Annotated in this window: 36 protein-coding genes (2 of these 36 cut by a window edge); 24 read left to right on the forward strand and 12 right to left on the reverse strand. The window is 48.9% G+C overall.

All coding sequences use genetic code 11. The features are described from left to right. Positions 1 to 1,111 carry the end of a LysM peptidoglycan-binding domain-containing protein gene (locus IFO68_RS13320; RefSeq protein WP_192016348.1) on the forward strand. It extends 1,379 nt beyond the left edge of the window, so only the last 1,111 of its 2,490 coding nucleotides appear in the window; the start codon falls outside the window, past its left edge; the stop codon is at positions 1,109 to 1,111. 44 nt (positions 1,112 to 1,155) lie between these two features. On the opposite strand, the gene IFO68_RS13325 is transcribed toward IFO68_RS13320, so the two are convergent. The 5 genes from IFO68_RS13325 to IFO68_RS13345 form a co-directional block, all read right to left on the reverse strand. After that, positions 1,156 to 2,220: a formylglycine-generating enzyme family protein gene (locus tag IFO68_RS13325; RefSeq protein WP_192016349.1), complete on the reverse strand. Its 1,065-nt coding sequence runs from the start codon at positions 2,218 to 2,220 to the stop codon at positions 1,156 to 1,158. A gap of 382 nt (positions 2,221 to 2,602) precedes the next feature. After that, positions 2,603 to 3,664 carry a formylglycine-generating enzyme family protein gene (locus IFO68_RS13330; RefSeq protein WP_192016350.1) on the reverse strand — a complete coding sequence of 354 codons (1,062 nt, stop codon included), beginning with the start codon at positions 3,662 to 3,664 and terminating at the stop codon, positions 2,603 to 2,605. A 267-nt stretch (positions 3,665 to 3,931) separates the two neighbouring features. Further along, on the reverse strand, positions 3,932 to 4,996 hold the full coding sequence (locus IFO68_RS13335) for a formylglycine-generating enzyme family protein (RefSeq protein ID WP_192016351.1): 1,065 nt from the start codon (positions 4,994 to 4,996) through the stop codon (positions 3,932 to 3,934). A 155-nt stretch (positions 4,997 to 5,151) separates the two neighbouring features. Continuing rightward, positions 5,152 to 6,222 (reverse strand): formylglycine-generating enzyme family protein, encoded by a 1,071-nt coding sequence (locus tag IFO68_RS13340; RefSeq protein WP_192016352.1) that lies wholly within the window; start codon positions 6,220 to 6,222, stop codon positions 5,152 to 5,154. 438 nt (positions 6,223 to 6,660) lie between these two features. Next, a complete protein-coding gene (locus IFO68_RS13345) occupies positions 6,661 to 7,722 on the reverse strand; it encodes a formylglycine-generating enzyme family protein (protein ID WP_192016353.1) in 1,062 nt (353 codons plus the stop codon). Between the two features lie 461 nt (positions 7,723 to 8,183). On the opposite strand from IFO68_RS13345, the gene IFO68_RS13350 reads away from it, so the two are divergent. The 22 genes from IFO68_RS13350 (at position 8,184) to IFO68_RS13455 (ending at position 33,415) form a co-directional block, all read left to right on the forward strand. Further along, on the forward strand, positions 8,184 to 8,702 hold the full coding sequence (locus IFO68_RS13350) for an Hcp family type VI secretion system effector (protein ID WP_192016345.1): 519 nt from the start codon (positions 8,184 to 8,186) through the stop codon (positions 8,700 to 8,702). A 62-nt stretch (positions 8,703 to 8,764) separates the two neighbouring features. Next, positions 8,765 to 10,867: a type VI secretion system Vgr family protein gene (locus tag IFO68_RS13355; RefSeq protein ID WP_192016354.1), complete on the forward strand. Its 2,103-nt coding sequence runs from the start codon at positions 8,765 to 8,767 to the stop codon at positions 10,865 to 10,867. Next, positions 10,867 to 11,349 carry a hypothetical protein gene (locus tag IFO68_RS13360; protein ID WP_192016355.1) on the forward strand — a complete coding sequence of 161 codons (483 nt, stop codon included), beginning with the start codon at positions 10,867 to 10,869 and terminating at the stop codon, positions 11,347 to 11,349. Before IFO68_RS13355 ends, IFO68_RS13360 begins: the two co-directional genes overlap by 1 nt. Positions 11,350 to 11,359: 10 nt before the next feature. Beyond that, a complete protein-coding gene (locus IFO68_RS13365) occupies positions 11,360 to 12,700 on the forward strand; it encodes a hypothetical protein (protein WP_192016356.1) in 1,341 nt (446 codons plus the stop codon). Next, positions 12,681 to 13,670 carry a DUF2169 family type VI secretion system accessory protein gene (locus IFO68_RS13370; RefSeq protein ID WP_192016357.1) on the forward strand — a complete coding sequence of 330 codons (990 nt, stop codon included), beginning with the start codon at positions 12,681 to 12,683 and terminating at the stop codon, positions 13,668 to 13,670. The genes IFO68_RS13365 and IFO68_RS13370 overlap by 20 nt, the downstream gene beginning before the upstream one ends. Beyond that, positions 13,667 to 14,644 (forward strand): hypothetical protein, encoded by a 978-nt coding sequence (locus IFO68_RS13375; protein ID WP_192016358.1) that lies wholly within the window; start codon positions 13,667 to 13,669, stop codon positions 14,642 to 14,644. The genes IFO68_RS13370 and IFO68_RS13375 overlap by 4 nt, the downstream gene beginning before the upstream one ends. 480 nt (positions 14,645 to 15,124) lie before the next feature. After that, positions 15,125 to 16,543 (forward strand): hypothetical protein, encoded by a 1,419-nt coding sequence (locus tag IFO68_RS13380; RefSeq protein ID WP_192016359.1) that lies wholly within the window; start codon positions 15,125 to 15,127, stop codon positions 16,541 to 16,543. A gap of 28 nt (positions 16,544 to 16,571) precedes the next feature. Next, a complete protein-coding gene (locus IFO68_RS13385) occupies positions 16,572 to 17,717 on the forward strand; it encodes a Tricorn protease domain-containing protein (RefSeq protein ID WP_225445224.1) in 1,146 nt (381 codons plus the stop codon). Positions 17,718 to 17,784: 67 nt separating this feature from the next. Beyond that, positions 17,785 to 18,888, forward strand: a complete 1,104-nt coding sequence (locus tag IFO68_RS13390; protein WP_192016360.1) for a Tricorn protease domain-containing protein — start codon at positions 17,785 to 17,787, stop codon at positions 18,886 to 18,888. A gap of 9 nt (positions 18,889 to 18,897) precedes the next feature. Then, a complete protein-coding gene (locus tag IFO68_RS13395) occupies positions 18,898 to 19,752 on the forward strand; it encodes a hypothetical protein (protein WP_192016361.1) in 855 nt (284 codons plus the stop codon). Between the two features lie 28 nt (positions 19,753 to 19,780). Beyond that, the gene (locus IFO68_RS13400) at positions 19,781 to 20,923 is read left to right on the forward strand and encodes a Tricorn protease domain-containing protein (protein WP_225445225.1); all 1,143 of its coding nucleotides are present in this window, start codon (positions 19,781 to 19,783) and stop codon (positions 20,921 to 20,923) included. Then, positions 20,913 to 25,631: an OmpA family protein gene (locus IFO68_RS13405; protein ID WP_192016362.1), complete on the forward strand. Its 4,719-nt coding sequence runs from the start codon at positions 20,913 to 20,915 to the stop codon at positions 25,629 to 25,631. The genes IFO68_RS13400 and IFO68_RS13405 overlap by 11 nt, the downstream gene beginning before the upstream one ends. 64 nt (positions 25,632 to 25,695) lie before the next feature. After that, positions 25,696 to 26,226: a GNAT family N-acetyltransferase gene (locus IFO68_RS13410; protein ID WP_192016460.1), complete on the forward strand. Its 531-nt coding sequence runs from the start codon at positions 25,696 to 25,698 to the stop codon at positions 26,224 to 26,226. Between the two features lie 53 nt (positions 26,227 to 26,279). Continuing rightward, the gene (locus tag IFO68_RS13415) at positions 26,280 to 26,627 is read left to right on the forward strand and encodes a GFA family protein (protein WP_192016363.1); all 348 of its coding nucleotides are present in this window, start codon (positions 26,280 to 26,282) and stop codon (positions 26,625 to 26,627) included. 64 nt (positions 26,628 to 26,691) lie between these two features. Continuing rightward, positions 26,692 to 27,513 carry an AraC family transcriptional regulator gene (locus tag IFO68_RS13420; protein WP_192016364.1) on the forward strand — a complete coding sequence of 274 codons (822 nt, stop codon included), beginning with the start codon at positions 26,692 to 26,694 and terminating at the stop codon, positions 27,511 to 27,513. Between the two features lie 104 nt (positions 27,514 to 27,617). After that, positions 27,618 to 28,238 (forward strand): LysE family translocator, encoded by a 621-nt coding sequence (locus IFO68_RS13425; RefSeq protein WP_192016365.1) that lies wholly within the window; start codon positions 27,618 to 27,620, stop codon positions 28,236 to 28,238. Between the two features lie 121 nt (positions 28,239 to 28,359). Further along, positions 28,360 to 28,998 carry a leucine efflux protein LeuE gene (leuE, locus tag IFO68_RS13430; RefSeq protein WP_192016366.1) on the forward strand — a complete coding sequence of 213 codons (639 nt, stop codon included), beginning with the start codon at positions 28,360 to 28,362 and terminating at the stop codon, positions 28,996 to 28,998. 193 nt (positions 28,999 to 29,191) lie between these two features. Continuing rightward, a complete protein-coding gene (locus IFO68_RS13435; protein WP_192016367.1) occupies positions 29,192 to 29,959 on the forward strand; it encodes a DeoR/GlpR family DNA-binding transcription regulator in 768 nt (255 codons plus the stop codon). 1 nt (position 29,960) lies between these two features. Continuing rightward, the gene (locus IFO68_RS13440) at positions 29,961 to 31,001 is read left to right on the forward strand and encodes an oxidoreductase (protein WP_192016368.1); all 1,041 of its coding nucleotides are present in this window, start codon (positions 29,961 to 29,963) and stop codon (positions 30,999 to 31,001) included. Beyond that, on the forward strand, positions 30,998 to 31,471 hold the full coding sequence (locus tag IFO68_RS13445; protein WP_192016369.1) for a heme-degrading domain-containing protein: 474 nt from the start codon (positions 30,998 to 31,000) through the stop codon (positions 31,469 to 31,471). Before IFO68_RS13440 ends, IFO68_RS13445 begins: the two co-directional genes overlap by 4 nt. 195 nt (positions 31,472 to 31,666) lie before the next feature. Then, positions 31,667 to 32,038: a zf-TFIIB domain-containing protein gene (locus tag IFO68_RS13450; RefSeq protein ID WP_192016370.1), complete on the forward strand. Its 372-nt coding sequence runs from the start codon at positions 31,667 to 31,669 to the stop codon at positions 32,036 to 32,038. A gap of 258 nt (positions 32,039 to 32,296) precedes the next feature. Further along, a complete protein-coding gene (locus tag IFO68_RS13455) occupies positions 32,297 to 33,415 on the forward strand; it encodes a M23 family metallopeptidase (RefSeq protein ID WP_192016371.1) in 1,119 nt (372 codons plus the stop codon). A gap of 91 nt (positions 33,416 to 33,506) precedes the next feature. Here IFO68_RS13455 and IFO68_RS13460 read toward each other — a convergent pair whose 3' ends face one another. The 6 genes from IFO68_RS13460 to IFO68_RS13485 form a co-directional block, all read right to left on the reverse strand. Further along, positions 33,507 to 35,633 (reverse strand): type I secretion system permease/ATPase, encoded by a 2,127-nt coding sequence (locus IFO68_RS13460; protein WP_192016372.1) that lies wholly within the window; start codon positions 35,631 to 35,633, stop codon positions 33,507 to 33,509. Continuing rightward, entirely contained in the window at positions 35,630 to 37,564 is a 1,935-nt protein-coding gene (locus IFO68_RS13465; protein ID WP_192016373.1) for an EAL domain-containing protein, read from the reverse strand. Before IFO68_RS13465 ends, IFO68_RS13460 begins: the two co-directional genes overlap by 4 nt. Before the next feature lie 13 nt (positions 37,565 to 37,577). Next, positions 37,578 to 38,225, reverse strand: coding sequence for a transglutaminase-like cysteine peptidase (locus IFO68_RS13470; RefSeq protein ID WP_192016374.1), 648 nt, complete (start codon positions 38,223 to 38,225; stop codon positions 37,578 to 37,580). Between the two features lie 63 nt (positions 38,226 to 38,288). Next, positions 38,289 to 38,882 carry an OmpA family protein gene (locus IFO68_RS13475; RefSeq protein ID WP_192016375.1) on the reverse strand — a complete coding sequence of 198 codons (594 nt, stop codon included), beginning with the start codon at positions 38,880 to 38,882 and terminating at the stop codon, positions 38,289 to 38,291. Between the two features lie 16 nt (positions 38,883 to 38,898). After that, positions 38,899 to 40,206, reverse strand: a complete 1,308-nt coding sequence (locus tag IFO68_RS13480) for a TolC family outer membrane protein (protein ID WP_192016376.1) — start codon at positions 40,204 to 40,206, stop codon at positions 38,899 to 38,901. A 4-nt stretch (positions 40,207 to 40,210) separates the two neighbouring features. After that, complete coding sequence (locus tag IFO68_RS13485; protein ID WP_192016377.1) at positions 40,211 to 41,581, reverse strand: HlyD family type I secretion periplasmic adaptor subunit; 1,371 nt, start codon at positions 41,579 to 41,581, stop codon at positions 40,211 to 40,213. Positions 41,582 to 41,903: 322 nt separating this feature from the next. Here IFO68_RS13485 and IFO68_RS13490 point away from each other — a divergent pair, with 322 nt between their 5' ends. After that, positions 41,904 to 56,330: a retention module-containing protein gene (locus IFO68_RS13490; RefSeq protein WP_192016378.1), complete on the forward strand. Its 14,427-nt coding sequence runs from the start codon at positions 41,904 to 41,906 to the stop codon at positions 56,328 to 56,330. A gap of 38 nt (positions 56,331 to 56,368) precedes the next feature. Here IFO68_RS13490 and IFO68_RS13495 read toward each other — a convergent pair whose 3' ends face one another. Next, positions 56,369 to 57,671, reverse strand: partial view of a response regulator gene (locus tag IFO68_RS13495; protein WP_192016379.1) — the 3' portion only. 338 nt of this gene lie beyond the right edge of the window; the window shows 1,303 of its 1,641 coding nt (coding positions 339–1,641); the start codon falls outside the window, past its right edge — the gene reads right to left on this strand; it ends in the stop codon at positions 56,369 to 56,371.

A 57,671-nucleotide genomic window follows, 5' to 3' on the forward strand; every position in this document is an offset into this window, starting at 1 on the left:
GAAAGTCACATTAGGCTGCTTTGTTGGCGTGATGCTCGATGGCAGAGTTCAGATTGGGCGGCCGGAAGAGGATGGCGCAAGTACTGGGGTGATGTTTACCCCCAGAGTTGATTTAGACAAGGCCCCGAAGGGAGATGTTGGCTTTAAAGCGCAAGGGTTCGCTGGGGCGCAGGCGAGTGGCCAACTCTCGGGGGGATTGGAGTGGCAACCCCCGAAAGATGAAAATACCTTCAATTTTCAGGTGCTCGCCGAAGTGAAGCTTGAGGGCAATGTTGCTGCCGGGGCGGGATTCAACGCCGATTTCCAGCTTGCTCTGATTGGTGGACGATTCTACCTCAAATGTTCCGGGCAATTGGTTTGGGGTGTCGGTGGCGGTGGCGGCTTTGGCGCCATGATTAATATGGAGCAGTTGTGGGAGCTGGCGAAAATTATCTGGCAGGGGCTGCAGCATGTTGATTATCGAGTGCTGGACAATATTGATAAAGAAGCATATGAATATTTGGTGGATGCAACCATGATTGCGTTTGCCAGTGACTTGATTCGAGACCCGAATCAAGCATTGCTCAATACGATGAAAGCTGGAAGCCTTCAGATATCAACCTGGAAAATGAAATTTGATGAAAGTCAAGATCGTCGACGAAAAGCCAATATTCTTGCCAAAAGGATTTTAAACAACACGACGAGCGCAGGTATTCCTTTTAATCAATTACTTCCCGAAGCCATAGGAAGCATGCTGGATTTATTGGTCGAAGAGTTTAGTTGGAGCTTTAACGAAGACCAGGAATGGGCAATTTATAAGCTGCTGAAAGAAAGTACTTACAGCTGGCATAAGTTTGAGGAAATCTTGCAGCGCATGAATCCTGCAGGTCAAAAAACGAGCGGAGATCAAATGATGTTTGATAATCTCGCCCGGATTAACGCCATACTGGATGGCAGCCAACAATCTGACTTTAACCGTTGGGTTGCTAAACTGGCTGAGCAGGAAAAAAGTGCTCTGGTGACTGTTGACCCCTATACCCCGCTGAGCGGCCAGGCCCTGGCCAGTAAAAGAACACAAGTTCACCAACAGATAGCTCAACGCCATCAGGAAAGCGAGACACAAACTGCATAATTCAAGCCCCGGAAGGGGCTTGAAACTTAAAAGTGTCAACCCTATCAGGACGGGTCAATCGCCGGGGCTACCTGTTGAAGAGCACAGCGAAAGCTGACACCAGAGTAATAGGCCTTTTCGATCGGGTCACTATAAATACGCTCGAACGTCATTGTTGTTCCTAATGCATCGCGCCGAATCTTCTGTGTGCCGGATACAGGGCCTTTGGGGTTGAGCTCCGGAGAAATCTGATAATAGTCGGGGGAGTACCAGTCATTCACCCATTCACTGACCTGATTTGTCATGCCATAAACCCCTAAAGGGTTCGGATAATATTTGTCGACGACCTCAATATCGCCTGATGTATTGGCATCATTTTCAGTGTACTCAATATAAGACCCTGCCTCAGGATCGAAATAGATATCCTCGCGTACCTGACGGTAACCATTGTTGGTGGCAAAATAGTAATGTTGGCCACGGCTTCGGGCAGCATATTCCCACTGTGCTTCGGTGGGTAAGTCGAAGGGGATTGCACTGATATGACCGAGCCACTGGCAATAATCTTTGGCTTCCTGCCATGCTTTGGTACTGGCTGGATAGTTTTTTCTTGTGGTTATTAGCAGTTTGTATCGTTCAGAATCCCGCTGAACAATCGACCCATCACGCGAATTATCCTTTGCCACAGGTAGCCCGTTAATCAGGCGCATCCACTCCATTTCAATAAATCGCGTTTCAAATTTAGCGATTGAGTAGGCATCGAGTGTGACTTTATGGAGAAAGGCAGCCCCTGTCTCCTGACTAAACGGTGAGCTTAAGCATTCAGCATCCGGAGACCAATCTATCCGGCTGATCGTACCGCTGGGGATTTCACAAGGGGCACCAAAATCCCCCATCTCAAAGCTGCCGCCTTCAACAAACACCAGATTCTCAATCGCGCGAACCACCACTTCAGCGGCGTTTTGTTTTTGTTCTTGGGTTGCCTCGGGGTAACGCTTTTCGATATTGGTAACTATGGTCTCAAGCTGCTGTTGAGAGACAGTTTCGCTGGTGATTTTGATGGGTGAATTGTTGTCATTGCAGGCCGCGAATAATGGCAGCGTACATGCAAGTCCTAGCCTGTAAATATTCATGCTGAAATCCTTTGTTTTTAGTGTCTTAGTGTACCGAAATACCTAAAGCAAAAACACTGGAAAGCATGGTCAATTATAAATACAGCCTGTATTTCTTGAACCGAGTGCACAGGATTGGAGTGCATAAAACGGTAAAGCGAACTGAATGAAAAATTATCTTAAATGGCAACCAGCAATCGGCGTTTAATGAATGGGTAATGACGCTGATGGAAACGAATACAGTTGCAGACATGGACAAAACGCCATTCACCCCTCGGCAAGGTCAGGCTTTTTATCAGAAGCGCTCCGAAGTAGAGCAACAAGTAGCTATGCTTGATAACCGGAGTCGATCAAGTCAGTATGCGTAGAAATTATGGCCCAAAAGGGCCATAATTTTATCCGTTTATTTATCAGTTTTTTTGACAACACATCGAAAAGTATTTGCTAAAACGTAAAAGTCTTGATTAGGGGATTTATCAATTCGTCCGAAGGTAAATCCATCACGCATTACTTTGTCTTCACCAGAATCGGGGCCCTGTGGATTATTAACGGGTGATTGTAAGTAGTAATCTTTGTCATACCAGTCATTGACCCACTCGGGCCTGTTGTTGCTCATACCATAGATTCCCAGCGGGTTAGGAGGAAAATCACCTAAGTTTTTTTCAGGCGCGGTACTACTGTTAATTTCTGAATCTGATACTTCAATATATTTATTCAGTTCAGGATCAAAATATATACTTTCTGAAAGTAGCAGATAACCATTATTTGTTGCGTAATATTTATGCTGACCTCGGCTGCGAGCCGCGAACTCCCACTGTGCTTCGGTGGGTAAGTCAATAGGGAGTGCTGAAATTTCCCCCAGCCATAGACAATAGTCTTTTGCTTCTTGCCAGGATTTTGTTCCTGTCGCGACAGTGTGTTTTGTATGATATTTGATCAGCTTTTTGTATTCCTCGTCAGAGCGACTTAAGTATTCACCAGGTACGGGCATATAACCATTAAGTTTATTTCTTGCGACAGGTAACCTATTAATCTGTCGCATCCACTCCATATCCATAAAGCTGGTTTCAAATTTAGAGATCGAGTAAGAATCTAAAGTGACTGGATGTAGGTGTTTTGAGCCGTCAAAAGCACTGCCCGGGGAACTTAAGCAACTGGCTTCAGGCGTCCAGTCCATACGGTTCTCAGTTCGGCTGGGAATATCACAAGGGGCACGAAAATCGCCCATCTCAAAACTGCCGCCTTCAACAAACACCAGATTCTCGATGGCACGTACCACCACGTCGGCGGCGTTTTGTTTTTGTTCCTGGGTCGCCTCAGGATAGCGCTTTTCGATATTAGTAACTATGGTATCAAGCTGCTGTTGAGAGACGGTTTCGCTGGTGATTTTGATGGGAGAATTGTTGTCATTGCAGGCCGCTAATAATGGCAGCGTACATGCAAGTCCTAGCCTGTAAATATTCATGCTGAAATCCTTTGTTTTTAGTGTCTTAGTGTACCGAAACCCCAGAAACAAAAACACAAAACTGGCTGCTAAATCAGGAAATTCACAGGTGTTTTTTGAATAAGGTTCACAATGGATAAAAAGAAATCGACTTGAAGTCCCACCCGACTGAGTCAGTCAAAGAACACAAGTTCATCAACAGATTGCTCAACGCCATCAGGAAAGCGAGACACAAACTGCGTAATTCAAGCCCCGGAAGGGGCTTAAAACTTAAAAGTGTCAACCCTATCAGGACGGGTCAATCGCCGGGACTGCCTGTTGAAGAGCACAGCGAAAGCTGGTGCTTGGATAATAGGCTTTTTCGACCGGATCATTATAAATCCGGGAGAACGTCATTGTTATTCCTGTCGCATCGCGCTGAACCTTTTGCGAGCCGGATGTCGGGCCTTTGGGATTGAGTTCCGGAGAAATCTGATAATAGCCGGGGGAGTACCAGTCATTCACCCATTCACTGACCTGATTTGTCATGCCATAAACCCCTAAAGGGTTCGGAAAAAATTTGTCGACGACCTCAATATCGGTTGACGCATTGGCATCATTTTCAGTGTACTCAATATAATACTCTGTCTCAGGATCGAAATAGATCCCCCCGCTTAGCTGACGGTAACCATTGTTGGTGGCAAAATAGTAATGTTGGCCACGGCTTCGGGCAGCATACTCCCATTGTGCTTCGGTGGGTAAGTCGAAGGGGATTGCACTGATATGACCGAGCCACTGGCAATAATCTTTGGCTTCCTGCCATGCTTTGGCACTGGCTGGATAGTTTTTTCTTGTGGTTATTAGCAGTTTGTATCGTTCAGAATCTCGCTGAACAATCGACCCATCACGCGAATTCTCTTTGGCCACAGGTAATCCATTAATCAGGCGCATCCACTCCATATCAATAAATCGCGTTTCTAACTTAGCGATTGAGTAGGCATCGAGTGTGACTTTATGAAGGAAGGCAGCCCCTGTCTCCTGACTAAACGGCGAACTCAAGCATTCAGCATCCGGAGACCAATCCATCCGGCTGACTGTACGGCTGGGAATATCACAAGGGGCACGAAAATCGCCCATCTCAAAACTACCGCCTTCAACAAACACCAGATTCTCGATGGCACGTACCACCACGTCGGCGGCGTTTTGTTTTTGTTCCTGGGTCGCCTCAGGATAGCGCTTTTCGATATTAGTAACTATGGTATCAAGCTGCTGTTGAGAGACGGTTTCACTGGTGATTTTGATGGGGGAATTGTTGTCATTGCAGGCCGCTAATAATGGCAGCGTACATGCAAGTCCTAGCCTGTAAATATTCATGCTGAAATCCTTTGTTTTTAGTGTCTTAGTCTACCGAAATACCTAAAGCAAAAACACTGGAAAGCATGGTCAATTATGATTACAGCTTGTATTTCTTGAACCGAGTGCACAATGGAATGAATGAGGTGATTTTGATTGAAAATTGGTCATCAATCTCAGGGCGATTTATGTACCGGGGCTGTCTGTTGAAGAGCACAGCGAAAACTAGTTCCAGGTGAATACGCTTTCTTTACAGGAACAGAGTAGTTTCTGGAAAAAGTCATAGTTGTACCAGAAGAATCACGAAGAACTTTTTGACTTCCACTATCAGGCCCTTGGGGGTTTAACTCTGGTGATTGCTGATAATAATCAGAGGAATACCAGTCATTTACCCACTCCCGTACTTGATTAGTCATTCCATAGATACCTAACGGATTCGGAGGAAAAGTATCTACGTTGCGAAATTCGGCGAAAGATGGTGCATTTACCTCGTCTTCTGTGTACTCAATATAGTAATTAGTTTCAGGATCCAGATAATAACCCTCACTTAGTTGTAAGTAGCCTGTATTGGTTGCGAAATAATACTTCTTCCCACGACTTCGAGCGGCATATTCCCACTGTGCTTCTGTTGGTAAGTCAAAGGGTATTGCACTAATTTGGCCTACCCATAGACAATAATCTTTGGCTTCTTGCCACGTTTTAGCACTGGCTGGGTGATCTTTTCTATTTTCAAGAAGCCACTGGTAGCGCTCTGAGTTGCGTTTAACAATTGAGCCATCTTGGATATTCTCCTTTGCCACAGGCAGTCCGTTGATTTGACGCATCCACTCCATATCAATAAAGCGCGTTTCAAATTTAGCGATTGAGTAGGCATCGAGTGTGACTTGATGCAAATGATCAGCTCCTGTCATCTGACTCCCCGGTGAGCTCAAACATTCAGCATCCGGAGACCAGTCCATCCGGCTGACCGTACGGCTGGGGATTTCACAAGGGGCACCAAAATCCCCCATCTCAAAGCTGCCGCCTTCAACAAACACCAGATTCTCGATGGCACGTACCACCACGTCGGCGGCGTTTTGTTTTTGTTCCTGGGTGGCCTCAGGGTAACGCTTTTCGATATTAGTAACTATGGTATCAAGCTGCTGTTGAGAGACGGTTTCACTGGAGATTTTAATGGGAGAATTGTTGTCATTGCAGGCCGCTAATAATGGCAGCGTACATGCAAGTCCTAGCCTGTAAATATTCATGCTGAAATCCTTTGTTTTTAGTGTCTTAGTGTACCGAAACCCCAGAAACAAAAACACAAAACTGGTGGCTAAATCAGGAAATTCACAGGTGTTTTTTGAATAGGGTTCACAATGGATAAAAAGAAATCTACTTGAAGTCCCACCCGACTGAGCAGGGTGAGAGCATGAGTTAACAAGTTGTAAAATCACCATATAAAAAGCATGTTGGGATATACAAAAATAGTGATTTTTAACCGCCTGCCACAGGTGTGAAATGCATGAGGTGTCTAATAATTACTCAACCAGCCCGAGAGAACTTACGTGTGTTCAAAAAGTGAACATACGTGCTCTCACCCTGCCCGACTGAGCCAGTAAAAGAACACAGGTTAACCAACAGATTACTCAACGCCACCAGACAAGCGATATACAAACTGCATAATTTAAGCCCCGGAAGGGGCTTTATTTATTTGTTGCAGGGACTGATTGCTGAAGAGCACAGCGGAAACTTGTGCTGTAAAAATATGTACTCTTTACTGGCACAGAATGAATCCTTGAAAAAGTCATAGTTGTTCCTCCCGCATCCCGAAGTACTTTTTCCGTCCCTTCCTTTGGTCCTTTTGGGTTTAGCTCTGGGGAGTATTCGTAGTAGTCAGGGGAGTACCAGTCCTCCACCCATTCACTGACTGGATTGGACATACCATAAATCCCTAAAGGATTCGGGGGATAGCGATCTACTTCTTTGGTATTTGTTGATGTATTTGCACCACTTTCAGTGTATTCGACGTAACGATCAATCTCGGGATCGAAATAGGCATCTTCCAAAACCTGATGGTAACCATTATTGGTCGCATAATAGTATTTCTGGCCTCGACTTCGTGCAGCATATTCCCACTGTGCCTCGGTAGGCAAGTCGAAGGGTATTGCACTGACCTGACCTAACCATTGGCAATAATCTTTCGCTTCCTGCCACGCTTTTGCACTGGCTGGATAATCCTTCATTTTAGTTATCAGCCATTGATATGTTTCCGAATCACGCTGGATAATCGACTGATCTTTTGCATCATCTTTTGCCACAGGCAGTCCATTTATCTGACGCATCCACTCCATATCAATAAAGCGTGTTTCAAACTTAGCAATTGAATAGGAATCGAGTGTGACTTTATGAAGGAAGGCAGCACCTGTCTCCTGACTAAACGGTGAACTCAAGCATTCAGCATCCGGAGACCAGTCCATCCGTTTGACTGTACGGCTGGGGATTTCACAAGGGGCACCAAAATCCCCCATCTCAAAGCTGCCGCCTTCAACAAACACCAGATTCTCGATGGCACGAACCACCACGTCGGCAGCGTTTTGTTTTTGTTCCTGGGTCGCCTCGGGATATCGCTTTTCGATATTAGTAACTATGGTATCAAGCTGCTGTTGAGAGACGGTTTCGCTGGTGATTTTGATGGGGGAATTGTTGTCATTGCAGGCCGCTAATAATGGCAGCGTACATGCAAGTCCTAGCCTGTAAAATTTCATGCTGGAATCCTTTGTTTTTAGTGCCTTAGTCTACCGAAATGCCTAAAGCAAAAACACTGGAAAGCATAGCCAATGTTCAATTGAACCCGTATTTATTGAACCAAGTGCGCAATGAAATGAATTTGGTGATTTTGATTGAAAATTGGTCATCAATCTCAGGGAGATTTATATGCTGCGTTGTAGCCTGAAGAGCGCAGTGAATAGAAAATGGAAAAATTGAATCCGGCACAGAGTGGTGGTTAAGAGTTGTATAACGAAAATTCGTAAAGAAGTTGCTAAGAAATTAGAAAATTTCCCAAAAAGTTGGCAATAAAAATGAGTTAAAAATTCACAAAAAGTTATAAGCTACTGTTTTTAAATGAAATTAAAAGTTGGCACGGTGGTTGCAATGTATCAGTCATCGCAAAGAGCAGCGTTATGCTCTACTTATCGAAATGACTAAAATTTAAGGGAAAGTGATTATGCCAACTCCAGCTTATATGTCTATTCATGGTGAAACTCAGGGCCACATTACTAAAGATGCTTACACGGCAGATTCTGTTGGTAACACTTGGCAGGAAGCACACGTTGACGAATTCCTGGTTCAGGAACTGGACCATGTTCTGACTGTTCCTCGTGACCCACAAAGCGGTCAGCCAACAGGTCAGCGTGTTCACCGTCCAATTATCGTGACTAAGCAGCAAGACCGTACTTCGCCATTGCTGTTCAACGCATTGGTCAGCGGTGAGAAGCTGCCAGAAGCTTACATCAACTTCTACCGCACTTCGACTCAAGGCAAGCAAGAGCATTACTACACCATCAAACTGATTGATGCACTGCTGGTTGATATGCAAACCCGTATGGCGCACTGCCAGGATGCAGCTACTTCTGACCGTGTGGTTGAAGAAGTACTGAAACTGACTTACCGCGCCATTGAAGTGACCCACGAAGTCTGTGGTACTGCAGGTAACGACGACTGGCGTACGCCGCGCGAAGCGTAATAACGCCGATTCATGGGGGCCGGTTCCGGCCCCTTTTGTCATAGTTGTATCAGGTAAAAGTAATGAGTAATCCGGTTCAATTTTCCTTCTCTATCGAAGAAACAGAACACGAATTCCGTGTTGAAGAATTTAAGATCACCGAGCGTCTGTTTCAACCTTTTGAAATTAACGTCACATTGCTTTCACGTGATGCAGATATTGCTTTTGAGGACGTTATCCGTAAGGCAGGGGTGCTGCAACTTTTCGGTCAGGGGAGCGGTGTATCCCGTGTTTTCCATGGCACAGTCAGTGAAGCCCGCTTCCTGGGCACAGGTCGCCAGTTCAGCCGCTATGAGTTAAAGCTGGTGCCCGATCTCTGGTTTCTGACCCAGCGGCAGGACTGCCGTATTTTTCAGGATCAAACGATCAATGACATCATCGAAGCCGTGCTGGAAGAAGCTGGCGTAACCGCGGTACGTATGCTTGCCGATGCAGGCGAGAAGCAGGAGTATATTCTGCAGTATCACGAGACCGATCTGGCATTTATCCATCGCCTGATGTCTCAGCATGGACTGTGGTATTACTTCGATCATACCCACAGCGGCCATGAACTGGTGATTGTTGATAAGAATGAACTGGTCAACGCGCTGCCCAGCACTGCCGAAAACGCCACCTTGATCCCCGGCGCCGAGCAAACGCCCATCCTGTATCATGCCGACTCGGGCGGGGTGCCGGATCGCGAACATATCTTTGACGCCGATTTTGCCACCCGTGTTCATACCGGTGCGGTTTCACAAAACGACTATAACTACCTAACGCCTAAAACCCGTCTGATGGCGGACGTGCCGGAATCGGATGAAGCCGAGGTCTATACCGATCTGGCCGTGTACCGTTATCCGGGACGTTACGGCCAGCAACCTCAGGGTAAGTTACAGTCTGATTACCGCTTGTCAGCCCATAAGGTGTCCGGCACTGAGCTGAAAGCAACAACCTGTGTCATGCGGTTGATCCCCGGTTACAGCTTCCTGATGGAACGCCATCCGCGCCAGTCTCTGAACCGTGATTTCATACTGCTGGAAGTGAAGCACGAAGGGAGCGATCCGCAGGCTCACGCAGAAGAAGCCGGTGATGAACCCACCACCTATCACAACAAAGTGATCGCATTCCCGGCCGATATGACTTACCGGGCATCGGCCTTGCCGGCACCTGTTGTGGAAGGCCCGCAAACCGCTGTGGTGGTCGGTCCGGCGAATGAAGAAATCTATACCGACAATCTGGGCCGCATCAAGATTCAGTTCCATTGGGACAGATTGGGTGCGTCGGATGAACATTCAAGCTGCTGGGTACGCGTCAGCCAGAGCCTGGCCGGTCCGAACTGGGGCGCAGTTTTCCTGCCGCGTATCGGGCACGAAGTGGTCGTCAGCTTTCTGGAAGGTGATCCGGATCAACCTTTAGTCACAGGGTCGGTTTATAACGGTCTGCATCTTCCGCCTTATGATTTGCCGCTGAAGAAAACCCGCACCACCTTGCGTTCTAAAACGCATAAAGGAGAAGGGTACAACGAGATCAGTCTGGATGATGAAACCAATCATGAAGAGCTGTATCTGCGCGCGCAGAAAGATATGTCAGTGAAGGTGCTTAACGACCGGTTCGAGCAGATCGGTAATGATGACACTCTGACGGTTGCTCGTCATAAAACCAACGAGATTGGTCAGAATCAGCTGGAAACCATCAAAGGTAACAAAACCACAGAAGTAAAAGGCACCTTCACAGAAACGGTCGATGGTGATGTCACGGTGAATTACAACAGTAATGAAGCCGTGACCGTGGTGAAGAATTCGGATCTGAAGATCAATCAGAATCGCACCACTGAAATTGGCAAAAACGATGAACTGGAAGTGATGGAAAACCAGACTATCACGATTCACGGTGCCCGTCAGACTCAGGTAGATAAAGATAACAACCTGAATGTAGAAGGGAATTCCACCCTGACAGTGACCGGGAATGTAACGTCTGATTCCAAAAGTACGACGCAGATCATCAGTAAAGAGAAGATTGTGCTAAATGCAGGATCTTCTCAGATAGTCCTCAATAGTGATGGCTCGATTCAAATCACAGGCACATCCATTTTGATTAATGGTTCAGACAAAGTGGTTGTTCAGGGCGGAAAAGTATCGGTGAACTAATGCAAAAGCAGCAGACACAAAGCCATTTAATGATTGAATCAGAAGCCGGGGTATCCCCGGCTCCTTTGCATGCCCGTTTCGGCCATATTCTGGCCATTGAAGGGGACAGTGTTCGCGTCACCTTTGATGGCTGTGATATGCCATCCGGTTTGGCTGCCAGGCTTGGCCGCCAGTTTAACCGGGTTGAGCTTGAATTAGCTGTGCAGAATGCACTGTCGTGTCGCATTGAATTCATCGGTAATGATCCAAATTTGCCTCTGGTCACCGACATTTTCTTTTCCTTGATTGAACAGCGTGACGAGTTGGTGCTGAAAGCGAAAAACATCCGCATTGAAGCTGAAGAGCAGTTGATTGTTGCCAGTCGCGATGCCAAAACGCACTACGACGGAAAAAACAGCCGGGTGACGACCGAAGCCAAATATATCAACAGCCAGGCGGAAAAATCCCAGAAAATTCAGGGTGCAATAATAGCGATTAACTGATGGGCCCAACATGATGATCAGCCAGATTAAGCCTGAAGTGTCAGGTTTTAGCGTATTGACGGAAGAGGATCTACAGCAACTGGCCGCCGCGATGAAGCAGGCGGTTGAGCATGCCGAAGCCTCAGCACCGGGTATACAGCGTTTTGCACGAGAGAAAGCGGATAGTGCTGCTGAAGCAGTGCGTTTCCTGCTGGCTCAGCGTCATCGTGCATTAGCCAGCGGTTTGCCTGACAGCGACAGTCGTTATTATCATTTGCTGAACAGGAAACTGGCGCGGTTTATGGCCGTGTTTGTGGCGCTCTTTCGGGTTGAGCCGGGCTATCTGTATGGATTGGCCGACACGCATCCCCAAGTGCTGCTGTGGGTGTTGAGCTCAGCAGAGATTGATCCGCTTGATCCGAGCGCGGTAAGACTGTCATTGTTGCTGGCCGACAAACTGCAGGCACAAGTGTGGCTGGATACGGTTTCTCTGGCGACATCAACACAGCTTATCGAGACATTGCAGTCTGCGGCTATCAGTCAGATCCCACAGTCTGAACTGGCCATGCGGGCTTTGGTGCGCCGTCATGAACTGAATACAGAGTTCGCCAATAAGTGTATCCGGGATGGCTCGACGAAAGTGAGCGGGCTGGCCCGGCATCAGCTGGCCTGTTCAGGACACGAGGCCGGTATTAACTGGGTGATTGAACATGGCGATCCAGCTCAATCTTTATTTACTCACTTGCTGGTGCGAAAAGACAAAGTCGCCTGGCTTCGTGGTGACATCCTGCCCCAGAAAGAAGCTTTCCAACAGGTGGATGAATACGCCATTGTGAATCGCTTACCTGAATCTTTCACGCTGCCCGATTTCGCGAATGATAAACGCGCTTATCTGAAAGCGGCGCTGGCAGGTGATCCGCTCGCTGTGGAACCTATGATTGAAGCGCTTTTCAGCGCTCAGGATGAAGTAGAGCAGGAACACTGGGTGAGTGCGATTTTTCTGATTTTGGGAGAGAAAATGCCAGTTCGTGTCGCCGATTTGGGCGTGAAGTACAACGCACAGCACGCCGCAGAGTTACTGATGCACTGGTGGCAGGACCTTGAACCCGAAGCGGTACAGGTGCCCATGATGAGAATGGGCGGCTCGCTGAGCTATGCCACCAGTATCGATGTGCTGAAAAGCCCATCCATGCCAGCCTTGTTTCGTACCTGGGTCTGGCGGGATTTATGCCTCAATGGTGGCATTTATGTGCCTTATGACCCAATGGGCTGGCCGGAAAAACAACGGCGGGCCATCAATACACTTTCTAAAAACAGTACTGCATCGGAGCGGTATAACCAGAGGATGCGTGATGCAGCTGTGGGACGTTGAATCTAATTTACCTTATGCCATGAAAGGGCAGTTTGTGCGTGATCATCACGGACAGACGGTATGGGTGGTGTGTTTAAAAACCGGCTGGCAGCAGTGCGAAGGCCAGTGGCAGCCAGTACAGACGCAGCCAGAGATCTATTCAACCCCTGTGTTTGATGGTGAGCCCGGTTTCTCCGCCATGGTGGCGGATCAGGATTTTGCCGTCAGTAAAGCCAATACAGACGTGCTGGTGAAAGGTCACGCCCGGAGTCTGGGTAAGAAACCCGTTACCCGTGTGCAGTGCCGTTTGCTGATTGAAGAGCATATCGATAAAACACTGACGGTAGTGGGTGATCGGCAATGGATCACTCAAGCCGGTCAGGTAGGCGTCACTGTCCCTGCCCCTTTTATCGAGCGTCCTGTGTCTTATGCCCATGCTTTAGGGGGAGACGATCCCCGTAACCGTATTGGCTGCGGGGTTGCGAACAAAACGATGGATTTGCTGAACCAGCCTGTGCCTTCAGTGTTCTATTTGAAACAGGACTGGCAGCCAGATACCGCTAAGGTGCAACCAGCCGGTTTTGGTCCGCTGGCTGTCTTTGATGCGGCGCGTGCCCGTCTGGCGGGTACGTTCGATGAAAAATGGTCAGACGAACGTCGGCCGCTATATCCGGTTGATTTTTCAACGGCGTTTTACCAGTCAGCACCTGCTGATCAGCAGACAAAAGGGTTACTGGCTGGCGGTGAGCGCATCATCGTATCTGGTTTCAGTCATGAAGAGACGCTGTACTTTACGTTACCGCGACGTACCTTTGTCGCCGAAGCGGCGTTTGGCAGCCAAAAGCGCCTGCAAACCATGGCGCTGCATACGCTATCCGTGGATGCCGATGCTTTGACTGTCACGGCCACCTGGTCGGCTGCATTTCCTTGCCAGGGACAGGAGGCTGACTTAGTCAATACTGTTATTTCTGAACAAAAGGCTGCTGTATGAGTTTATCCACTGCTCGTTACATTCTTTGCGCCGATGCCGTCACCGCGGCGGGATTCAACCTGGATATTTCTGTTGCCGTGGCGCAGGCGGATTTAGACATGTACGAGACCCGGCCAGTGGCAGATGCCGACAGCAAAGCGACGGTTGCGCCAATCACTTATCTGGATGCTGAAGAAAACACGGCCGACAAATACTTTGCGATGCTGGCCCTGCTGGTGACCCAACTGGCGGTGAACCTGCCGGGCAGCCTGCCGCCAGCGCCGCTTTATGTGCGTATGCCACAAGCCATCACGCAGTCGCAATTGGAAAACTGGTATCAAACCTGGCGTGCTGATAGCGGCTTAGAAAAGGTACTAGGCCGGGTGGTGCTGAGTCACCACACAGAACATACGCATTTTTCTGATGTGTTAAAAAGCCTGAATGAAGAAGAAGTGGTGATGGCGATTTCTGTGGATTCCCCTCTATCAGCACTGGATGTACTTTCACAGCGTAATCTGTTGCAGACGGCTCAGCACCCCTGGGGAGTGATCGCCAGCGAGGGCGCAGCAGGCGCTGTGCTGGCATCGCGCAGCCTGGTAGAAGCCTTAAAGTTAACGCCACAGGCAAGACTGGACAGCTGGCACTGCGAGCAGGGTGCTGGCGAGCAATTGATGTCCAGCGCGCTGCGTAAGCAAAGCAAAGCCGTGGATGACTTTGGCTTGCTGTTCAGCGATATGACCAACCTGAGATCTCAAAATGAAGAATACGGTTTTGCCATTGGTGCCCGAGGTGAACGGCTGACTAACCCTGAACAGCTTGTGCTTAGTCACAGCCTGTGGGGGTATTTAGGCGAAGCCTCATTGTTTGCCACCCTGACACTAGCGCTGCACCACACCGACAACCCGCGTGTGCGCAGTGTGTTCCTGTTCGGAGCCAATGACAGCCGGGCGATGATGACGTTAACCCTGTCGAAACCGAACACGGCAGTCACGTAAAACGGTAACGCAATGAGCCAAAACAGAAATTATTTTTTGGCTCAATACCACAAAGTGACATTTTCAGGTGGGAGAGGCTATTAAATCAGTTGATTAGGGTATTCAATCTGATAGGGTTTTCCGCTGTACGTCTTGATGACCGTACCCAGTGTGTTCATGTACTGAACAGAGATGAAAAAAGAGCCATGCAGGGCTTATTCGTTGATCTGTTATCGCACAGCCGCCGACAGCACGAATAAGCGCACACTCGCTGCGGAGAGCGTCATCATGATGTACTGCCATTGTGGGCTGATTCAGCAACCCGATAGCCGATACACCTTCTCACACACATTTAAACAAGGTCCGATGTTTTCATGCCCGGACACTATTCCTGGTTCACTCATGTTGGCCGCTGGTAAGCGCTTAGCTTCTCGCTGTTGTTTTCCTTCAAGCCTAACGTGGTTCAGTTTCGCCAAAGCGAAGAAAAACGAGAAAAAGTAAATGAAAAAAGTGAGATATGTAAAGGCGAATTATACGCCGCTGGAAGACATCACCCCGTTGCCCCGCAATGTGGTCAACCAACCCATCGAGCCCGTACCAGAGCACAAACTGGTGGTGGAACTGGCGGGACAGTGGCCTGGTAACAGCGCCTATTTACGGCTGGCAAAAACGGATCTGCAGAGCGAGAAAATTGCGAAACCTCGTGCGGATGCCAAACATGAACACCGCAGCTTGGCCGAGTTTAAAGGCCTCGAGAATGAAGCAAAGAATTTATACCTTGTGATTCCATCGCGCGTTTATCCAAGCCCTATCACGCTTCTGCTGGCGGAAGGCTTGATGCCAGTAGAAAAAGAAACCGAATTGGACGAGTGGGAAACTGTTTTGGTGCCAGCAGTGCCCATGTATTTCACAACAGAAGATAACGATCCGGCGCAAGCAACGCTCTATGAGCAGGGATATTTTTACATTTTTCTCGATGGAAAACTGTGGCGCGAAATTCAGGTCACTGAAAAAGGCTATTTCAGCGAGGTGAATTTGACGCTAGGCACAAGCGAAGATAAGTCAGAAGCATCAGTCGTAGAGCGGCATGTGGACATTACTTTGGTCAGTGAAGAGTCAGGGGCACGTTATTCGTATGAGCCTTATGAGATTAAGCAAGATGGTAAAACAGTGTTTTCCTCGGTGCTGGATGGCTCTGGTATGGCCCGTGTTTTTGGCCTGACGGCTGAAGAAGTCGACATCGTCCTGACCGACTATTCGCCAGTCAGGACCTTTACATTAGCCACTAAGGAAAGCCCAAAGAAAGGCGGCCGGGCGGTATTACGTGAGGCCGAAGGGCGGGAAATGCCGCATATCTGGCTTCCCTATAAAATCAATGGTGAAGAAGTGCCGCTGCATGCGATTTTTTGCAGCCAGCAGCAAACGGAAACACAACTCTCTCAGCTCGAGAATGAGTATGCAGAAAATGCAACCGAAATTACGGGGTTGAATACATACAGTCAGGATAAAGCATTCACTGATACAACAGCGGCGATACAAGGTTTAACTGTGCCAGAATCACTCAACTCAGATTCTGTGAAATACAATTTGATCAATAATCAGGTCGACAAGAACGTTGCTGCCGTATATCTCAATTCCCCTCTGCCAGAGATTCGGCTTACTTATTATGCGCACCCTCAGGTTGATCAGCCTGATGATTTTTTTGAATTGTCTGACACTGAAAACGAATGGTCGCAAAAAGTGTACTTAAGAAGTTGTGACTTTATTGACAAGAAACATCGGATGATTCGGTTCTCCGGTTGGCCAAGTGAAGTGAAAAAAGTCACATTGAGCCGAACCAATAAAGGCAGCGAAGACTTTGATGAGATTGAACCTGTGATAATTTACAAAGATGTAGATATCACCGAACTATTAAATTAAGACGTTGGCGAAAGAAAGAATGATTACTATGAAAAAAAGTATGAAATCAACACTGAAACTCAGTTTATTGACAACTCTACTCCTTGTTGGTTGCGGGCAAGATAAAGCCACTGTAGAAAGTAATCAACCAGAAAAAGAGCTGTCAATTGTAGAGCAAAAAAATGCCCAGGAATGGGAAGATGGCCGGATTTATATTACCGAGCATAATTATATCAGTTATCAGAATAATAACGGAAAGCCAAAATACTATGTTTATAAGGCAAAAGAATGGCCGCGCGAAGATTTAAAAAATGAGAGTTCGTATGATTTGCCTCGAGTTGTTTTCCGCTGGGATAACGGTGAAGGTGAAACAGATAAATATTATGAGAGAAAAGATAAAGTCTGGAGTATTAAAACGGATGGGACTGACTTACGATTGGTTGCAGATGAGTTTGATGGAAACGTACGTTTAATGAGGATGTCACCGAATAATCGTTATCTGGCTTTAGCATATGCCAACAGTGATGGCATGTTTAAAGTAATTAAAGATCTCAAAACGGGTGAATATACTGAGTTGGGAAAATCACGTGGATATCCAGAGTTTTTATGGGCGGAAGACAGCAGTTATTTATATTTTGTGAATGATTGGGAAAACTGGAAGTATAGTTTACATACAAAAAAATCAGAAAAAGTAGACGTTATGTATAACGAGTACTCTGTGATATACGATGGAAAAAGATATGTTCTGAATGACTTTGGTGTGGTTGTATTTGATGAAAAGTCGAACAAAAGACTATTTAATGTTAGCATCAACCCTGATAAAGAATCACTTGGAATATATAAGTTTATAAATAAATCAATTAGTCCAACAGGCCGATTTGCCTGGGGGGAAAGTGGTCGTAAGCGTTTTTTAATCGATACACATAAAAGAACATTTTATTTTGAAGATATAAAAGAAAGAACGATGGGAAAGTACCAATATTTTGAAATGATTGGTTTGAATGCTGATTATGTAAGACGCGGTGCGGGAAAGACAGCGATTTTTAAATTAAACGATAAAAAAGAAATCAATAGTAATTATAAGTCTTGGGTGCAAATTGCTACTGGTCATAGTGCGACAGATTCTTCACTATATAATGCTTTTGCAAATGATGGGGATTTCGAAAAAAATGATGTTCACAGTGATGCTAGTTGATGCGTTATAATTTTTTACTAATTACTACCGCTTGGTTGGCAACGAATAGATAGGAAAATATAAATCTATGAAAATTATAACAATAATCAGTATTTTGACAGGTTTGCTCCTTGTCGGTTGTGGGCAAGATGAAATCACTGTTGAAAGCAAACAACCAGAAAAAGAGCTGTCAATTGTAGAGCAGAAAAATGCTCAAGAGTGGGAAGATGGCCGGATTTATATTACCGAGCATAATTATATCAGTTATCAGGATAATAACGGAAAGCCAAAATACTATGTTTTTAAGGCTAAAGAATGGCCACGGGAAGATTTAACGAATAAAAGCTCCTATGATTTACCCCGTGTTGTTTTCCGTTGGGATAACGGGGCAGGTGAAACAGATGATTATTATGAAAAGAAAGATAAAGTTTGGAGTGTTAAAACGGATGGGACGGATTTGCGACTGGTTGCGGATGAGTTTGATGGAAGAGTTCGTTTAATACGAATGTCACCAAACAACCGATATTTAGCATTAGCATATGCCAACAGTTCTGGTATGTTTAAAGTTATCAAAGATTTGAAAACGGGTGACTATATTGAGTTGGGTAAATCTCGTGGACATCCTGAGTTTCTATGGGCGGAAGACAGTAGCTATTTATATTATGTGGATCAATGGGAAAAATGGAAATATGATTTAAATACATCAAACATAGAGTCGATTGATGTTAATTTCAATGAGAATTCTGTTATTTATGATGGGAAAAGAATTGCCATAAATGATGTCGGGGTTGCTGTATATGAAGAGAAAAGTAATAAGTTGTTATATTCGGTAAGTGTATATAACGATGTAGATTCTATTGATTTATATGAGTTTATTAATAAGTCAATAAGTCCAACTGGACGCTTTGCTTGGGGTGAAAGTGGACGGAAAAGGTTTCTAATTGATACTCAAAAGAGAACATTCACCTTTGAAGATATAAAGGAAAGACAGCGAGGAAAGTATCAATATTTTAGCGTGATTGGTTTAAATGCGGAATACGTATGGCATGGCGCTTCGACTGTTTATAAATTAAATGATAAAAAAGAGATAAATGACAATTATAAATTCTGGACTCTAATATCGACAGGTAGAAGTGCTACAGAATATTCTCTTTATAACTCATTTGCAAATTATGGTATTTTTGAAAAATAGGAAGCGACTATGTTGGCTAAAAAGTTTTTAGAATCAAATTATTATATATTCAGTGCATCATTCGAAAAGCATTTAAATAAGGAGACGGCGCTAAATGAATATCCAAATTGGCATAATGAATCCGATTTGAGAGATGTAAAAGAACTCAAAAGTGTTCGACCACTTCAATTAATTCCTGTTATTTCTTTAAGTGAAAGTGAACAGCCTGAGTTATGGGCCACGGACGCGAATTATCGTTTGTGTTCGCTGAGACATGGTAATCAAGGAAAAGAAGGGCAGGCAGATTCGAACTACTCCATTCTTGCACATTCCAATCCAATTCATTTATTATCAAACAAAAGTTATAATTTAAAGTTTCCACCACTTCCGATGCTTGCAAAATTAGCACAGGCTGGAACAAGCTATGAAAGTTTATGCAACAGCATAAGAGAAATAGCAGATAAAATTCCCGGTAAAACGGTCAATTTCAAATTAACGACAATTAGCTTGGATCAACTAGCTGAGCCATTTGAATTAGACGTCAATGGGCAACTAATCAATAATCAGGTTGACAAGAACGTTGCTGCCGTATATCTCAATTCCCCTCTGCCAGAGATTCGGCTTACTTATTATGCGCACCCTCAGGTTGATCAGCCTGATGATTTTTTTGAATTGTCTGACACTGAAAACGAATGGTCGCAAAAAGTGTACTTAAGAAGTTGTGACTTTATTGACAAGAAACATCGGATGATTCGGTTCTCCGGTTGGCCAAGTGAAGTGAAAAAAGTCACATTGAGCCGAACCAATAAAGGCAGCGAAGACTTTGATGAGATTGAACCTGTGATAATTTACAAAGATGTAGATATCACCGAACTATTAAATTAAGACGTTGGCGAAAGAAAGAATGATTACTATGAAAAAAAGTATGAAATCAACACTGAAACTCAGTTTATTGACAACTCTACTCCTTGTTGGTTGCGGGCAAGATAAAGCCACTATAGAAAGTAATCAACCAGAAAAAGAGCTGTCAATTGTAGAGCAAAAAAATGCCCAGGAATGGGAAGATGGCCGGATTTACATTACCGAGCATAATTATGTTCGATACCAGGATAACAACGGAAAACCCCGTCACTATGTCTTTAAAGCCAAAGAATGGCCGCGCGAAGACTTAGACAATGAAAGCTCTTATGACTTACCCCGTATTGTTTTCCGCTGGGATAATGGTGAAGGTGAAACAGATGATTATTATGACAGGAAAGATAAAGTCTGGAGTATTAAAACGGACGGGACTGATTTGCGGTTAGTTGCGGATGAATTTGATGGGGAAGTAAGGGTGATGCGAATGTCACCTAATAATCGATATTTAGCAATTAGCTACTCAACTTTTGAAGGTATATATAAATTCATTAAAGATTTGAAAACAGGCGAATATATTAAGTTGGGTGACAGGAATGGTCGGGAAGATTTGTTATGGTCGGAACAGAGTGATTATTTATATTTTTTTGAAGGTAGACAAAGCTATAAATATATATTTTCAGATGAAAAAATTGAGAAAGTTGATGTTTACTTTACAAAGGACTCGATTATACATGGTGGAAGGCGATATGTTGTAAGTGATTATGGTGTTGTTGTATATGATGAAAAGTCAAATGATTTATTACATAAAGTTGTACTCACACAAAATTCTGATGAAATAGATGAATTTGAACTCAGAAAAAGAGGGATTAGCCCAACAGGGAAATTTGCTTGGGGAGAATCTTATAAGTATCGGTTTTTGATTGATGTAGAAAATAGAAAGATTGACAGAGAAGAAATTGATCACTCAAAACCAGGCGATTATGAAATGTTAAACATATTAAGTCTGGATGCAAAGTTTGCTCGAAGTGGTGGTGCCGCACAAGTATTCCTATTTCAGCTTGGTGAAGATAAAAAAATAAAAGAACATCAAGTTTGGAAACAGATAGGTTCAGGACATAGTGCAAATAATTCATCGCTTTATAATGCGTTTGCAAATGATGGTAACTTTTTAAAAAAAGGTTTAAATAATGATAAATAACAAAAATCCGTCATGTTATTATATTTTTGGTGCTTGCTTTACTAAAGAAATTGGTGAAGGAGCGCCATCTGAACAATATGGAAAATATCATCTAGAAAGTGATTTAACTAAAACTAAAATTAATAATGTAAGACCATTAAATTTGATACCTGTACTTGCTGCTGATGAGAATGCAAACAGTTTATGGGCAACAGATATAAACTATCGTTTATGTGCACTGAGTGCAGGTAGTCAAGGACTGGAAGGCGAGCAGGATAAAAGCTATACCATACTTAGACATAGCAACCCTGTTCACGATTTAACCAAAAGTGTTTATCAGTTAAAGTTTCCACCATTGCCATTGTTATTGAAATTGGCACAATCTAAAAAAAGTGTCAAAGAATTAACTGAACAGCTTAATGAATTGTCGGATAAGGTTGGCTCCGAACCTGTAAACTTTGCTTTAACAACCATCAGTTTAGAGCAGCTGGCACCAGCACATGAAGTTGGGTCTGACGGCCAATTGTCTGACGAGAAAAAAACATATAATGATTGGTTGGAAGGAGTAAAAAGTGAAGGAGTTCCACTTAAAGGATTTATACTGCCGGTATACGCCACTTGTGTAGTGGTTTTTTCGAGTAAAGATTATACGAATGCAACCGTATCACTTCATCAGTATGATGATAATGGGATAGATAAGCTCAATGGAAAAGTTCAAGCACAAGCAATTGTACCTGAAAGGTTAGATGGAAAAGAAGATAAAGATCATCCCTGTGCTTTGTTTCATTTAGATAGTTCGACATTTGAAGAAGGCCTCTGCACTATCAGGGTTACTTTTGATCCAAATAAAATTGAGTCAATTCCTGATTCAATTAAAACATCAAATATAAGACGAGTAAATATTGGTTTTAAGGCAGGGTTCGAATATGAACTTCGAGAATACATTCGATTTTCCCCAGAAAATCCGTTAGGAAAAATGGCTATCGTATCAGGCGATATGATTTCACTCGAAGAAAATCTGTTTTTTCAGTTTCCGCAACTTTTAGCAGGTATGCAGAAGTTCTTAGCTAACCAAACAGCTATTGAAGGGGTAAAAAGTCCGGCACTTGATAGTTTAGCTTCTTTGAAAGCGATTCGTGATGCTTCTGGTCAGGTTTCAGCAGGCCACTTAAATGGTGGCTGGCAGGATATGTATAATAAGGATGGTGGAATTAAGACCTTTAACACGATTAGTAATTTGTTCTGGAAAGCAATAGAGAAAGAGCTCCCGGAAGCGATGCAAGCAACCGGGGAATTATACTATGGCTTATTCAGTGTTAAAGAAGCTCATGATCACTATAAGGCTTTGTCTGATAATACGCTATCTGCTGCAGAGAAAAAGCTTGGAGGTGCAGCGCTATTCAGAGATAAGGTTATTAATATTGCTGACTCAAAGGAATATTTAGGTCAGTTTTTGGATGATTGGAAGAAGAAAGACTATCCAGCACTTACAGGACGACTAGCTGAATCATGGTACGGTGGTGTTAGTGGTCTTGCAGATCATGGGCTCTCATTTATCAGTACTGCCAACTCTATGTATGAGTTACTTGAGAACTTCAAAAAGTATCTGAAAACGCAAGAGGATGTTAACAAATCCAAGAAAGGTTTGGACGAAATTTCTTCTGATTATTTAGATAAAATCCCTGTCTGGAAAGAAAGTGTTAATCAAGATGCAGAGTGTATAAATAAGGCTATAGAGCAAGCAAAAGAACAACTTTCGAATAGAAATCGTGACATTTATCAATACGATAATATCAGTTTGTTAACAGATAACAGAGGCTCTGGCTTAAAAGTTCTTTTCCATTTTAACTCTCGGGAGAAAGAACTGAAAAACAGTAAACCAGTGATTGATGTATTAATTGAGGCATTGCAACATGAGCCACAATTAAGAATAGAAATTGAAGGGCATGCATGTCAGGTTGGAAGCCCTGAGGCGAATAAGCTGGTTTCATTTGAGCGTGCAATGAATGCGAAAGCAATGTTTCCTGATAACTTACAGAAGTTTATCAAAGCAACGGCTTTGAGTGATGCTTATCCTATATATAAACCTGAGAAACAAAGTGATCTTAGAAGAGATAACCCGAAACTGGAAGTCAATCGTCGTGTTGAGATTCGAGTTTACTTTACGTCACTTGATGTTATTTTTAATCCAAGCCGATTGGGTTATCAGGCAATGGAAAGGGCAAGACTTAAAGCTATTCACGCATTAAAAAAAGAAGATGACAGTGAACTTGAACTGTTGATGGCTTTGTTAGACTCGCTTCTTGAAGTTGCTCAGTACATTCCACATCTTGCACCATTTGCAAGAGGTGTAATGGTAATGATTGAAGGCGGTAAGGTAGCACAGTCAGCTATTAAGGCTTTAGATGCTGCTATATTTGAACACTGCTTCGATGAGTTTATTAAAAATCAAGGGGAAGTCAATCATTTGAGGACTCTCTCAAGACTTAACCTTGAAATGTTGCATGAAGTAAGAAAAATAAATCTTGATTTAAATAAAAAACATGAATCTTATGAAGACATGTTGAAATTCCTTCATGATGAAAAAACAACAAAAGAGCTTTTAAAACGTTATAAGTTAAGAGCGCTGGCTTTAAATGGTCTGATGTATATATTTGCTTGGCTTAAAGCTAAGAAAAGTGAAGTTAATCTAAAACTATTGACTGAATATGAAGTATCGGAGTATATAGATACTTATATAAACCGTGATGATTGGACGGCTTATACTCGTTTTACAGATAATCTGGGATTGAAGTGGATAAATAGTATTCATCAGAAAAAACTATTCTTAGAAAATGGTGGTAATACCTATTCGAGCTTTGGATATTCTCCGATACCCCTTCCAGTCAGTAAAGAAGTGTCAAAAAAGTCAGATTCTATTATTAAAGAAAACCCGAATGTTGTCTCAGGAAATTTTAATCGAGTTTTTCCCATTCAAACAAAATTGTTTGAACATGGTGAGGAGAAACTTTTCGAAGAGTTTGCAAATAACTTTTCAATTATAACTGAATATTTACGTGACGAAGATATTGGTTTTTGTCGTATTTTAATCGCTGAACCCAATGGTGAGAATTGGCAGACTTTTACTGATTGGCATGATGTTAAAAAGTCAAACCGTCTTGGACCTTATCATAAAGTAAAAGCACAGCTTGTTTTGAAAGATATGATTTCTAAAGTAATTTCAGTGAAGCTAGGCTATGACAGGACCGATGGTTGGGACTTGTCTGGACCAGAATTTGAAGCATTGTTCACACCTATGAAATATTCAAGCTTTAGTATCGATCCGGATGGAAAGTTAAAGAAATACTATGATTCTCAAGGTGAAACTGTTTTATCCGGTGTTGAATTTGAGCCATTTTACTATTTTGGTGAAGTGCAGATTCCTGGTTTAAAACCATTAACAAGTAGTTTTAGAATTGACTTCTTATCAACAATAGATGCTGGGAATAGATTGCGCTTCTATCTTGATGAAGGTGAAAATAGTAGTAACTTTAATTATTATATTTCACAAGGTGGATTTAGAAATATGGAATATACGCTATGGATGAAAACAGGTTCGCATAGCGTAAAATTACCAACATATTATGATCATTCAATTCATGGTTTAGAGCAGTTCGAAGACATTAAATCAGGTCTGAATGTAGGCGTGCACGGAGAAAATAGCTCTTTAGTGACACTGCCAACAAAGTTTGGAACTGAACCATTAATCTTGCAAGAGAAAGATACATTAGTAGAAGCTTTCACATTAGCGAAAGATACTAATAGTCTGCAAACTGTGCCTATTGTAGAGAACATCTGCGCTAAAGCTGTAGGATTCGATTCGAAATTCACAGGTTTAAACATATTCACTAAATCCGGGAAAATTGAAGATTTTAAATGGACGTCAAAAGATTTATCTGAAATATCAAAAACTGAATTTAAAAGCTTTGTCCATTCTGAAAAAAATCCGGCTTTTTTATATGTACTTATTGTTGCAGAAAAAAACAATATTGAGCACTACAAGAAAGTGAATTTAAACTGGAAAGATGTTGATATGGCTGTTCAATTAGTGATGGACGGCTTTGCCGTGGATAGAACTGTAGGGCCTACATACTTTTCTAAACTATGTTATCAGGGCGAATTGTCTTTTAGTGAATATCATTCAAAAATGAATGTGAGTCATGGGACTGATTATGATGAATGGCGATTGAACACTGATGAGAAGTCATCTCTAATCAGTTCTGAAAGTGAACGTTTCTTTAAGAGGTCACTGGAAATAATAAAAAAGGATCCGGGTGATCTCGATGAAAGTAATACTTATTCTGTTTATAGTATGGAGATTAAACTAAACTATATATCTCCGACTGGGATTCAAGTAAAAGGTTTAAGGCCATTCGGTGATATTTTAGGCAGTATGACACCTAAACTTTCATTGAGTTTAAGACAGGTAAATCTTTCTCAATCAACTGTCTATGATCCTTGCAGCGAAATTGAGCTGGAAATTAAGTCTTTAGGTGGAAAGTACCATGCTTATGTTCCGTGGGTTGAAGAGCCTAAAGATGATAGCCTTGGAAGTACAGATAAATCAGCGTTCGAGCGTTGGAAGACGTTGACAGACTCAGAGAAACGCCAAACGCTTCTTGATTGGGTCAAGAATCAGCCAACAGCTATTGAGGCACCACGACCGATAAAGGAAAGTCTTAATAGTTAATACGAAAGCCCTGTTTACCAGGGCTTTTTTCTTTTTGTTGGTAATAGAATGCGGACTACATCACATAAACATACTCCCCGGCACCATCACCCACATCCCTGCGATCACGGCTATTTTTAATCATTACATTGAGCACACGAACGCCAGATTTGAAACCGAGCCGATGACACTGGGTAATCGTAATGAGTGGTTTACGCAATTCCGTCCCGATTCCCCACACCAGCTTTTCGTTGCCCTCGAAAACCATCAAGTGATGGGGTTCGCCTGCAGCCAACCTTACCGGCCTAGCGCCGCTTTTGCAGAAACCGTTGAAGTGAGTATCTATCTTCACCCCGATGCGAAGGGGCAGGGTTTGGGGAGTGCATTAATGAAAACCTTACTTGATGCTTTAGCGACTCAACCAGTGCACTGTGCCTTATCTGGCATTGCTTTGCCAAACGAAGCATCGGTGGCGCTGCATCAGAAATTCGGCTTTCGTGAGGTCGGTGTCTTTCATGACTATGCCAGAAAGCAGGGTGAATACATCAGCTCGCTCTGGATGGAAAAGCGATTTGAGTCATCCCGTTTTTCAGCCAGCTATACTGATACCGATTGAAAACAGCTGTTGCGGTCACATTGGCATGAAATGAAATCGACGGGAGAAAGACGATGAAATACCAGGGAAGCTGCCACTGCGGCAATGTCGCTTTTGAGGTCGAAGGCGAGATTCAGGAAGCACTGGCTTGTAACTGCTCTATCTGTCAGCGAAAAGGTTCGTTATTGTGGTTTGTGCCCCGCAGTGAATTCAAGTTGCTGTCGGCAGAGAGCGCAGCAAGCACTTACACCTTTAACCAGCATGCGATCCAGCACAGGTTTTGCCCGACGTGCGGCATTCATCCTTATGGGGAAGGGAGTGACCCGCAGGGCAATGCCATGGCCGCCATCAATATCCGTTGTCTTGACGATATCGATCTGGATGCGATTCCGGTGACGCATTTTGATGGCCGGTCGTTGTAATCTGATCTTGCTGGTGTGATGATGTCACCTGTTGCGTAGTTGAACAGACAAACAGGGGACTGAGTTGGTCGCAGGAAACAGGGAATTTTCTACACTTTGGCGGCCAGCGCGATTTTCCGGTATCGAACTGCTGTCCGCCTCGTTTACTCAGTTTGAATTCTCCCGTCACTGGCATGAAGAACTGGCCATCGGTGTGATAGAGGAAGGTGCGGAAGGGTTATTTTACCGGGGTAGCAACATTGTGGTGCCTCAGCGTCACATCGTGGCGATTAATCCTTCAGAAGTGCATACGGGTTTTGCGGGCAGTGAGCACGGGTGGCGATACCGGATGTTTTACTTCGCCCCGGAGATGATCGAACAGCATTTTGCTGGCAGCGAGAAATCCGTCGATCCTGTCATCGACCGCTCTGTGATCAACAATCCGGCTCTGTTTGATTTGCTGCTTCAACTGCATGTGGCGTTCGAAGCAACCAGTTTTGAGCTGACTAAACAGTCTTTGCTGACTGTAGCGTTTGAGTCCTTGTTTTCTCAATACGGCAATGCCGGACGTGATGCTGACAGGGTTGGGAATGCTCAGAAGCATACGGGCGTTATCCGGGACTACCTGCACGATAACTGGCAAGAAAACGTGACTCTGGATGAGCTGGAAACCGTGAGTGGCCTGACCAAATTCAAACTCATCCGGGCATTCAAATCGCATTACGGACTGACGCCGCACCAGTTTTTGCTGCTGACAAAGGTGCAGAAAGCCAAAAGTCTGTTACTGGAGGGCCACAGCTGTGTCGATACCGCACTCCACTGCGGTTTCTTTGATCAAAGCCATTTCACCCGCAACTTTAAACGCGCTTTTGGCGTGCCTCCCAAGCATTACGCTATCCAACCTTAGCGATTGCAATTTCATACAAGAAGCCACTTTGCCCGATGTTTAACCTATCCCCGTAGCCTGAGGTTACTTGAAACAGATGTGTTGAATTAAGCGGAGATAAACGGATGAGTTTCTTATTATTGTGGTTGGGTGTCATGTTTCCATTAGTGTTCAGTCCGGGGCCGGCGAATATCGTGTTTGCCGCCTCGGGGGCCAGTGTCGGGGTCCGGCGGTCTCTGCCATTGCTGCTGGGGATAGACACAGTGTTTTTGATTAAGTCGTTATTGATTGGGCTGGGGCTGGGCGCGCTCATTCAAGAGTATCCGCTGGCGCTGCAGTTACTTCAGTGCGCGGGAGCCCTCTATATTATTTATCTGGCCGTGGGTTTTCTGAAAGCCAGCCTGCTCGAGCACAGCGGGCAGCAAAAGCGCTTAGGGTTTTACGATGGCGTGATCATTCAATTACTCAACAGCAAAGGCTGGCTGCTGGTCTTACTGATGTTTTCTCTGTTTTCAGAAAAAGCCTATCAGGAATACGGGGAACAATCGGTCTGGGTGTTAGTGGTCTGGCTTGCCATCCTCAATATCTCCATGCATCTGGTGTGGATCTGGGCTGGCGGCTTGTTAGCAAAACTGGCGGGCGACAGCAAAAATCAGAAAGTACAAGGCTATATTTACTTCGCATCGCTGATGGTAGTAGCCATCTGGTTACTGGTTGATAATCCCATTTGGCAACACTGGCTATAGCCCATGAAAGTGTCTGCGCTGCTGAAGATATGCGCGATTTTATGCTCTGATTGCATACAATACTGAAACGTATATATTGCTGTATATCAGTATGGTCTGAAGTGATTAAGGGGGAGGGGCGATGTTTGCGGAATACGGGGTGTTGAATTTTTGGGCCTATGTGGTCGGCGCGATATTTATTGTGCTGCTGCCCGGACCTAACTCTCTGTTTGTGCTGAAAACCGGTATGGGGCAGGGGATCAGGCAAGGGTATCTGGCGGCAACGGGCGTGTTTATCGGCGATGCTGTGTTAATTTTCTGCGCCTATGCCGGTGTTGCTACCCTGATTCAGACAACGCCGATTTTGTTTACTCTGGTTCGGTATCTCGGTGCGATTTATTTGCTGTTTCTGGGCGGAAAGATTGTATACAGCGCTTTTCAGTCCCGCGAATCGGCAGAGATTTCTCCGGCTTTACAGGGCAAGAAGGTGTTTCGCAAAGCACTGATACTCAGCCTGACCAATCCCAAGGCCATTTTGTTTTATGTGTCTTTCTTTGTGCAGTTTATTGATATGAGTTACGCCAGCCCTGGGGTGCCATTTCTTATTCTGGCGGCGGTACTTGAAATTATCAGCCTGATTTTTCTCAGCGTGCTGATTATTGCGGGCGCCTACATCACCCAATTGGTGCGCGCCAGCAAAGGCATGCAGAAGATAGGCAATGCCTTAATGGGCACACTGTTTATCGGCTTTGCCGCCCGGCTGGCCATGTCGAATGTCTAAGTTTTATTAGTCACCAACAAGGTTCAGGAAGAGCTTTCCTGAACCTTTCTCCTGCTCTGCTCTGGGTTATTACAGGCTCACCAGTACCATGCTGATAAAATGAGCTGTGACTCATGACTCAATACGAATTTGATTGGCACTTGCTTTCGTCTCTGTCAGAATGACTTAAAATTACTTAAGTGGTTTTGAGTGTATGACTCAGGAAGAACGCCTAATTCATCTGACTTCGCTGATAGAACAGCAAGGTAAGGTGACCCTCAATGACATCTGCGAGCAGTTTACTGTTTCTCGCGATTCTGCCCGTCGTGATCTGGTGAAGCTTACTCAGCAGCCGGGAATCCAGCGTATTCGTGGCGGCGCGGTCAGAACTTCGGTATCGGCCCGTCTTGAACCCTATTCCGGTAAAGTGATCAGTGAAGCCAAGCAACAGCTGGCTCAGTGCGCGGCACAATTAATCGACGATGATGATCATCTGTTGCTGGATACCAGCACCACACTGACATTAATGGCGCGATACATTCACCGGCCTGCTACTGTCATTACTAACTCTGTCGATATCCTGCAGCAACTGGCAGACAACCCTCATGTTGCCGTGCATTTGCTGGGCGGCAAATTTGATGCATTCCACCGCGCTGTGTTAGGCCATCAGGCTGAGAAGCAGCTGGCTGACTATCGGGTAAACAAAGCCTTTATCGGCGTCTGTGCTTTATCAGAGCATGGCTTGTCGACCAATAATGAGCAGGAAGCTTCGCTCAAAAAAGCCATGATGGCGCAGGCGCAGCAGGTTGTTGTGGTGTGTGAACAGCACAAGCTGGGCCAGAATAATTTTCATCACGTCTGCGGCCTGGCTGGCATTGATGTATTAATCACAGACCAACCACTTACAAACACTTACGCCGAACTCTTTGACAGCCACGATATTCAAGTGATCGTGGCTTCCACAACACAAGGACAGCTTTGATATGCGATATTCTCCTGTAAAAACAGCAGTCATTGGCTACGGTTTTTCTGCAAAAACCTTTCACCTGCCTTTCATTGCGGCGATGGATGAGCTGGAGCTGACCGCTATCAGCAGCAGTCAGACAGCGGCGGTTGCCGCTGATTATCCTGCTGTGACCTGTTTCAGTGATGCCGATGCCCTGCTGATCGAGAGTGATGCCGAACTGGTGATCATCACGGCGCCCAACGACGTTCACTTTCGTCTGGCGAAACTGGCGCTGGAAAACGGCAAACACGTCATAGTAGAAAAGCCTTTTGTCACCAAAGTGGAAGACGGCGAAGCACTGATTGCGTTAGCCGAAGAGAAGGGGCTGGTACTGAGTGTTTTCCACAACCGCCGCTGGGATGGCGACTTCCTGACAGTGAAAAAGCTGGTGGAAGACGGCAGGCTGGGAGAGGTGAAGTATTTTGAATCACACTTTGACCGTTTTCGCCCTGTAGTCCGTCAGCGCTGGCGTGAAATGGCCGAAGACGGTGGCGGTATTTTGTTTGATCTGGCGCCGCACCTGCTGGATCAGGCCCTGGCGCTGTTCGGCAAACCTCAGACACTGACTGCGCAGTGTATGGCCATGCGGCCGGGTGCGAAAACCATCGACTACTACAATCTGATCCTTCAGTACCCTGATCATCTGGTCCAGCTGCATTCCAACCTGTACAGTCCGGAGCCGAATTTGCGCTTTAAAGTGCTGGGTTCACTGGGTAAATACGAGAAATATGGCCTGGATCCACAGGAAGATTACCTCAAAGCCGGCGTAAAACCCGAGCAGCCAGAATGGGCAGCAGAGGACGCAGCCAACTATGGCCAGCTGCATCAGGAAGACGGCTCGCAAACCATTGCGACTGAATTGGGCGGCTATCAGCATTACTTTGCCGGTGTAACAGATGCGATTCGTTTAGGCTCTCCGAACCCGGTGTCGGCTGAGGAAGCGTTGCTGAATATCAGGCTGATTCAGCTGGCAATGGAAAGCAGCCGGTTGGGGCAAACCATGAAGGTGGATGCATGAGCCTGACACTGGAGGTTTTGGTACAACAGGAAGCAGATTTGCAGCTTGAGCAGTTTAATCACGAGACCGCCTGGGCGCTGGGCTCGTTGCTAAAAACCAATGCAGAAGCGAAGCAGGCCTCTGTTGCGATCGAAGTGTACGCATTTGGCCAGATTCTGTTCAGCTATGCCATGGCGGGCACGAACCCGGACCATCAGGACTGGATTCGCCGTAAACGCAACAGCGTACTGCGGTTTGGTAAAAGCTCTTATTACCTTGGGCAATACAACGCCCGCAAACAGCGTGAGTTTGAAAGCCAGCACCATATAGATGCACGGGATTACTGCGCGCATGGCGGCTCTTTTCCGCTACGTATTCAAGGTTGCGGGTTAGTGGGCGCGGTGACGGTATCGGGATTGCCTCAGGAAGAGGATCATCAACTGGTGACGGAGGCTTTGCAGCACATTCTCCAGTCCCGGCAGGGAAACTGAAGCCAAAGCCGCTCGCTCTGAGCGGCTTTTTTTCGGCAGTTGCCGGACAAGCATCATTTCGATGGCGGCAGAAATCGATGACATTTCCATGAGAATCACAAAACAGAAGGATATAAAACAATTTGTCTATTATTCATTTGCGGCATGAATGTAGTATGCAACTGAATTTAAAGACAATAATAAAAGGAGTCTCGAATGCAATGTCCTAAGTGCCATTCGAAGTTTGAGCATATTAATACCCCGCTGGGTGATATTGAGCGCTGTACCGCTTGCAAAGGTTTATGGCTGGACGCGTATGAAATCGAAAAAATGAAGCCGCTGGCCGATGCTGTCGATATCGGGGATGACGGGATCGGTAAGACATTTAACGGCATCGATCAGATCGAATGCCCTGTCTGCCCAAGCAATAAGTTGCTAAGACTGGTTGACCCGAAACAGCCTCATATCTGGTTTGAAAGCTGCCCGACCTGTAAAGGCCGTTTTTACGATGCCGGAGAGTTCAAGGATCTGGCGAAAATCGATTTGTCGGATTTCTTCAAGCGCTTCCTGGTTGAAGAGCGTCTGTAAGTGCCATTGAACCTGGTATATTAGAAGGGCACTGCGAATGGTAATGCGCCTGCAAGCGCTGCTCCATTCGCGGCTGTCCAGCCAGAAAAGTGGCCACACTTACGGTTAGATATCACGCAGAATCAAACTGCATTATCTGTCAATTACAAATACTTACATTCAATCTTCTGTTAACTCGCAAATCAGCAGATTATTTTTCTGAAGCCATCGCCGCCTGCCAAACTCCACATTGCATATAAGCAATTGGAGATATTAGTGATGAAAAAATCGATAGTGTTAGTGGCTTTACCTTTCATTGCCAGTTCTGTCGCGCTGGCTCATGACCTTTATCCTGCTGTGCCCAGTTCTCCGGTCATTCAACAAGTCATTGATCAGGGTACGGACGTTCAGTCTCTGGTCTCTGACGCAGATTTTGTATTCAGACCCTATCAGAACCCGTTTGATGAACAGGCATTTTTTGATAGCTATGCCCCGAACTGGATCGCTTTGAAAGAAACCCTGATGCACTGGAGTGGCGCGACGGGTGTCGATCCCAGAGTCATACTGGTCACTGTCCTGTTAACGGAAGACTGGCATCCGGATGCGGATTTTAATGAAGCACAAGATATTCAGCTTAAAGAGGCGATTAAACGCGTTGCTAACCATCTCTCGCAATACTTTTACCGCTACGAGGCTGACACAGTGTTACCGGCCAATGCCTCTACACTGGCGATTCTCAGCACACTGAATGATCCGCAGCGCGCAGCAGAATGGTCGCAACATTATGTGGCCTGGTTTGGCGAGTCGGCGCCAACGCGTCAGAGTCGTGCGCAATCGCGTGCCGTCAGCACGCTCGCTCCTCCTTCCGGTTTTATGCAGATGCCCTGGTTTCAGGGCTACAGCTGGGTACCTAACGGGCCGCATGCTCACAGTGGATCCGGCTTTCCACTTTCTTCCATTGATGTGTCGTACGACTGGCCGGCCTGGGGCGGTGCGACATACAGTGTCACCGCCGCTCACGACGGCTATGCCACGGTTTTATCACGCTGTCAGGTGCGGGTAACCAATCCGAATGGCTGGGGAACAAACTACTACCACATGGATGGTGTTCAGGTGTCTAACGGCCAATGGGTTACCAAAAATACCAAGTTGGGGACTTACGCCAGCAATCGCTCGACCGCTTTGTGTGAAGGCGGTTCGTCAACCGGGCCACATCTGCATTTTTCACTGCTGTATCAGGGGCGTTTCCAGTCGATGCAAGGCACCAGCTTTGGGCCATATCAGGTTCAGACTGGCCGCTACAGTTACGATGATAACTGCAGCTATACCTGGCTGGTGGATCAGCGCAGCAATCAGAAAATCTGCTTCTGGCGCCGGGTTGATAATCCTGCCATGTGATTATTGAAGCAGAGCTTGCACTGCACACGAAAGATTTCCTCCCCCTTGAAAAGGGGGAGGAACTGATTGAGCATTTTATGTCACTCCGATCTCACCCAGCTCCCATTTTTCCGCCATTTAATTTTCCGTCCCTAAGTTGCTGCAGTACCTGCTCTTTTGGACCGTCGGCAACAAGCTGGCCTTGTTCCAGAACCAGAATGCGGTCGACGACATCCAGCATGCTGGTTTTATGGGTGAACAGGATCAGGGTTTCGTCGTTGTCGAGCCTGTTTAATACCTGTTTGAGTGCCTGTTCGGCTTTGTTGTCCATGCTGCTGCTGGGCTCATCCATAACCAGAACTTTGGGCTCTGTGAGCAGGGCACGGGCGATGGCGATGGCTTGTTTCTGTCCGCCGGAGAGTGCCTGTCCGCCTTCGCCGACCTGACGATCCAGCCCGGCTTCATCCTGCCGGGTAAAGGCGGTGACACCGGCCCGATCAGCGGCTCGGAGAATGGCATCGTCACTGACTTGTGAGCGGCCTAGCGCAATGTTATCGCGGACAGAGCCGTAGAAGAGCATCAGATCCTGCGGCACGCTGCCGATATTGCGCCGGATGTCCGTGGGGTGCAGCTGGCCGATGTCAGTGTTGTCAAGGCTGATCGAACCTGCCGAGGGTTTGTATAGCCCCATGATCAAACGCTCTATGGTGGTTTTTCCGGCACCGACCCGGCCAATAACGGCGACTTTTTCCCCCGGTTCTATGGTCAGATCCAAGTCTTTGATTGCCATACGCTGCTGGCCGGGATACTGAAAACTGACCTGACTGAACTGAATCCGGCCCTGTAAGGAGGCACGATGTAGAAATCGCTTATCAGCTTCTTGCTCGACAGGTAAAGCCATGAGTTGTTCGATAATCGTTTTAGCAGATTTTGCCTGATGGTAACGGGTAGACAGCAAAGCCAGTTGCACCAATGGTCCAACCGCGCGGCTGCTGAGCATGGATACGGCAATCAGACCGCCCATGGTTAATTCACCGGCGGCAATCTGATACACGCCAAACACTATCATGCCGACTGTGACAAATTGCAGGCAGAATCCGGCGGTGTTCTGTACCGAATCGGTCAGGCGTCGCGATGTGATACTCCAGTTGGCCATGTGGGCAACCGCTTCTTCCCATTTGTACTGAAACTGGCTTTGCGCTTCGAAGCGTTTGATGGTGTCCAGTCCGGACAGGCTTTCAATCAGGTTAGCGTGTTTCTGCGACGACAGGCGCGAGCCTTCTTCTATGCTTCTTCGCAAAGGCCGCTGTACCAGCAGGCTGTAAAGGATCAGCAAGGCCAGTGCAATAATGGGAATAATGACCAGAGGACCGGCAATCAGCCAGATCACGACCAGAAACAATAACGCAAAGGGCAGGTCAATCAGTGAACTGATGGTCGCCGAGGTGAAAAACTCCCGGATCGCTTCAAATTCCTGCAGATGCCGGGCCAGCGCACCGACAGAGGGAGGCCGGGCTTCCATTCGCAGACCCATGACTTTGGCAAAGAGCTTGGCGGATATCAGAATGTCGGATTTTTTCCCTGCCACATCAATGAAATAGCTGCGCATTAGCTTAAGCACAAAGTCGAAGCCAAAGATCAGTGTGATGCCGCTGGCCAGCACCCAAAGTGAATCAAATGCCTGATTGGGCACAATTTTGTCGTAAACCAGCCGGGTAAACAACGGCGTGGCAATGGCAAACAGGTTGATCAGAATCGAGGCGATAAACACATCGCGATAGATATTTCTCGATAACCAGAGGGTGCCCCAGAACCAGTGGCCCTGAGTGGGTTTGAGCAGTTCGGGTGATCGCTCGTCATATCGAAACCGTTTTTTGAGCAGGAACAGGTGGCCGATATAGCTGTCATTGAATTCTGAAAAAGAAAGCCAGCGCTCTTCGCTGTCAAACTGCGGCGATAGAATGGCAAGTTTTTGTTTTTCATGGTTAATGCTGACGACGACGCAGGCGTTGTTGCCTTTTAGCAGCAGTATGGCCGGTAGCAGCATAGGCGGTAGTTTGTCTACCGCCAGTTTTTCCTCTTTCGCTTCAAGTCCGGCTTTTTCAGCGGCCCGGGGCAGCAGAAAGGGCGTGAGTTGTCCGTCTGGCAGCGGCAGGTCGGCAATTAACGCATCGGGTGTGTTAGCTACTCCATAGTGGCGGCTGACGTAGATTAAAGCGAGCAGCAGAGGATCTGTCATGGTGACACCCTCAGCAGACTGTCGACCACATAGCCCTGGAAACCTCTTACTGACAGGGCCGCCAGCGTATTCATCTGTGCTTGGGTTTCAACCCGGGTGGCGATGGTCAGTATATTCTGATTATCTGCGGTCCGGGTGACAGCGCGAAGGACATCGGTTTTTATATCCTGATCTAACTGACCGGTATAGGCGTAGTCCAGTTTGACATAGTAAGGCTTAAATCGCTGCAGATAGCCAAGGGTACTGAAATGGTGCCCGTAGTTATCAATACCGAAGCGGAATCCATAATGACGAATGATGTTGCAAAGGAGGCTGGTAAATTCAAAATGCTGAACAAAAGCCGCCTCAGGAATTTCTAACAACAGTTTGCTGCTAAGGTGACGGTGCATGGCCATAAACCCTGCCAGCCAGCGGAGAAAACCCGCAGTGCGAATGCTGCTGAGGCTAAGGTTGACGGTTAAGGGCACCAGAGAAGTATCATCACGATAGCCTAAGTGTTTTGCCATCTTGCTCAGTACATCACGATCAAGGCTGGCGCCATCTTCCAGCGTATCCAGTGCGTGCAGGAAAAATTGCGCCCGGTAAGTCTGGCCCTGGTGTTCAACACTGGTAAACACTTCTCTGAATAAAGGCTGGTGTTTGTGATCTATGGCTGTTTGAAAGCTGAATGTCAGTTGATCTGATTTGATGGCCTGAGCAATCAGCGATTGCCATTGCTGGCGACCAAAAGTGGGTAAACTGATTTCGTCGCCTGTGACACACAGTGGCAGGTCTGCCTGAGTGGACGCCTGATTGACGGCATTGTCTGCCGCTGCCAGCAAATCAGACACAGAATGGATCTTCTCTTTCATCACAACGGCCACGCAGCTGTTATGTTCAGCCACCCCCTCTTGCACCGGATGACATTTATCGGTGATATCGAGCATACGTCTGGCAATCTCTGTCAAGTCCGTTCGCGACTGAGCCGGCCCGATATAGAGAAATTCTGACTGATTGAGCCTGCCCAGAGTGGCCTTCGGGGCAAACAGTGTCGTCAGTTGGCGGGATAGGGCTGACACCAGGCTGTCGCCGGCCCGGAATCCCTGTTGCTGGTATGTGTCTTTAACGATGTCGGCACGTAACAAGACGATACCCCCGTGGCCCTTATCCTGAACAAGTGCAGAGAGCTTTGACATCAGAAAACGGCGGTTTGCCAGCCTGGAGACGGCATCCTGATAAGCCTGAATGCGAAGCCTGTCCGCCTCTTCAGCCTGTTGCCTGAAATGGTGGCGTATCTGCTGGTTCATCTGATTAAAGGCGTCTACCACATCGTGCAGTTCTTTGGTGGCAGGCAGGGGCAGCGGCGCCCCGAAGTCATGACGGGAAATGGCCTGTGCTTTGGTACGAAGCCGGTTAAGCGGTTTGCGGACAATCAGGTTCAGGCCCAGCAGTAAAGCGGCGGCACCCAAACCGAGTATGGCGGACAAGGCCAGAAATAACTGAATGGCGCTTTGCCAGAGCTGCTGGTAAGCGACCGCAGGATTGCTGGTCACCGATAGCTCGGCGGTTTGCATCCAGCCACTGGTGAGTGTCACTGAACGTGTCTGCGGATCTATGGGTAGCCAGCGGCGGAAAAAACCGGGCACCGCAAAAGCCCCCGGCGGGTATTCCCTCAGGATCTGGCTCTGAGGTGTCACAATGTTCAGGGAAACCCGCTGGTAAAAACTGCCGTCAAACATGGCGTTAATCACAGATTCCGCCCCAATCAAATCGTTTTCAGCCAGATAAGGGGTTAATGCCAGACCGGCGGCATTCACGGCATTGTCTGTCTCAATGGTTTGCTGATTGAGCAGGTAGTTACGGGTATTGTGAATCTGAACCGAGAACACGCTCACCAGCAGCAGCACAAAGACCAGTAATAACCAGAGAATGATTTGCCTGTAGAGTGTCATGCGTCCTTTCCTTCTATGGCTGGTCCAGGTTAATGAGCGGGCGCGCCAGTTTCTGCGCGTCGAAGCGATCTCTCAGGTTGGTCCAGCGTTTCAGGCGCGAAGATTTACCGGCGAGCTGTCCCTGCCCTTGCTGTTTCATCAGCCATAGCTGACTGCCGTTAAAGCTGTAGACGGGCAATAAATCGCGACGCTCGGTAGCGGGCTTGATGTCAGGGTCCAGGTTATCCAGCAGGACAGGCACCTCACTCGGGCTGGCATAGTAGGCCAGTACCATGTGGAACTGATTCAGCTTGAGTGACTTAACATAGACAAGGCGGAGTTTCTGATCATCAACACCCAGTTCACGCAGCGAAAAATATTTGGCGATAGTAAAGTCCTCACAGTCGCCGCCTGCTGCACCGAGAAATTCAAAGGGCGTTGCCCAGTAGTCATTTTCTCCCCAGATTTCAATATCATTCAGAAAAGAGAATTGGTTAAAGAAGCGGTTGACCTGCTCCAGTTTCTGCCAATCCTGCTGATGGGATACCGAAGTCAGCAGTTGCCGCCAGGCGATCATCCGCTTGCCTGCGCGTTCACCATAAAAAGCCGTGACGCGATCAATTACCGCCTGATCCTGTTCATTTAATGCATTCAGCGGGAGCGCAAGTAATAGCCATGTCATCAACAGCCACCGCGTCACTGGCGTTGCCAGCAGGGGGCCGGAGTAAGCCGTACTGTCATGGTGTTATTGATTCCTTGTGGTGAAGATAGTCCAGCGTTCCAGCACCCCGGCATCGGCCCCCGTCACGGTTGCAGTCACACGCCGGCTGAGGATATTGGTCTGCTCGCGTGTCTGTCCCGGTACCGGTTCATGATCTCCGAAGCCAACAGTTCTGACTCTTTCAGGCGCGATACCCTGGTCAATCAGCAATGTGCGCACATTCGCGGCACGGCGTTTGGATAAATCCAGATTATGCGGCGATGCCCCCACCGGACTGGCATAGCCTTTAAGCTCAATTGCCGTTTCCGGATAGGCTTTCAGAAAGGCGGCCATTTTCTGAATCTGGCTGCGAAAACCTGACGGGATGACATCAGAATCGTTCGCAAACAAGATATGCAGCTGATTGGTGCGCTTACTTTCAACTAACTCAGGACAGCCGTCATTGTTCACCACAGCCGGCAGTGGTGTGTCGGCACATCGCTCCCGCGCATTGATCACTCCGTCTGAATCCTGATCCAGCAGATCACGCGACTGTTCGGCGACGGGCGGATCCGATACCGTGGTTGAGCAGCCCGGCAGTACGAGTGTCAGCAAGAAACACATCACTTGTCGTTGCATGTCACCTCCTTACTCGTCAGCGCACTGACTCAGCCCATTTGTCCGGGATATCCACACGCATTTCATCCAGCAATTTACCCGTGGCATTCAGGACTCTGTATCTGGCCAGTATGCCGTCGTAAAAGGCTTGCAAATAGGCTTTGCGCGCATCAAACAGTTCATTTTCAGTGTTCAGTACATCAAGCAAAGTACGTTGCCCAATCTGAAACTGTTTCTCATAGGCGACTACGGTACGGGCCGATGCATCGACGTGCTTTTGTAAATACTGGGTCTGGCGTTCAGAGAGTTCCAGGGCGCTCCATGCCAGCCGGGTGCTTTCATCCAGCAGACGGTGCGCTCTGTCCCGAATATCTTTGGATTTATTGATCTGGTACGCCGCCCGGCGGCTTTCTGCCATATCAGTACCGCCGTTATACAGGTTATAACGCATGCGTAACCCGGCTTTTAATTCGTCGGTATGACCGGGTGTGCCTTCCAGATCTTCGCCCCACTCCTGAGAGGCCTCAATCGAGAAAGTCGGCCAGAAATCCCCGCGTTCCTGCTTGTACTGATAATGGGCCGCATCAATATCATTGCTGGCGGTTTTCAGTGTCGGGTTGTTTTCCCTTGCTATCTCGATGGCCCGATCCAGCGATGGGGGAAGGTAGTTGATATCCACTTCCGGCTGAACCAGATTGACCGGCCGTTCACCGACTTCCCGGTAAAACTCCGTCACTTTGTCCTGCACGTTATTACGTGAAGCGATCAGGTTGGACTCCGCCCGTGCCAGCCGGCCTTCGACCTGTGACAAATCAGCAATCGAGCCAATACCGGCATCGGTGCGTTTTTTGATATCGGTATAAATTCGCTGGTGGATCTGGTAATTCGATTCCGAGAGTGACTGCACTTCCTGCGCCTGCAGAACATTGAGATACACCTCTGCGACCCGCAGCGCTTTGTCCTGCGCATCGGCCAGTAACTGATAGCGTTGTGCCTCGGCTTCGGACTTATTGCGTTGGATATCGTGATAGGTGATGGAACCATCCCAGATTAGCTGGCTGATGCTGATGGTGGCATCCGACGGATTATAATCACCCGTGCTGTTGGTGGTGTCATCGTAGTCTTCGTAGCCAATGCCGGCCTCCAGATCGACAGAAGGCAGATATTGCCCTCTCGATGCCCGGATAGATTCATAGCGACTCATGAAATCGTTATAGGCCCCTTTGATTTCCGGGTTGGAAGACAACGTCTGGGCAACCGCCTGCTCCAGCGATTGTGCCGAGGCCAGCCCGGTGATCAGCGCCAGGGTCAGTGCAGTACATACCTTGGTGTACAGATAGTGCATTGGTCTACTCCCTCAGGGCGGAATTGCGGGCTTTCAGTATCGGGTTCAGTAAATACTGCAACACGGTACGTTTGCCGGTAATGATATCGGCCGACGCTGTCATTCCCGGTATGATGGGCAGCTGCTCACCGCTGTTATCCGCGAGATTGTTTGTTTCTGTTCGAATTTTTACCTGATAAAAACTGTTGCCTTCTTCATCCTGAATCGTATCGGCGCTGATTTGCTCCAGTGTGCCTTCTAAACCACCATAGACAGTGTAATCATAAGCCGAAAATTTAATCATTGCCTTGAGACCTGGACGTAAGAAGCCAATATCCTGTGGCAGCACTCTTGCTTCGATCACCAGGTTATCTTCGGTCGGTACTATGGCGACTATGTCCATGCCGGGCTGAATCACACCGCCTATGGTATTGAAATACAGGGTCTGCACCGTGCCATTGACCGGAGAGCGCACCAGGGTGCGCTGGACTTTATCCTCTAAACCGATACTGGACTGGTTCAGTGCATCGCGTCTGGCCGTGGCCTGATTGAGATCGGCCTGAATGTCTGAGCGGAATTTGAGGGCGACATCCAGACGCTTGAATTCAGCCTCCCGGATAGCCGCTTCAATGACAGGGATTTGCAGCTCAGTAGAGCGCATCTCTTTGCGGGTATCGTTGAGCTGGCGTTGCAGTTTCAGCAGCTCTATTTCAGGCACCACACCTTCATCTGCCAGCGGCTTGGTGATGTTGTATTCCCGGCTGGCCAGATTGTAGCCTTGTCGTTGCCCGCTTAGCCTGGAGCGGGCTTCAATCAGTTCCTGCTGCTTTTGCTGCAGTTGTTGGGTGGCAACGGCGAGCTGGCTTTCAATATTTGACAGATTATCGCTGTACTCAGCCTGCTGACGATTAACCAGATCCGGATACGTGCTGAGGAAGGTGTCAGGAAAAACCAGCGGCGGGCGGGATACTGACACCATTTTTTTTGTCTGATTAACCGTGACATTATCGAGCAAGGCATCAAGCCGGATGGCATCGGCCTGGGCGCTGGCCAGCTCCTGTGCCCTTTCATTGAAGTCGGACTGGAAACGGGTGTCGTCAATCATTAGCAGGGGCTGATCTTTTTGTACCTGTTCGCCTTCTTTTACCATCAGCGCTTTGACAATACCGCCTTCGAGGTTCTGCACCACCTGAAGCTGGGAGGAGGGGATAACTTTCCCGCTTCCTGTCGTTACCTGTTCCAGCTGTGCGCGGGATGCCCAGACACCTGCCACGATAAAGAAAATGACAATAACCCAGAGTATTAGCCTGGCACTGCTCGGTGTGTTGAGCAGCAGAGCGGCGGTTTTATCATCCACAAAATCAAGATGCTTGCGGTTCACTGACGGCGTCTTCATATCTGTCGGCGCTCTTGTTGAAGCTGCGAAATTGTCTCAATAGCAAGACTGAGAGCAAATAACCCGGTTAAACACTCAACTTCCCGCTCCGACTTCAGTAGTTTGGCTATTAGTCCGAATGCGAAATCGATAACAGTGTGATGCTAACCCACTGAATAACTCCGTATTGACAAGGATAGATCAAGAAAAGGTGATGTGTATCACTTCTATTCTACAATTCTTAATTATCAGATGAGGAACACTGACCCGACAGTGAGTCAGCGAATGGCAAGACATCGTTGCTCACGACAAGGTTATTGCTTCCCTGTGTCAGCGAGGCGTTATGGCAGAGTCTGTCTCAAATGGTCTGGCAACCCTGACCGTTGAAAACGGGGTGGTGTTTGTTATCAAGCCCGATGGCTCGGTGAAACCGGTCGACTTCGCCTACCAGGTTCAGCCCGATGAGCTGGTGGTCGCGAACGGCTATGCCCGTTATGTCATGATGCAAAACGGTGAGCCTGTGTTGGTCGATCGTCCCTGTCCGACCTGTGTTTTGCTGGATGGCGCCGGAGTCTGGGTGTCGGATCTTGCCGATAATGTTCAGTTTGAACAGCCTGACAGCGATCAAGCACCGCCGGTTGGGCTGGATATCGAACAGCTCCAGGCATTGATCCTGGCCGGGGAAGATCCAACGGAAGTGTTTGAAGCTGCTGCTGCAGGTTCCAGTGGTGAGGCCGCCAACAGTGGTTTCGTGGTTGTTGATTATGATGGCGACAGCATACTTACCGAAGCGGGCTTTGATACAGATTATGAATTTGTGTTTCCTGAGTCAGACGAAGATACGGATGTCATCTACGCCGCAGGTGGCGGGGAATCCGTTTCACTGTCTGTGACGGAAGGCGATTTAGCGCCGGACACCTATCCCAGCCAAACAACGTCAGTTGTGCTGATAGAAGCCGGTACACTACCGCTCGATCCCACCAGTTTTACTTTTGACGCTAGCACTCTGAATGCTTTACTGAATGAACTCAACAGCGAAGTGACATCTGGCGGTCAGCCCGTCATTTTCCGTTTTGACGCTGGCCTGAATGCCATTGTCGGGGAAAGTCAGGGGCAAACTGTTATCACTGTTTCTCTGGTGGCTGAATCGAGTGGCCGGGATGTGGTTGTGACCTTGACGACCGTGTTGAGTGGTCCGGTTGATCACCTCGACAGCGGCGCTGGCGGCAGGGTTGCTATCGCTGATGATGTTTTGACGATTCTGGCAGATATGCAGGGTGCTGATGTCGCCGGTAATGCCTTAGATACTCCTGTCAGCGTGACAGTCACTGTTGTGGACGGTACGGATCCTGCCTTTGGCGCAGACCCAGGTACACGTCTGGATGAATCGGCAGATATGGGCGTGGTGCAGATGGGCAACGTACCACTGGATATCGGCAGTGATGCTATTGAAGCCCTGGTGTTTAATGCGGATCAACCGGCGCTGAACGGGCTGACCAGCAACGGTTTGCCAACGACGCTGAGCGTCGATGGTAACCAGTTAACGTTGGTGGATGCTCAAGGCAATACTGTCCTCGCCGTCAGTATTACACTGGATGGTGCCTATGCTTTCACACTGTTCCAGCCTATTGATGAGCTGATCTCAGATGAAACCGTCTTTAATCTGGGGGTGACAGCCATCGACTTTGATGGAGACACCACGCCTGGCACAGTGGTGTTGATCATTACTGACGGTAGCAATGCACCGGGCGGAGAAACGATTGATTTAGCTGTCACTGAACCGGATCTGTCGCCAAGCGGCTTTCCGGTAGCAAGCACAAATTCAGTCACTGTGACAGCGGGTGTCGACAGACTCGACCCTGCAACATTGGCCGTTGATACTACGCAGAGCGCTGCATTACTGGCTGAGTTATCCTCAGAAGTACAATCTGGCCATCAACCCCTGACATTCACTTACCTTCCACAGACGAATACAATCGAAGGACGCTTACCGGACGGCACGCTGGCCGTCGATATTGTGCTGACGCCTGCTCAGGCGGCCAATGGCCTGGATATGACGGTGAGTGCCACGCTGACACAACATCTCCCCTTAAATCATAATCAGAGCGGGAACAGCGAAGGGCTGGTTGCAGTATCCGGCGATACTATAGTGATCACTGTTCCGGTGCAGGCGCAGGACACAGATGGTGATTTTCTGGATGATCCTGTGCTGGTCACCAGCACAATAACAGACGGTGTGTTTCCCGCTTTTGGTGATGACAGTGGTGCTATCGTCAATGAAACAACGGATGACGGCATTGCCGTCGCAGGCCAGATCGTATTGGATATCGGCAGCGATGATGTAGCCTCCGTTACTATCATCGATAATCAGGCACTGGCTGATGCGATTGGCGCCCTGTCCAGTAACGGCAATCCGGTTAGCTACAACGTGAGTGACAATCAGCTGCAGATATCCGATGCCTCCGGCAGTGTCATTCTGACCGCGACCATCAGCATTGACGGCAGTTATGAAGTGATCATCACCGATTCGTTCGATGAGCTGAGCGCCGATGACCAGATCATATTGCCTGTGGCGGTACTGGCAACGGACGACGACGGCGATACAGCGCAGGGGCAGATCACCCTGACGATTCAGGATGGTGACAACGCGGCAGGCGGAGAAACGGGCAGCATTACCTTCACTGAACCTGATTCTGAGCCGGATAACTATCCGCAGACCGGCACCGATGACATTGTGATATCGGCTGGCGCCGACCGCTTAGTGCCCGATTCGCTGGCGCTGGATCCGGCGCAGTTACAAGCCATTCTTGATGACCTGGGCGCGGTACTGACTTCGGATGCGCAGACCATCACTTTCTTGGTCAATCCAACAACAGGTGTGCTGGAAGGCAGGTTGCCAGACAATTCACTGGCGTTAGCAATCAGTTTTACCGTGGCTCAGTCCGGCAGTAAAGATCTGGCGGTCAGCATTACAGTAACCCAGCATGTGCCGTTAGATCATCTCGCCAGCGCAGTGATCTCGCCATATATCACCACTAACGGTGAGACGATTGCATTAACCTTGCCGCTGAATGCCGAAGATACCGACGGTGATAGTTTAGCGACACCGGCAGAAATCACTGTAGTGATAAATGACGGTGATTTACCTGAATTTCTGGTGGATACCGGGGTAACTGCCAATGAAACGGCTGATAACGGCCAGACATTGACAGGATCCATTGGCCTGGATATCGGCAGCGACGGTATTGCATCACTGGTGTTTGACGATACCCAGCCGGATCTGACGCTCACCAGTAACGGCAATCCGCTGACTCTGGTCCCGAATGGCGATCAGATCACGCTGGAAGATGATAATGGCACAGTGATCATGACGGTCACGATCACACCTGATGGTCAGTACAGTGTGATACTGACTGGCACGTTAGATCATCTGACCGGCGATTCGCTGGACATACCGATGAACCTCGTCATCACAGATAATGACGGTGATCAGGATACGGGGCTGATCACTGTGACTGTCACTGATGGCGAAGATCCTCCGGGCGGTGAAGTGATTGCGGTGACAGTGAATGAACCGGAGCTGGAGCCCAGTAATTATCCCGCTGAAAGCACTGCAACCGTGATCGTCTCAGCAGGAGAAGACAGGTTAGTACCGGAAACTGTCGAGATCGATCCAGCTCAGCTTGCGGCGCTGGTCACAGAGCTGAATGCAGAGCTGACCTCAGGCGGACAAGCTTTGACTTTTGCCGTCAATGTGACGACAGGGGTGCTGGAAGGCACACTCGCAGATGGAACTGTCGTTCTCAGCATTCTGCCATCTGCCGTACAGGTGGCGGGCAGCAATGATATCAGCCTGACACTGAATGTGATTCAGAATGCGCCGCTTGATCATAACCTGAACGGTAATAGCAACGGTTTTGTCACTGTCAATGGCGGGACGATTCTGATTAATTTGCCTGTTCAGGCCAGCGACGTGGATGGAGACCAACTGGCGCAACCGGTTGCTGCTACCGTGACTATTATTGACGGTAAGCTGCCGGCCTTTCTCGATGATACTCAAGTCACAGTGAACGAATCTGATGATCAGGGTGCCACTTTGCCCGGAAGCATAGGCATTGATATCGGCAGCGATGCGGTTGCCAGCCTGACGTTTTCACCGACTCAGCCGGGCCTGGTGGGGATACAGAGTAATGGCGAAGCGGTTACGGTTAACCGGTTAGATGATGAAACGCTGCAGGTGCTCGACGCTGGCGGTAATGTGATCCTGACGGTCAGTATTGACGAGAGCGGTGCGTACGATGTCACCCTGACAGGTACTTTTGATCAGACAGATTCTGATCCTCTGGTGATACCGCTGAACGTGTTGCTGACCGATGATGACGGAGACACCACGCCGGGCACTATCACTGTCAATATTACCGACGGCGGTGATGCCGCTGGCGGAGAGAGTGTCGCTGTTGCTATCACCGAGCCGGATTCTGATCCCACCCAGTATCCGGAAAGTAACAGTGAAGATATCGTTATTACCGCAGGCGCTGACAGATTAGTGCCGGAGTCGGTACAAATCGATCCGGCCGACGTGCAGGCATTGCTGGATGAACTCAATGCCGAAGTGGCATCGGGTACATCGCCGCTGACGTTTAGCTATGATCCGGCCACTGGGGTGATGCAGGGCGCACTGGCCGACGGCACAGTCGCTGTCAGTATTGTGCTGACAGCCACTCAGGTCACAGGCAGCAATGATGTGTCGCTCAATCTGGCAGTCACTCAGAACCTGCCGCTCAACCATAATCTGGCAGGAAACAGCGATGGTTTCGTGTCTGTCAGCGGCGACAGTATTGCCATAAATTTCAATGTCCAGGCCGATGATGTCGATGGCGACAGCCTGATTACACCGGTTAACGCGACGGTGACGATTAGCGATGGCGATATTCCCGCGCTGCTGGAAGATACAGGCGTCACCGTAAATGAAACCATGGATAACGGCGTGCTGAACAGCGGTGGCAACATTGGTGTGGATATCGGCTCAGATGCCATAGCGACTCTGAATTTTGCGCCCGATCAGCCCGGATTATCCGGTATCAGCAGCAATGGCCAGTCAGTCAGCTTTGCGGTCAGTGACAATCAAATCACAGTGAGTGATGCCGATGGTAATCTCATACTGACAGTCACTGTTGCAGAAGATGGCAGCTACGATACGCTGCTGATCGGCACTCTGGATCAGGATACTGGCAACAGCCTGGATCTGCCGCTGAGCCTCATCATCACAGATGAGGATGGCGATACCAATACCGGCATTATCACTGTCACTGTAACCGACGGCGATGATCCTGCCGGTGGCGGAACGATTACCCTTGCGTTGACCGAGCCCGACCTGTCACCGAGCGGCTACCCGGCCACCAATTCAACCACGGCGGATGTTATCGCAGGGGAGGACAGGCTTGACCCGTCTACGATTGAAATCGACCCCGCTCAGTTGCAGGGGTTGATTGATGAACTGGAAGCAGAGCTGACATCAGGCGGACAGGCGCTGACGTTCAGCTATGACTCCGCAACGGGTGAGCTGACCGGCGCGCTGTCTGACGGTACGCCTGCCCTGACGATAACCCTGACCGCCGCACAGGCCGCGAACGGTCAGGATGTGACGCTCAGCTTTGCGACCACCCAGCATTTACCGCTTGATCATCATCAAGCCGGTAATAATACCGGGCTGGTATCGGTCAATGGCACGGATTTGGTGGTCAGTATTCCGGTACAGCTTGCGGATGGGGATGGTGATTCACTGCAGCAGCCTGTCAATGCCCAGGTCACCATTACCGATGGCGTTCTGCCTTCACTCGGGACCGACAGCGGCACCAACTTCACTGAAACCCTGGATGAACAGACGGTCAACGGCAGCATACCGCTGGACATTGGCAGCGATGCGATCGCCACACTTGAATTTGCACAGAATCAGCCATCGCTGGAGGATCTGGTCTCAAACGGTGTGAACACCAGTTATACGGTGACAGGCAATGTCATCGAATTGGTGACAGACACAGACGGCACTCCCGTACTGACGGTCACTGTGAATACCGATGGCACATACACGGTTGTGCAGCATCTGCCGCTGGAGCAACTGGAGGAAGGGGATGTCACCGAGCTGGTGCTGCCGCTTATCGCTGTTGATCAGGACGGTGACAGCAGTAATCAGGGCAATCTGATCATTAATATTTCCGACGGCCCGGATCCGGAAGGCGGCAACCGAACCCTCAGCATCACCGAAGGCGATTTGGACACCACGGTTCCGGCAGACGCCTACCCGGTTGATAACGCCACCACCTTTGCAATTGCTGCCGTGACGGATGATCTGGTCGCCAGCACCCTGATGCTGGAAGCCGGTGCGGCAGACACGCTGCAAAATGAGCTGTCCGCTCTGACCTCAAACGGTGAAGCGTTAATCGCAGTTGTCGATGAATCCGTCGATGGCGTTGTCACTATTACCCTGGTGACAACGGGCGGCAATGATCCTGTATTAACCGTGACATTCACGGCCACCCAGAATGGCAGCGACGTGGATGTGGCCGCCAGTGTGGAGCAGTTCCGCCCGTTAGAGCATGTCGATTTCAACGGCGACATCGTACTGGCCAATGGCAGCGACATTCGCATTGATGTGCCCTTGCAGATCGCCGACAGTGACGGTGATTTACTGATAACCCCGGATGTGACCCGGATTGCGATCATCGACGGTGATCTGCCGGCATTTGGCAGCGATTCCGGTGCCAGCCTCAATGAAGGCGATGACGGAGTGGCAACCGGTAACGGCAGCATAGCGGTGGATACCGGCAGTGACGATATTGTTGCTGTGTTCTTTGATGCGGCGCAGGCTGCGCTGGACAACCTGACCAGCAATGGCTTCGACACTGATTATCTGGTCAGCGGCGATACGATCACAGTGACCCGCACCGATGATCCCTCAGTCACTGTGCTGACAATCACCCTAGACACAGACGGCAACTATGTGGTGAACCAGACCCAGCCGCTCGATCAGTTTGATGCGCCGGATAACAATAATCTGTCCCTGACGGTACTGGCACAGGACAGGGATGGCGATGTCAGCGCACCGGGCACGATAACAATCACCATTGCCGATGGCACCAACGCCGACGGCAGCTTTACCGGTGTGAATACCATTGTCTTTACTGAAGGCGATCTCACCCCGGCCGATCCGGCTGACGGTTATCCGGTATCGGGACAGACAGAGTTAACGATCAATCCGGGTGTCGACAGACTCGACCCGGCCACCACAACACTTGATGCTGCCACGCTGGCTCAGCTGATTGCCGAACTGGAGGCTGAAATCACCGCAGGCGGCCAGCCAGTGACAGCAAACTGGGACAATGCGACCAAGGTACTGACCCTGACCGCCGGTGGTGCAACCGTGCTGACCGCGACGCTGGCCGCCACCCAGAACGCCGATGGTGCAGGGCTTGATATCACACTGGTGGTTGAGCAGCTTGCCCCCTTGGATCATAACGGGACAGACACCTCAGGCCTGGTGGTGTCGCAAAATGATCAGATTCAATTCCAATTGCCGGTTCAGGTGCAGGATAGCGATGGTGATTTTCTCGATAATCTGGTGCCGGTCAATGTGACGATTCAAGACGGTGATGATCCTGTACTCACTGCCATTGAAGCGGTGAGCGTGACAGAAGCCGATCTGGATGGCGGCAATGGCGTCCATCCGGGCACCAATCCCGGCGGTGACGGCGAGTCTGCTACCGGCCAGATCACGCTGGATTCCGGCTCTGATCAAGTGGCGGAATTTATCGTGGATGTCGATGCCTTTAACGCCGCCAATGCCGGACTGACCTCAGGCGGCAACCCTGTGACTCTGGTGTATGACGCCGGGACAGACACTTATCTGGGGCAGGCCAATGGCGTCACAGTGTTCATTCTGGATTTTGATGTGGTGACAGCCAGTTACAGCTTTACGCTGACCGGGGCGCTTGATCACCAGCAACCGGATGACGATACCAGCCTGCAGCTGGATTTCACCGTCACAGCTGTTGATCAGGATGATGATCCCAGCGGTGCGATCACCCTGTCGGTCACCGTGAATGATGACCTGCCGGTAACGACTGATGTGACTTTCGATACCTTAGTGGAAGGCCAGACAAGCAGCACGCTGGATCTGCTGGCGGTCAGCCAGGAAGGGGCCGATGATGCCCAAGTGACGGCCATTATTGACGCAGACGGTAACCGGACCGATTTAACGAGCGGGGCGCCGGATGCCAGTGGGTTTTTCGCGGTCGATATTTTTGAAAGCGGCCAGTTGATTGGTCAGTTATTCGTCCACCCGGAAGGTGACGCGTTTTTCGTGTCAGAGCCTGACATTGATCATGCCGATGCGGCCCTGACCAGCACGCTGACGTTCGAAGTGCTCGATGGCGATAACGATCTGGACACCAGCCTGATCAATTTGACTATCACAGATGACAACCCGGTGCTCATTGTGGATCCTGCGCAGGGCGTGGAAGAGCAGGGACGCAATCCGGACCCGGACGAGAGTCTGGCCGATCCTGCGCTGGGGATTCCTGTCACCATGTCGATCGATCTGGGCGATCAGGACAGAGGCGAAACCATAGGTGATGTTTTTATTGTTCTGCCGGCTGACCCGCACGGGGATTTTTATTTTAACGGTGTGCTGATCACCCCGAGCGGCGGCCAGGTCCAAATTCCTGCCAGCGCGTTTACTGATCCCGACGGCGACGGTGTGTTTGAACTGCAAGGGGTGACCTTTGTACCGGAGCCTGATTATTCGACGGCCGCCGAGCCGGGCTTCTTGCTGGATTTCACCGTGACCGCTCAGATTGACGTCACACAAGGTACGCCGCCTGCTCAGCTGACCGGCACCTTGTCCGTCGATGTGCAGGGCATTGCCGATGTGCCTGTCTGGGACGGCGCGGCACAGGTTCACTACGGCAACGGGCAGGAAGATGGCGATAACATCAATATCGGCCCGTCATTCAACGCCTTGCTGCAAGATACCGACGGCTCCGAAGAGCTGGTATACATTGTGCGCATTGTCGAAGGCGAGGGACAGATAGTCGGTGAAGGGCTGATTGATCAGGGCGACGGTTCGTTCCTGGTGCCTGTCAGTCAGATCAATACCGTGGCTGTCGACCCTGCTGAAAACTTCAGTGGTGATATTCGCCTTGAACTGATTGCGCAGAGTACCGAAACACTCAATCCTCTGGCTGGTTCGGAAACTGCCCAGTCTGTGGTGCAGGAAGTGGTGATCAATGTGCTGCCGGTGGCGGACGATGCACAGCTCAAAGTGACACGCGTTGAAGGGTTGGAAGATGAACCGATTCCGCTCAGCGATCATATTACGCTGACCGAGCTGGATGACACCGCCGATGATTTTGGTGTCGAAACCCTGTTCGTCCGGATTTCCGACCTGCCCGATGGCGCCGTACTGCTGCAAAACGGCACACCACTCACCCCGGATGCCAATGGCGTCTATGAATTTGCGTATACCGACATCGGCGAGATTGAGTTGCAACCGGTGCCTGAAAGCAATGTCGATTTTTCGTTCACCGTGGAAGGCGTTGTCCGTGATCAGGTTGAGATCACGCTGGCAGACGGCACAACCACCACGGCGACCGATGAGCGGGTGATTCCGGCGAAAACCATCGAGGTGGATCTGACGGGTGTCGCTGATGCGCCGGACTTTGACATTGGCGGGACCAGTTGGACCGAGCTGCCGGACGGTGGATTGCCGGGGGTGGAAACTACGATCAATGAAGACGAAGAAGCGGTGCTTGATTTCAGTGTGATTTCCGGAGAGCTGGTGTTAGCGCCAACGGATACGTCGGAAACCCTCTCGCTGGTGATCAGCAATATCCCGGAAGGCACACAGTTCTTTGATGCCGATGGGAATCCTCAGTCGATTGTTTATGCCGGGATTGACCCGGCCACAGGCACCCCGAAATATGAAGTGAAGCTGGATGCCGGAACGATTACGGTCAGGCCGCCTTTGAACAGCACCGAAGATATTGTGCTGAACGCCAAAGTGGTGGTGACAGAAAACGATGGGGATCAACTGGAACAGGAAAGCCAGATTGTGATTCACATCGAGCCGGTCATTGATGCCGGGGATTACACCCAGACCAGTCAGGGACTGGAAGATCAACCGGTGACCATCAACTGGCAGCCACCGTTCAGCGACAGTAAAGAGTTTGCCACAGGGCTGACGCTTCAGAATATACCGACGGCTCCGGGCTACAGCCTGCAAATCAACAATGGCGGAACTATCACTGCCCTGACGGTGGATGCTTCCGGCTCTGTCACCCTGACTGCGGCGGAATTTGCGTTACTGGAGGGTGGGGCACAGCTTCAGCTGATTGCGCCGGAAGATTCGGATCTGGATGTCACAATCAATACCCTGGTGATGGTGCAAGAGAACGATGTGGATTCACCGGCTGTGGCAACCAAAGAAGTGGCTGGCACGGTCACGCTGAATATCACGGCTGTGGTCGAGCCGGATGGCGTCATTGGCATTCAAACCGGGACAGACACCAATGGCGATCCCATTTTTACCGATACGCTGGTGGTGGGCGACCGTCTGGATCTGACTGGGGGCGGCGGCTCGGAGGGTTCGATTCGTTTCCTGGATCTGGATCCGAGCAGTGATGAAGTCGTGACCGATGTGGTTCTGACCTTCCGCGATGCGGGCGGTAATCTGCTGACAGGTTTTGTGGCCGAAGGCGCGATTAACAACGGAGATGGCAGCTGGTATGTGCCGGATGGCAATCTGGATCAGATTGTCGTGATCCCGCCACCGGGATTTAACGGGACAGCCACGGTAGAAGTGGCAGGCCGGGTGCAGGATCTCAGTGATGATGGCGACGTCAGCGCGCTGGTGGAATTTACCGATACGGTGCAGGTGACTTTCACCCGTGGCGCGGAGGATCAGGTCGCTGCTGAGATTCAGATTGACGAGACGATTGAAGTCACAGGGGCGGAAGACACGCAGGTCGATCTGGGCAGCTTTCTGAATCAGATCGTCAGCCTGAACAGCACTGCAGGTGATCAGGGTGATGATGAATTATCGCTGGTGATTGATGCAGGCAGCTTGCCACCGGGCGTGACGATTTCCGGCACTGATTTTAACTTTGTGACCAATCAGTATGTTATCAAAACGACGGTGAATCCGGACGGCACCATTGATTTAAGCGGCGTGAGCCTGAATCTGCCGCAGGATTTTGCCGGGGACTTTACGATCAGTGTCCAGTATGTGAATACAGACACGGTCAGCGGCGATACCGATCAGCAGCTTGATGAGATTCCCATCCGTATTTCACCTGTGGTGGATCAGCCGGACTTCACATTAAGCGTGGTGGAAACGCAGGGGCTGGATGCGGATCTGCAACCTGTGTCGGACAGCGGCGAAGCCGAAGTCATCCAGACTGGCACGGCCTATGAAGACGGGCAAATCATTCTGGATGTGTCGGACTCTGTCGGCGATATCAGTACCACACAGGCGGAAGGGCTGGAAACCATCACTCAGGTTGTGGTGACTGTCACCGATCCGGCAACCGGGACATTGCTCGACAGCAATGGGAATCCGGTCAGCTCACTGACGATTACGGATCTGAGCCAGCTGGACAGCATTGTCTTCCAGCCCGCGCAGGATTTCAGCGGCACTGTGTCGTTGTCGCTGTCGGTTGAAGTGACAGATACCGCGAGTTATGACATGACCACCGGACCGGCGACAGAAAGTGATACTGCAACCTTCAGTAATACGGTGACCTTTGAGGTGGTCGCTGTGAATGATTCGGTCGATTTTGTCGGCACCGATGTGCCGCTGGTCGGCGACGAAGACACGGCTATCAGTCTGTCGGGCTTGGGGGGCTCAGTCGTCGACATTGATGGTTCCGAGCAAATTCTCTCTGTCAAATTGACCAACGTGCCGGAAGGGTTTGTGGTCAGCGGTGCGGCCAACAATGGCGGCGGTGAATGGACCATTGCTGTGCCACCGGGCAGTACGAGCTTTGATCTGAGCAGTGTCACAATCACACCGCCGATGGATTTCAGCGGAACCGCAGAAATTGGGGTGACGGTCTTCACGCAAGAGGAAAGTTTGTCGACGCCCTCTGAGCAGAGTGCGACCTTCACACTGCAGGTCGATCCGGTGGCAGATCGGGTCGATACCGATGTCACGCCGACGGCCAGCGGCATGGAAGATCAGAACATCGATCTGATCCTGAATATTGAAGCGTTCGATGACGCGCCCAGTAATACGAACGGGGCGGCAAATGTGACTGAAAATCCGCCGGAAACGCTGCAGGTTCTGGTGTCGAATGTACCGGAATCCAGCAGTATTGCGCTGCCAGACGGTGTCAGCGGAACGGTGACTGACAATGGCGACGGCACCTGGCTGGTCACGGTCGATAGTGCTGATCTGGACCGTTTGGTCTTTGTGCCGGGCGATGCCAACCGAGAGAACTGGAATGGCGAACTGAACCTTGAAATCCGCGCCGTGGATCAAACCGATGTGGCCACCGACGACAAGGCCGTGTTCACCACAATCACGGTGGACATCGAGCCGGTCAATGATGCCCCGGTGAATGAAGTACCGTCGGATCCGCTGGTGGTGGATGAAGATAACACACTGCTGATCACGGCACTGCAGGTCACGGATGTGGACGTGGATGAAACGTCCGAGGGAACCATGACGGTGACACTGAGCGTCAGCGACGGCGTGCTTGCTGTGCCGGACGGCAGCAATACGGGCGCGCTGACGATCACCGGTGACGGGACAGACACCTTAGTGCTGGAAGGCTCTGTCACAGACATCAACACACTGCTTGGCAGTGGTTTGAATTTTACGCCGGATCTGAACGTCAATGGCGAAGTCACACTGACGATGACGACCAATGATCAGGGCAACACGGGCGCTGGCGGCCCGCTGGAAGACAGTGACATGGTGACCATTCAGGTGCAGGCCATCAATGATGCACCTGAATTGCCAGCATTACCCGATCAGACCGTGGCGGAAGAGGCTGTACTGACTCTCAGTGGTTTATCCGTCACTGATGTTGATTTCGGCGAAGCCGGATCAACCGGCGTGATGATCGCCACCCTGAGCGCAGATCAGGGCACGCTGACCGTGACTGTCCCCGGTGGTTCGTCGGTCATCGTGACCGATAACGGGACAGGCGCAGTGACGCTGGAAGGCAGCCTGGATGAGATCAATGCCATTCTGGCAGCAGGTGTGGATTATCAGGGAAATGCGGATTTCAATGGCGCAGATACGGTCACAGTGACGGTCAATGATCTGGGCAACGTCGGGACTGACGGCCCGAAAACTGCCACAACCGCAGTGAATGTCACGGTGACGCCGGTGGCTACACCGCCGACACTGACACTGTCTGTCCCGCAGACCGCAGTGATGCGGGGTGCGCTCGGTGCGGTCATACCGTTACTGGGACTTGAAGCCGTGGCGGGCGATCCGAATGAAACTCTGACGGTGCAGATTCGCAATCTCGGCACGGGTCAGTTAGTCGACAGCACCGGGGCTGTGGTCGGGACAGACAATGGCGATGGCAGTTGGACGGTCACTGCGGCACAGCTCAGTGATCTCTTGGTCAGTAATTTGCCGGAAGGGACCAGCAATCTGTCCGTGGTTGCGGTTTCTGAAGAGGTAGACGGCAGTCAGGCAGAATCAGCGCCGGTCGCGATTGAAGTCCGCGTGGATGACCCGGCCAATACCGGCGGGGAAATCGGGGCCGGTGATAGCGGCGCACCGAATCTGGTCATCAGTGCGGATGGCGGGGACACGCTGCTGGGGGGGGATGGCGATGATATTCTGATTGGCGGCTTAGGTCAGGATATTCTGATTGGCGGCTTAGGTCAGGATATTCTGGTCGGTGGTGCAGGTGATGACATTCTCTGGGGCGGTGAAGAAGGTGGCACCGGTGACGGGGTTCGTGATCTGTTCAGGTGGATTGCGGCTGATTTAGGCACGGCCGGCAATGAAGCCACGGACACGGTGAAAGATTTCGAAGCCGGCATCGACGGCCTGGATCTGACCGAAGCGGTGGATACTTCCGGCAGCAGTTCGTTTGATGATCTGACTGCTCAAATTCAACTGGCCGACAGTGGCAGTAATACGCTGCTCAATATTATTGACGGCGGTGTCCTTGTGCAGAGCATAGTGCTGGAAGGTGTCAGTCAGGCCAGCTTGCTTGGCGAAGATCCGGCCGGATTAACCGACGGAGAAAAACTGGAAACTTTATTTAATAATGGCGCTCTGCTGCTTGATATCAGCTTTGCCACCATAGCAGATGATCAGCTGGCAGCGGAAGCTTCGGGCAGCACGCTGAACGGACTGGCCGGTGACGATACCCTGATTGCCGGACCCGGTGATGACATCTTAACCGGCGGGGAAGGTGCCGATAATTTTGTAATCAATACTTCGTCTGTCACCACGCCGGCCAATACCGATGTGTTTACAGATTTGAATCCCGGTGAAGATGTACTGACCTTGTCGGATGTTTTACCGGACGGCGGCGCTGATAACTTAACCCGTCTGCTCGATAACATTGATGCCAATATCGATACCAGCGACAGCATCAATCTGGCAGTAAGTACGGTGAGTGGGGAGCACAATGTGGTGCTGGAAAACCTGGACCTGGGCGGCTTGGATCTGGATATCAGTTCAACCGCCACAGAAATCGTCACTTCGCTGTTCGACAATAATGTATTTAACCTGGATCCCTAGTGGCTGATGTGGGAGATCGCACCTTGATCTAATGAGCATTACGCCACTCGCATGGCCGCTAACCGGTACAGATCCAGCGCGCGCCGTTTCTGTTGTTCAGTCGGGCGCTTATCATGGCAGTAAAGCCAGTAGCAGGATTTCAGAATCTCATTGACCTCATCATGCTGTAGCCCGACAGGGGTAGCCAGTGCGGTGAGTTCCAGTATTAAAAAACACAGCTCATGGTGAAACGGTACGATGAAAAAAGCACGGTAAGCGTGTTTTAGCGCTTGATTGGCAAGGTTTTGTTGCCGGTATGACTGTGCCTTTTTAACCAGTGCGCCCCCCAATCTCAGCCGTTGGTAAATTTCATCCTGAAAGCCGTTCAGCAGCTCAATCTGACTGAGCATCAGTCCTTCATCTTCTGTCTGACCGCAAATTTTACGCGCTTTGACCATTGCCGCTTCATACATGTCCGGCATACCACAAAATCCATACATACGTGCCAGATTCAACGCGGTGTAAAAGTCATCTGTCCCTACGCTATCCATGTCAATTTGACTTGCGATGCTGTAGCAATTTTGAATCTCCCCGCGCATGCAGGCGAGTATCGCCAGACCAACCAGAAAGCTGGGGTGATTTTCGAGCCGTTTATCTTCTTTCACTGCTTTCTGATTTAGCTGAACAAGCGCACTACGGGCTTCATCAATCAGTTGTGTTGTGTGTTTGGCATCACGGGAATAGATGCTGGCCAATAGCAGCGAGATGGCGGCGTTCACTTCCACGCCATAACTGTACTGGCTGGTATCTGCGACTTTGCGGATGAAACGCTGGTAGCCGGTTGCGGCTTTATTATGGTTCTGCTGGTGGGCATATAAGTTGGCAATGATAAGTTCCCGGATCGGGTTAGCCGGATTGATTTTATGAAGCATCAGAAAATGTTGTAAGGCTTGCGGCAGTTCGTTTTGTCTGATCAGACAGTTAGCCAGCCCCTGGCGGGCTTTGGGGTGGTACGGATGTTTTGCCAGTATTTTATGGAAAATCTCTTGTGCCTGCTTGAGTTTTCCCAAGCCTTGCAGTGCATTACCAAACCCTATCATGGGCCAGATATGTTGTGTTTCCGTACAGGCCTTTAAATACAGGTTTTCAGCTTCCTGATGGCGTTGTAACCGCAACAGACAGTCACCCTGTATGCGTGTGATGTAGCCCTTATACTTGGGGAAGTCCTGGGTTAGTGACGAGGCGAGATGCAGGGCTTGTTCGTACTGTTTTTCATCAATAGCAGTCAGTAATACCTTCAATACCGTTTTTCGCTCCAGTACGTATTCGATTCTCGAAATGAAATCAGAAAAACGAAACGGC

Origin of the sequence: Photobacterium arenosum (assembly GCF_014841115.1) — a bacterium.
GTDB lineage: Bacteria > Pseudomonadota > Gammaproteobacteria > Enterobacterales > Vibrionaceae > Photobacterium > Photobacterium arenosum.

Coding starts and splice junctions, on each gene's coding strand:
- IFO68_RS13325 (WP_192016349.1), bottom strand. CDS start 2,220: ATGAATATTTACAGGCTAGGACTTGCATGTACGCTGCCATTATTCGCG.
- IFO68_RS13330 (WP_192016350.1), bottom strand. CDS start 3,664: ATGAATATTTACAGGCTAGGACTTGCATGTACGCTGCCATTATTAGCG.
- IFO68_RS13335 (WP_192016351.1), bottom strand. CDS start 4,996: ATGAATATTTACAGGCTAGGACTTGCATGTACGCTGCCATTATTAGCG.
- IFO68_RS13340 (WP_192016352.1), bottom strand. CDS start 6,222: ATGAATATTTACAGGCTAGGACTTGCATGTACGCTGCCATTATTAGCG.
- IFO68_RS13345 (WP_192016353.1), bottom strand. CDS start 7,722: ATGAAATTTTACAGGCTAGGACTTGCATGTACGCTGCCATTATTAGCG.
- IFO68_RS13350 (WP_192016345.1), top strand. CDS start 8,184: ATGCCAACTCCAGCTTATATGTCTATTCATGGTGAAACTCAGGGCCAC.
- IFO68_RS13355 (WP_192016354.1), top strand. CDS start 8,765: ATGAGTAATCCGGTTCAATTTTCCTTCTCTATCGAAGAAACAGAACAC.
- IFO68_RS13360 (WP_192016355.1), top strand. CDS start 10,867: ATGCAAAAGCAGCAGACACAAAGCCATTTAATGATTGAATCAGAAGCC.
- IFO68_RS13365 (WP_192016356.1), top strand. CDS start 11,360: ATGATGATCAGCCAGATTAAGCCTGAAGTGTCAGGTTTTAGCGTATTG.
- IFO68_RS13370 (WP_192016357.1), top strand. CDS start 12,681: ATGCAGCTGTGGGACGTTGAATCTAATTTACCTTATGCCATGAAAGGG.
- IFO68_RS13375 (WP_192016358.1), top strand. CDS start 13,667: ATGAGTTTATCCACTGCTCGTTACATTCTTTGCGCCGATGCCGTCACC.
- IFO68_RS13380 (WP_192016359.1), top strand. CDS start 15,125: ATGAAAAAAGTGAGATATGTAAAGGCGAATTATACGCCGCTGGAAGAC.
- IFO68_RS13385 (WP_225445224.1), top strand. CDS start 16,572: ATGAAAAAAAGTATGAAATCAACACTGAAACTCAGTTTATTGACAACT.
- IFO68_RS13390 (WP_192016360.1), top strand. CDS start 17,785: ATGAAAATTATAACAATAATCAGTATTTTGACAGGTTTGCTCCTTGTC.
- IFO68_RS13395 (WP_192016361.1), top strand. CDS start 18,898: ATGTTGGCTAAAAAGTTTTTAGAATCAAATTATTATATATTCAGTGCA.
- IFO68_RS13400 (WP_225445225.1), top strand. CDS start 19,781: ATGAAAAAAAGTATGAAATCAACACTGAAACTCAGTTTATTGACAACT.
- IFO68_RS13405 (WP_192016362.1), top strand. CDS start 20,913: ATGATAAATAACAAAAATCCGTCATGTTATTATATTTTTGGTGCTTGC.
- IFO68_RS13415 (WP_192016363.1), top strand. CDS start 26,280: ATGAAATACCAGGGAAGCTGCCACTGCGGCAATGTCGCTTTTGAGGTC.
- IFO68_RS13425 (WP_192016365.1), top strand. CDS start 27,618: ATGAGTTTCTTATTATTGTGGTTGGGTGTCATGTTTCCATTAGTGTTC.
- leuE (WP_192016366.1), top strand. CDS start 28,360: ATGTTTGCGGAATACGGGGTGTTGAATTTTTGGGCCTATGTGGTCGGC.
- IFO68_RS13435 (WP_192016367.1), top strand. CDS start 29,192: ATGACTCAGGAAGAACGCCTAATTCATCTGACTTCGCTGATAGAACAG.
- IFO68_RS13440 (WP_192016368.1), top strand. CDS start 29,961: ATGCGATATTCTCCTGTAAAAACAGCAGTCATTGGCTACGGTTTTTCT.
- IFO68_RS13445 (WP_192016369.1), top strand. CDS start 30,998: ATGAGCCTGACACTGGAGGTTTTGGTACAACAGGAAGCAGATTTGCAG.
- IFO68_RS13450 (WP_192016370.1), top strand. CDS start 31,667: ATGCAATGTCCTAAGTGCCATTCGAAGTTTGAGCATATTAATACCCCG.
- IFO68_RS13455 (WP_192016371.1), top strand. CDS start 32,297: ATGAAAAAATCGATAGTGTTAGTGGCTTTACCTTTCATTGCCAGTTCT.
- IFO68_RS13460 (WP_192016372.1), bottom strand. CDS start 35,633: ATGACAGATCCTCTGCTGCTCGCTTTAATCTACGTCAGCCGCCACTAT.
- IFO68_RS13465 (WP_192016373.1), bottom strand. CDS start 37,564: ATGACACTCTACAGGCAAATCATTCTCTGGTTATTACTGGTCTTTGTG.
- IFO68_RS13470 (WP_192016374.1), bottom strand. CDS start 38,225: ATGACATGGCTATTACTTGCGCTCCCGCTGAATGCATTAAATGAACAG.
- IFO68_RS13475 (WP_192016375.1), bottom strand. CDS start 38,882: ATGCAACGACAAGTGATGTGTTTCTTGCTGACACTCGTACTGCCGGGC.
- IFO68_RS13480 (WP_192016376.1), bottom strand. CDS start 40,206: ATGCACTATCTGTACACCAAGGTATGTACTGCACTGACCCTGGCGCTG.
- IFO68_RS13485 (WP_192016377.1), bottom strand. CDS start 41,581: ATGAAGACGCCGTCAGTGAACCGCAAGCATCTTGATTTTGTGGATGAT.
- IFO68_RS13490 (WP_192016378.1), top strand. CDS start 41,904: ATGGCAGAGTCTGTCTCAAATGGTCTGGCAACCCTGACCGTTGAAAAC.